This is a genomic window from Pseudomonas sp. MWU318, assembly GCF_016756945.1.
Lineage (GTDB): Bacteria > Pseudomonadota > Gammaproteobacteria > Pseudomonadales > Pseudomonadaceae > Aquipseudomonas > Aquipseudomonas putida_A.
Window position 1 is genome coordinate 1 of the sequence record NZ_JAESJL010000004.1, and the last position, 57,671, is coordinate 57,671.

The following is a 57,671-nucleotide window of genomic DNA, read 5'->3' on the forward strand; positions in this document are numbered from 1 at the left end:
GTCGACCACGAAGGTGTCGTTGTATTTGGAGCCCGCGATGACTTCGATGTCGTTGAACGTATCGCCCGCACCGATCCCCGAGATGACCCCGGTTTTCAGGTTGATGTTCATGGCCACCGTGCTGTCCAGATACGACACGATGTCGCGACCGGCACCACCGAAGAACTGGTCGGCACCGCCACCGCCATAGAACACGTCGTTACCGTTGCCGCCGGTGATGATGTTGTCGCTGGCATTGCCCCAGCCGGTGAACGAACCGGTGCCGGTATAGGTCAGGCGCTCGACGTTGGCCGCCAGCATATGGTCCTTGTAGCTGACACGCACTTCATCGTTGCCGCCACCCGCCTGCTCGATGACCGTCACGCCACCGCCGTTGACGTAGTAGATGTCGTCCCCCGCACCACCGTCGTAAGTGGCGAAGAGGTAAGCGTCCGTGGTGAAGCTATCGTTGAACGCCGAACCGATGACTTTTTCGACGTTGGTCAGGGTGTCGCCCTGCGAATCGCCGCCGACACCTGGCAAACCGGTGCCCGGACGGATGTCGATATTGACCCCCGCTGTGGAAGCCGAGTAATCGACCGTATCAAAACCGGCCCCACCGTCGATCTTGTCCGCACCGGCACTGCCCTTGATCAGGTCGTTGCCATCCAGACCATTGATCTGGTCATCGTCACTGGTACCGATCAGCGTATCCGCGCCGTTTGTCCCATTTATAACTGCCATTACTTCTTCCTTGCCTTGTTTGTGAACCGGTACAGGCCAGCGTGGCGATCACACGTCATCGCGGCGCAATTTTCTGAAACAGCGAATGTGTTGATATCGACAGGAAATACCCAATCCTTGAGTCCGCCGAAAAGAAATGTATCAGGAATGAAATAAAGACAAACAGGCAGGCAAAAAAAACAGGCGACTGTGAAAGTCGCCTGTTTTTTGCTACTGCCCAGACGAACCGATCAATCCGCCAGCCAGCCATTCTCCCAGTAACGCAGATTGTCGTCGCGCAAGATGTAGTCGCGCAGCACCACCTCGCGCAACTCGTCGCCCATGCGGTAGCTCGCATCCGGGTCGGCCAGGTGCATGCGGATTGCCTGCAGCCATTCATCCGTGGTGTTGGTCTTGATCCGTGTGCACGGCAGGTAACCGCGATAGGCCTCGGTGTCGGTGCAGATCACCGGGTAGCCGCAGGCGCCGTACTCCAGCAGACGCAGGTTGCTCTTGCAGTCGTTGAAGATGTGGAACTCCAGCGGTGCCAGGGCCAGATCGAGGTTGAGGCTGGCCAGTTTCGCCGGGTACGCATCAAGGGGGATCACCCCGTGGAACTCATGCATGTAGGGGCGCAGGTCATCCGGGCACATGCCGAAAAAGACCCAGTCGACTTCGTCGGCCAGCTCGCGCACGACATCGGCGATCACCGCCAGATCACCATGGTGACTGGTGCCGCCGCCCCAGCCGACTCGCGGCTTTTTCGAAGTGCGGCGCTGGCTGCGCAGGTTGCACCAGAACTCTTTCGCCAACATGTTCGGTACGACGCGAATGTCGTGATGCATGTCCGACAATGCGTTGGCCAATGGCTGAGTCGAAACCACGACACGGTCGCACATGCCGATCGCCCGGCGAACAATGCGTTCCATTTCAAACTTGTCCGGCATGTTGCGGATATGCGCATTGCGATGCGGCACATCAATGACGTAGTCATCCAGCTCGTAGATGCGCCGCGCATTGAAGTAGTTGCGCAGCACCGGCATTTCGTTGACCGACGCCTCTGTGTAACGCCCTTGCAGAACGATTACATCAGGCGACATGCGCTCAATTTCAACGATCGGCGGCAGGTTCACGCTATAGCGAATCTGCCCTTGCACCCGCCCTGCCGCTTCGAGTTCGATCAGCGGTTGCGTGACACGATAGTGACCGATCGCCGAGGCATTGATCGGTAATCCGAGAATCTTCGGCTGGGTGCCAGTGCTGAAAGGACTCCAGCCGGTGCGCAGGCCCGGTTCGAGCGTGAAGCTTGAGCCCGTGTGCTTGTGCAAAGACAGATTGGGATTGTAGGCAGGGTCACGGGCAACGACCGGCAGCCAGCGCTTGAAGAACGTTTCTTCCTGCTGATTGTGCGAGACCCCTTCCTCATCGTTGACCGCATCGACTGGCTGCGCGCCCAGCGCCAGCGCCGCATAGGGCGTCCACACCACCAGATAACCCTGGCGGGCTACGCGCAGCGCCAGATCCACTTCATACAGCATGCGCGGCAGGCTCTGCTCATCCAGGCCGCCCACTGCATCGAACACTGACTTGCGCACCATCAGGCAATCGGCGCCCACCGCGCTCAGATCCTGGACCACCTGCAAACGGAACATGTAGCCGGAGGATTGCATCGACTGGCCATAGAACGGCAAGCCGGCCGGCCCCTGCAAACCGAGCACCAGACCCGCATGCAAAACATAGCCATCAGGATTGAAAAGCTTGGCACCGACGATGCCGACTTCCGGGCGCTGCGCGTGATTGAGCAGTTCGTCGAGCCAGTCAGCCTGAGTGATCACCGTATAAGGATTGAGCAGCAGGACGTATTCGCCCCTTGCCTGACTCACGGCAAAGTTGCGCAATGCGGCGACATTGCCCTGCTGCGGGTAGCTCAGCACGCGTACGCGCTCGCTGCCCAATTGCGCCATGCCGTCCAGCCAGGCACGGGCCTCGGCGGTCTGACTGCCATTGTCGACCAGCAGCAGCTCATACTCGCTGTACGCGGTTTTTTCCAGCAGGCTCTCGACGCAGCGTTGCAGCGCCGCAATCTGGTCGCGGGTCGAAATAATGATCGAGACCAACGGCCGCTGCGCATGCCGATAATCGACTCGATTGAGCAGGTCGACACTGCCTCGGCGCAGGTCGTGGGAGATACCCAGACGGTCAAGATGGGCCGCCAGCAATCGTGAATTGTTTTGCGTCACGGCCGGCAGCGACAGCCACTGGGTCAGGTCGAATGTCGACTCGATGGCAATCTCGGCCAGGTGCCCGACCACCTGGGTGCCGTGATCCTCAACCATGCGCCAGAGCATGTCGTGAGGTGCAAGCTCAGAGAAGGTCGAATCGAAACCGCCGAGCGCCAGAAAAACCTCGCGCCGGAACGCCAGCGCGCGGCCGATATAAGGGTAGCTGCGCAGCAGATCCAGGTTGAAGTCGGGCTTGAATGCCGGCTCCACCGATTCCCCTGCACGCAAACTGCCTTCATCGCTGTACAGACAATGCAGGGCGCTGTTGAAGGCAATGCGCTCGGCCATCATCAACAGAGCCGGGGGCACCAGACGATCACCGGCGCGCAGCAGATAAAACCAGTCAGCACCTTCCAGCTGCGGCAGCAGCTGATTGATCTGCTCCAGGTAATCGTCCTGCAACGGCAGATGGAACACCCGCCCATCCAGTACCGGCTCAGCGCAATCGATGGACAATACCAGCGTCAACTCGGGTGGATAGACCTGCGCAGCGAGACTCTCCAGGGTTCGCTCCAGTGCCGCCGGACTGCCCTGCTCATCCACCACGACTGGCACGATTCGCGGCGTGGACGGCCAGCTCGCCAGCGTGTCCGGCAGCAGTCTGTTCTGCACGTCGCTGAGCCTGCGACACTCCAGCCATTGCGCATAGAGTTCGGCAAAACTCTGGCTGTCCGCGCCGACCTGCCAGATCTGCGCACTTTGTTTGGTACCCAGTGTGCGGCTCAGCGGCAGCTCCACCCAGACCCGGGGCGACTCATCTGCCTTGGGCATGGGCACATAGCGCACCCACCCCTTCGCGGGTGCCGATTCTCCGCTACGCGCCTTGAGCATTTGCAGCACCCATTGCTGCTCGACGGCCAAAGCATCCTTCATCACTTGCTGGCCACTCAGGCGATCCGGGTACAGGCGCTCGATACTCAAGACATGATTGGAGATCACCGTGTTGCCGCGTCGCAGCAAACACACGAACAATGCGAAATCGAGGCTCGCCACAAAACAGTGGTCCGGCTGCGTCAACGCCGGCAGCAACTCGACAACGTCGGCGCGACGGAACAGGGCATTACTGAAACCACCGAGGAGGTTCGACGGGAACGTCTCGAACAGTGCCAGCAGGTCCTCCCCCTTGAACAACCCACTGACCGGTGAAAGTGGCGTATTTTCCAGGCGTGAAGGCAGCACCATGTCGTCGGCGTCCCAGAACAGACGCTGGGCCAGCACCAGGTTGACTTCGTCACGATTGGCCAACACATCAGCCTGACGCTCGATACAGCTGGCGAACAGCTGGTCGTCGTCACACAAAAACTTGATGAATTCGCCCTGGGCCAGATCCAGGCAGGCTTGCAGATTGCCAACCATGCCCAGCGTGCGCGGGTTACGCACGTAATGCACGGCAACCCCGCTCTGCTCGGTTATCGCCGCGACGATGGCTTCGATTTCAGGACCACGACTGTCATCACACACGATGATTTCGAGATGGCCATAACCTTGGCTGACGGCGCTACGCAATGCTCGCTCGAAGAAGCGCGGGTTGAAGGCAGGAATGACAAGGCTGACGAGGGGAAGTGAATTCACGGCGGGCTCGCAGGCGGTACGAGCCCGCTCGGTAAAGCGAGCCCATGAAACCGCAAAAAACATTAACTGAGGAACTGGGCAAACGGGCGCTCGCGCGCCCGTTCAGCGTCAGATCTTGTTGAACAGACCCAACTGACTGATTTTGCTGAAGGCCAATTGCGAGGCTTGCAGCATGGTCTGTTGCAACGTCAGGCGGGTCATCACCTCGGCCGGATCCGAGTCACGGATCGAACCCTGAGTCATGGTGTTGGCCTGAATCAGACTCTGGTTAGTCGTGTCCTGGTCGTCGAGCGACTGTCCACGAGCACCGATCGAGGTCACGGCAGCGCCAATCTGGTTGGAGGCGCTATCGAGGTTGCCCAACGCCGACTCCATGGCCCCCTGGAATTGCTGCTTGACCACCGGATCACCATCGATCGGCAGGTTCAGCGCCGTGACCATCTGGCCCAGGGTGTCGAGCACGTTCTGGGTCTGGTGGTTGTTGGACTGGATCGAGAACTGATCGCCCGCGCCCGGCGTACCGCCAATGGCGAAGGTCACACCGGCGGCCGTAGCGTTGGTGCCGACCATGGTGCCCGACGACACTGGTTTGCTGTCAGCGGTCACAGGGGCCGCGTACAGATCGAAATCGGTGGCGCTGGTGAACTTCAGCACCGCGCCGCCGCCCGACGGGAAGGCCGCGCTGTAGGCCGCCTGGTCGGTCACGCTGGCGCCGGTGATGACCGCAGTCGACGGGTTGCCCGGGCTGCGCGCGGTGGTGAACGAATCCGGCGTGGCCGACAGCTGGAAGCTGTGACCGGCGATGACCGCATCAGGGTTGGTGTCACCGGCCTTGAGGTTGATGTTCAACTTCAAGTCGACGCCGCGGAAGCTGACGGCCTGGTTGGTGCCGTTGCTGTTGCTGATCACGCCGTTCTGGCTGGCTTCGGACGTCACGTCGTTGCCCAAGGCATCAGTGATCTTCAACTGGGTGCTGCTGACAAAGCTGACAGTGTACGGCTGTCCGCCGGAGAATTTGGCGTTGTACGTCGCCGCAGTACCGACCGTACCGTTGGACAGCACCACACGACCGTCATCCACCGCCGGAGCGGTCATGGTGGTCTGGGTGCGGCTGGTGTTGATGGTCTGCTGGAACGCGTCCCAACCGGTAGTGTTGGTCGCGACCGACATACCGTCACCAATGCCCAGGTTGATCTGGGTCTGGTCACCGTTGTAGGTGTAGGTGCCGTCGACGTTCTGCGAGTATGGCGCGGTATCGGTCTTGGAACCGGAGAACAGATAGTTGCCGTTGGCGTCCTTGGAGTTCATCAGGCCCAGCACCTGTTGCTGGATCTGGCCCAGTTCCGCCGCGTACGCCTTGCGGTCAGCATCGGTGGCGATGCCGTTGTTGGCGGCCAGGCCGATTTCCTTGGCGCGCTGCAAAGCTGTAGTGATGGAGTTCAGAGTGGACTCCTGCACGGTCAGCGCGCTCTTGGTGGTGTCGATGTTGCCCTGATACTGGTCGAGCATCGCACTTTGCTGACCCAGCTTGAGCAGACGACCGGCGCCGATCGGATCGTCGGCAGCGGTGTTGATGCGCTGCAGGCTGCTCGCCTCGTTGGCGGTCGCGACCGTCTTGCTGTAGTTGCGCTGATATTGAGCAGCTTGCGTCGCGTAATACTGGGCGGTGGAAATGCGCATGAATTACGACTCCTTAAAGACTGTTGATCAGCGTGGCGAAAGTTTCCTGCGCAGCTTTGATGATCTGCGAAGACGCTGTGTAGTACTGCTGATACTTGACCAGGTTGCCGGTCTCTTCATCGAGGTTGACCTGGGACAACGAGTCGCGCGCGCCCTTGGCCTGATCGAGGATCACCGAGGTGGCGTCATTGTCGGACTTGCTCTGTGCAGCCTTGGTACCGACGTTGGTCACCAGTTTGTTGTAGGCGTCGGTCAGGCTGATGCCTTTGCTGCCGCTGCCGGTGTCCACGGTCTGCTTGGTCTGCAGGCCGACCAGGGCCTGTGCGTTGCGGTTGTCCGAAGAGGCCGCGCCGGTCAGGTTGATGGTGAAGGTTTCGCCGGACTTCGGCGTCGCGCCCACAGTGGTCTGTACGGTGAAGGTCTTCTGCACGTTCGGTGTGACCGTGGTGTCCATCACCGGAGCACCGGTGGAGTCGACCATGCCGACCTTGAGGTTCAAGGTGTTGGCCTGCCCCGGCACAATGGTGCCCGAACCGATGGTGTTGCCCTTGGCGTCGACCATGTTGTACGACTGGCTTCCGCTGGCGACCGCACCGAACACCAGCTTGACCGGCGTCGAGTATTTGAGCGCATTCTGCAACTCGGTCTGCGACGCCGGGTTGTAGATGTCGATCGAGTCGGTCAGCGTCGGCTGGGTGTAGGTACCGGAATTGTTGGCACTGGCCACGCCGGTCAGCGGTGCTGCCGCAGCGATTTTCTTCGGGTCGGTCAGTACGGTCTGGATGGAGCTGGCCGCGTTACGGGTCGGCGTCACCTTGAACGTGTCGCCAGCGCTCAGCGCGCCGCCGTTGAGGGCCAGGGTGAAGCCGTCGATCACCGGTGGTGGCGTGGTCGTGGTGCTGAACGAGCCCATGTCGGTGCCATCGGAGCGCTTGACCGAATAGTTGGTCGCGCTGGTGAAGGTGACCTGATAATCGCTGGTGGTCAGCTTGCCCGTGTCCTTGATGGTGACATCGAGGTTGCCCGAGCCTGCGCTGTTGCCAGACTGCGCAATGCTGCGCTGGCTGATCAGCGCCGCACTGTTGATGTTGTTGAAGATCGCCGCGCCGAAGTCACCGTTCTTGTCGATGCCCTGGGCTTGCTGGCTGTTGACCTGGTCGGCCACCACCAGCGCGACACGACCCAGTTCGTTGAGCGATGGATCGAGCACTTCCTTGCGATAGGTCAGCAGGCCGCCGATTTCGCCGCCGCTCATGGCCGACGTGATGTCGATGACGCTTGAGCCACGGTCCATCTGAATGGCCATGCGCGTCGGATCATCCTTGCTCGGCACGGTGCTCAGGGTGTTGGTGGTGTTGCCGATCACCAGCGGCTGGCCGGTGCCGATATACACGTCAAAACTGGTACCGCGTTCAACGACCTGCGCGCCCGTCAGCTCGGAGAGCTGGCGCACTGCTTCGTTACGGGTGTCGAGCAGGTCGTTCGGCTGGCCGCCACTGGTGGAAATCTCGCCGATCTTCTGGTTCAGATTGGCAATCGAAGTCGCCAATTTGTTGACCTGCGAGGTCATGTCGCTCAGGTTGCCGTTGATCGTGGTGTTCTGATCATTCAGCTGTTTGGCCAGCGCATTGAAACGGCTGGTCAGCGCCTGCGCACCGGTCAGCACCGACTGACGAGAAGTGTCGTCAGTGGCCGAGGTCGCCACGCCCTGCATTGTGGTGAAGAACTTCTGCAGCACACCGGTCAGGCCGGTGTTGGTATCGGACATCGAGGCATCCAGCGCAGTGGCCTGGGCACCGTACGCAGCCGCTTCGCTATTGAGCGAGGTGGCGGTATGCAGCTGGTTTTCGAGGTAAGAGTTGTAGACCCGGCGCACATCGGCCAGGGTCGTCCCCGTACCGATGAAGACGTTGCCGAACTGCTGCGAGGACTTGGTGCTCTGCACGGTTTGCTGGCGTGAATACCCGGCGGTGTCGACGTTGGCAATGTTGTTACCTGTGGTCGCGAGAGAGGAAGAACTCGCGGACAACCCCGACATCCCGATATTGAGCAAACTCATGATTCAAACCTTACCGTGTGTTTATAGAGGCGTCGTTGAAACGCCGGCCGCAGCGTAGTTTTCGAAACTGTTCATCTGCTTGGCTATCTGCGAAATCTTCGTCGCGTAGTTCGGGTCGGTCGCGTAACCGGCCTTTTGCAACTCGCGTACAAACTGTTCTGGGTTATCGGCCGACTTCACCACATCTTGATAGCGATTGTTGGTCTGCAGCAAAGTCACCAGATCGTGGAAACTGTCCTTGTACGAGGCATAGGAACGGAACTGCGCCGTCTCCTTGACCATCTGCCCGTTGCGGAACTCGCTGGTGATCGCCCGGGCCGAATCGCCGGTCCAGTTGCTGCTGGCCTTGATGCCGAACAGGTTGTGACTGCTGCTGCCATCCTGGGCGCGCATGACCGATTTGCCCCAGCCGGTTTCCAGTGCGGCTTGCGCCACCAGATAACGCGGATCGACGCCAATACGCGCGGCGGCTTCTTTGGCCATCGGCAACATGGTGTTGACGAATTCATCGGCGGAGCTGAAAGCGCGCTTGGCCGGTGCCAGCGGAATCTGCGCCATCGCCCGGCCGTAAATCTGCATCTGCCCGCCGGACGCCTTGGCGTCTTCGGCACGGGTCAGCCAGTCGCCGTTGTACAGCGGGCCGGCGCCGGTGGCGGCCGTGGTCGCCGCACGTTGCGGCAAGGCATTGGTGGCAGTCGGCGTGGCGGAAGGCACCAGACCGGCGAGCAAACGATCGGCCAGTTTCGGCGGCAATGCCAGACGACGTTTGTTGATCATTTCCATGTCGTTGGCGTGCGCCAACTGAGTGTTCGGCGCATGCAGCGAACGCGAGGCCCACAACGGACGCTCGCCATTGAGCCGCGACAGCGGACCGGTGCCGGTGGTGCCGGCAGCAATCGGGGTCTGCACCGCAGCGGCTTTCGCCGCCTCTTGCTTGGCGGCGGACGCGGCCGCAGCCTCACCCGGGGCCAGCGGTTTGTTCCTCGACATCTGCTTCATCAGCACGTCGGCCAGACCGATACCACCGCCCTCGCGGGACAGCGAAACCGCCAGTTGCTGGTCGTACATTTCCTGATATTGCTTGGCCGCCGGTGTGTTCATCGGGTTGTCTTTACCCAACGCCTCGGTGGCCGAACGCATCGACTTGAGCATTTCGCCGAGGAACAGCGATTCGAATTCCTGCGCCACCTTGCGCATGTTCGCATCGCTGTTCTTGTCGCCGACCTTGAGCTGGTTCAGACGATTGAGGTCGGAGTACGAACCCGAATCGCCAGTGCCCACCAGACTGCCTTTGCGCATATCCATGGTCGCCGTCCTCAGATCACGATCAGGTCGGCTTGCAACGCGCCGGCCTGCTTCAGTGCTTCGAGAATGGCCATCAGGTCACCCGGTGCCGCGCCAACCTGGTTCACCGCCCGCACGATTTCGTCGAGGGTGGTGCCCGGGCCGAACTTGAACATCGGCTTGGCTTCCTGCTGAGCATTGACCCGCGAACGTGGCACGACGGCCGTCTGCCCATTGGACAACGGACCCGGCTGGCTGACGATCGGGTCTTCGGTGATGGTCACGGTCAGGCTGCCGTGAGTCACGGCGGCCGGCGAAACTTTCACGTTCTGGCCGATGACGATGGTGCCGGTGCGCGAGTTGATGATGACTTTCGCCACCGCCTGACCCGGGTCGACTTCAAGGTTTTCGAGGATCGACAGATAGTCGACGCGCTGGCTCGGATCGAGCGGCGCCGTCACACGGATCGAGCCACCGTCGATGGCTTGCGCCACGCCAGGGCCGAGCATGTCGTTGATCTTGTCGACGATGCGCTTGGCCGTGGTGAAGTCGGAACGGTTGAGGTTCAGCGTCAGACTGTTGCCCTGATTGAAACCGCTCGGCACCGAACGCTCCACCGACGCACCACCGGGGATACGACCGGCCGACGGAACGTTGACGGTGATCTTCGAACCGTCACGACCTTCGGCATCGAAACCACCGACCACCAGGTTGCCCTGAGCGATGGCGTAGACGTTGCCGTCGATACCCTTGAGCGGGGTCAGCAACAGGGTGCCGCCGCGCAGGCTCTTGGAGTTACCGATGGAAGACACGGTAATGTCGACCTGCTGACCCGGTTTGGCGAACGCCGGCAGATCAGCACTTACCGACACCGCCGCGACGTTTTTCAACTGCACGTTGCCCGATCCCGGCGGCACCTTGATGCCGAACTGCGAGAGCATGTTGTTGAAGGTCTGCAGGGTGAACGGGGTTTGCGTCGTCTGGTCGCCGGTACCGTTAAGCCCGACCACCAGGCCGTAACCGATCAACTGGTTGGAACGCACACCGGAAATGCTGGCGATATCTTTCAGCCGCTCGGCGTGGGCACCAAAGGCTGCGGACATCATGGCCGCCGCCAGCATGAAGCTTTTCAGATTCAACGTAGCCACCTAGAAAGGGAACAGCGGGCTGAGGAAGAAACGGTCGAACCAGCCTGGCTGACTCGCATCGGCAAACGAACCGGTGCCCGAGTAGGTGATGCGCGCATCGGCGACACGGGTCGACGACACGGTATTGTCAGTCGCGATGTCATCGGCACGCACCAGACCGGCGATCCGCACCAGCTCGTCGCCGGTGTTGAGGGTCATCCACTTCTCGCCGCGCACGGCGATGATGCCATTGGGAAGCACATCGGCCACGGTCACGGTGATCGAGCCGGTCAGGGTGTTGCCCTGCGCCGCCTTGCTGTCGCCCTTGGTCGCGCGGTCGCCGCTGTAGCCGACGTCGAGGCTCAGATCATTGCCACCCAACGGGTTGTTGGTGGTGCCACTGCCGCCAAACAGCGAAGTCAGGCCGATGCCGGTCTTGCTGTTCTTGGCCACCTGGGAGTTGGCGTTCTTGCTCGCCTGAGTCTTCTCGTTCAGGGTGATGGTGATGATGTCACCAACCCGGAACGCCTTGCGGTCGCTGTACAGGTTCTGCTCGAAGCCGGCTTGATAGATCGAGCCGTTGTTGGCCGCCGCCGGCAATGGCGTGCGCGGCAACACCGGAGCGTAGTAAGGGTCATTGGGCTTGGGCGTCGGTGCGACGCAGCCCGCGAGCGAGACGACCCCACCCAATGCCAGAACAGATACGAAGCGTTTCATGACCCTACCTCACGGTGTTGCTGGCGGCCTCATGGCCACCCCATAGACTTGATTACAGATTCTGCGTTACGAACGAGAGCATCTGGTCGGCGGTGGAGATCACCTTGGAGTTCATCTCGTAAGCGCGCTGAGTGGTGATCATGTTGACCATCTCTTCAACGGTGCTGACGTTGGAACCTTCCAGGGTGTTCTGCAGCGTGGTACCGAAACCGTTCAGGCCCGGGGTGCCGATTTGCGGCGCGCCGGAAGCAGCGGTTTCCAGGAACAGGTTGTTGCCCACTGCCTGCAGACCGGCCGGGTTGATGAAGTCGGCGGTTTGCAGGTTGCCGATCACCTGAGCGGCCGGATTGCCTGGCACAGTGATCGACACAGTGCCGTCGGTGCCGACGGTGAAGCTCTGCGCGTTGTTCGGGATGACGATGGCCGGTTCCAGGGCGAAACCGCTGGCGTTGACGATCTGGCCGTTGGAGTCGAGGTGGAAAGTACCGTCACGGGTGTAGGACGTGGTGCCGTCCGGCTGCAAGATCTGGAAAAAACCGCGTCCGTCGATGGCCATGTCCAGCGGCTGCTCGGTGGTTTGCAGGCTGCCGGCGGTGAAGTTTTTCTGGGTGCCGACGATGCGCACACCGGTACCCAGTTGCAGACCCGACGGCAGTTCGCTGTCCTGGGTCGACTGAGCGCCTGGCTGACGCTTGATCTGATACAGCAAGTCCTGGAACTCGGCACGGTCACGTTTGAAACCCGTGGTCGACACGTTCGCCAGGTTGTTGGAAATGGTGGTCAGGTTGGTGTCCTGGGCGGACAGACCGGTTTTGGCAACCCATAGAGCCGGAAGCATTCGATTCTCCTCGTGCGCCTGTTTTACGGCGCGACGTTCTGATAATTAGCTGATCTGCAAGACCCGAGCCATGGCCTGGTCGTCGTCTTTGGCGGTGTTCATCATCTTGACGTGCAACTCGAACTGCTTGGCCAGAGCCAGCACCGAGGTCATTTCTTCCACGGCATTGACGTTGCTCGACTCAAGGAAACCCGACACCAGCTTGACGTTGGCATCGGCCGGCGCCGGCTGGCCGTCCTTGGTGTAGATCGAGCCGTCGAGGCCTTTGTTGAGGTTCTTGATATCCGGGTTGACCAGTTTGATCCGGTCGACTTCCGCCATGACGCGCGGGCCTTCGCCCATCGCACGAATACTGATGGTGCCGTCTTCACCGACTTCGACCTGCTGCTCCGGCGGCACGGCGATCGGACCGCCGTTGCCGAGTACCGGCATGCCGTTGCCGGCGCGCAATACGCCGAGGGCGTCGATGTTCAGGCTGCCGGTGCGCACGTAGCTTTCGCCGCCGTTGGGGTTCTGCACGGCAATAAAGCCGTTGCCGGTCACGGCGACGTCGAGGTCACGCCCGGTCTGCACCAGCGAACCGGCGGTGAAGTCGGTGGCGGGCCGCTCGCTCATGGCAAACGCACGCGCCGGAAAGCTGTCACCGAACACCGGCATCGAACGCGCCTGCTCCAGGTCGCGCTGAAAACCATTGGTGGAGATGTTCGCCAGGTTGTTGGCATGGGCCTTTTGCGCCAGTGCGTTCTGACTGGCGCCGGTCATTGCCACATAAAGGTACTTGTCCACACTCTTTCCTCTGCATGCCGGACGTTTGCCGCCCACCGCTGTACTGCTGAGCCATAAGCAATTTGCAGACCAACTTTTTTCTGGCGGCTTGCGGCCCGGTAAACAAAGGACTTGCGGGGTTTTGCGGGGAAATTTGAAATGTATCGAAGTCGAAAAACCGGCGGTGTTATGCCGCTTGGCGGCAATACCGATTTTTGCAGATGGAAAAAGAACCTTGTGGTGAGGGGATTTATCCCCGATGGGCTGCGCAGCAGCCCCAAAACCATCCAATGCGATGGATCAGGTGAATCGTGTTCATCGGTATCGGGGCGGCTTCGCCACCCATCGGGGATAAATCCCCTCACCACAAAAGCTCTTCTCACCACAGTGTTGCTGTCAACTCTCGGGGTCTTTACCGACCTCATACTCACGGAGCTTGTTGGCAATGGTGGTGTGCGAAACCCCTAACCGCTTGCCCAATTGCCGACTGCTCGGATGCTCGGAATACAGTCTCTCCAGCACCGCTTTTTCAAAGCGTCCGACGATCTCGTCCAGCCCACCCTCCAGCGAGAAATCGCCAAGCGGCTGACGCACGCCGTAATCCGGCAGGCGGATGTGCTCGACCTTGACTGTGCCGCCCTCGCACAGTGAAACCGCCTGGAACAGCACGTTCTCCAGCTGCCGCACGTTGCCCGGCCAGTGATAATGACTGAGGCGATCCATCGCCGCCGGCGCCAGTTTCGGCAGCGAGCAACCGATCTGGCGGCTGGCCTGATCGAGGAAGTGCTCGACCAGCGGGGTCAAACCGTCGAGGCATTCGCGCAGCGGCGGGATGTGCAGCGACAGCACGTTCAAGCGGTGATACAGATCCTGACGAAACTCTCCGCGCGCGCACAGCTCGGACAAGTCGACCTGAGTGGCGCAGATCACCCGCACATCCAGATACACCTCTTCATCGCTGCCGACCCGGCGGAAGCAGCCGTCCTGCAGAAAGCGCAGCAACTTCACCTGCAAGCGCGGGCTCATTTCGCCGACGCCATCGAGAAACAGCGTACCGCCCGCCGTCAGTTCCAGCAGACCAAGCTTGCCTTCGGCGCGCGCACCTTCGAACGCGCCGGGGCCGTAGCCGAACAGTTCGGTCTCGGCCATCGACTCCGGCAGCCCCGCACAGTTGAGCGCCATCAACGGCGACTGCCCACGCGGACTGGCGAGGTGACAGGCGCGGGCGAGCAATTCTTTGCCGGTGCCGGTTTCGCCCTCGATCAATAACGGCGCATCCAGCGGCGCCATGCGCCGCGCTTCACGCACGACAGCGGCCATCACTTTCGAGCTCTGAAAAATACTGTCGAAGCCACGTAGTTCCTGTTTACGCACGTTATAGATGCGCTCACCAACGCGGTCGGCGCGGTGCAAGGTCAGTACCGCACCGGCCATGGCTTCGCTGTCGTCGTGCTCTGATTGCAGCGGCGCGATATCGGCGAGAAAGATGTCGCCCTTGACCTTGACGCGCATGCCGTTGATTCGCGACTTGTTGGCGCGCACCAGTTCCGGCAGGTCGAAATCCTCGGCATAGCGCGACAGCGGAATCCCCGGCACCTCATCCACCCGCACTCCGAGCAACTGCGCCGCCGCGCGATTGGCAGCAACGATCGAGCCGCCCATATCGATCGACAGCACCGGAAATTCCAGCGCACCGAGCAACGCGTTCAACTCCATGTGCCGACGCTCGCTGGGCATCAGCCCGACGCGCTTGACGCCAAACACCCCGGCAATCGCCTCGAACTTCGGCCGCAGCGCCTGGAACTGGATGTTGATGAGGTTCGGGCAGTGCAGGTAGATCGCATTGCCGTGCTCACCACCGACCTCGCCGCGCGCCACGTTGATCCCGTACTCCACCAACAGGTTGAGGATGTCGCGCAGGATGCCGATGCGGTTCTGGCAGTGGACTTTGATACGCATATGAATGACTCGAGAAATTGGGATTGAACACAATTCCTGTGGGAGCGAGCTTGCTCGCGAATGCGTCAGCACACCCGACATTGATGTGTCAGACCTACCGCTTTCGCGAGCAAGCTCGCTCCCACAGGGTATTGCGGTGCGCCCGGAACCCACTTTTCTGTCGAGGCGCGCAGATAGTTGTCAAGATTATGTGACAGCCACGACCCTTTTCAAACCTGCAAATCACCGCAAACGCGAGATACTGGCCAAAGCGTAACGATTTTTTTACGAAATATGGCGATTGTTCCTATAAGGAACGCGTCCAATCTGCTGCATCCCACCCCACTCTCGGGTAATCCTCAGTCCATCGCTGGACATAACAAGAACGAATTCCCCTAGCAGGAGAGCAGTATGAAGCAGACGCAATACGTGGCCCGAGAGCCCGATGCGCAAGGTTTTATCGACTACCCCGCCGAAGAACATGCGGTGTGGAACACGCTGATCACCCGCCAGCTGAAAGTGATCGAGGGTCGCGCGTGCCAGGAATACCTGGACGGTATCGAAAAACTCGGTCTGCCCCACGACCGCATTCCGCAGCTGGGCGAGATCAACAAGGTGCTCGGTGAGACCACCGGTTGGCAGGTTGCCCGCGTCCCGGCACTGATCCCCTTCCAGACCTTTTTCGAATTGCTCGCCAGCAAACAGTTTCCGGTGGCCACGTTCATTCGTACCCGCGAAGAACTGGACTACCTGCAAGAGCCGGACATTTTCCACGAGATTTTCGGCCACTGCCCGCTGCTGACCAACCCGTGGTTCGCCGAATTCACTCACACCTACGGCAAGCTCGGCCTGCAGGCCACCAAGGAAGAGCGCGTGTACCTAGCGCGCCTGTACTGGATGACCATCGAGTTCGGTCTGGTCGATACCCCGCAAGGCAAACGCATCTACGGCGGCGGCATCCTGTCCTCGCCGAAGGAGACCGTTTACTCGCTGTCGGACGAACCCGAGCATCAGGCCTTCGATCCGCTGGAAGCCATGCGCACACCGTATCGCATCGACATCCTGCAGCCGCTGTACTTTGTCCTGCCGAACCTCAAGCGCCTGTTCGATGTCGCCCATGAAGACATCATGGCCATGGTTCGCCAAGGCATGCAGCTGGGGTTGCACGCGCCGAAGTTTCCGCCAAAACCAAAAGCCGCGTGATCCGCGACTTTTGCTGACAATTGAGTCTGTCAGTCGCCGCCACTTTGGTTTAGCGTGACGGCATTGACGGGCCGATAGCTTCTATAAAAAAAACACACTCGATTTCAGGAATCACACCATGTCCACTTTGAACCAAGCCCACTGCGAAGCCTGCCGCGCCGATGCGCCTCAAGTCAGCGACGAAGAACTGCCGATCCTGATCAAGCAGATCCCTGACTGGAACATCGAAGTACGCGACAGCATCATGCAGCTGGAGAAAGTCTTCCTGTTCAAGAACTTCAAACACGCACTGGCCTTCACCAACGCCGTCGGCGAGATCTCCGAGGCCGAAGGTCACCACCCGGGTCTGCTGACCGAGTGGGGCAAAGTCACCGTGACCTGGTGGAGCCACTCGATCAAAGGCCTGCACCGCAACGACTTCATCATGGCTGCGCGCACTGACGAAGTGGCCAAGACCGCAGAAGGACGCAAGTAATGCACTTTGACGCCATCGGCCGGGTACCCGGCGACCCGATCCTCGGTTTGATGGAGGCCTATGCGCAGGACACCAACCCGCGCAAATTCGACTTGGGCGTTGGCGTCTACAAGGATGCCCAGGGCCTGACGCCGATCCCCGAAGCGGTGAAAATCGCCGAGGCGCGACTGGTCGAAAGCCAGGACACCAAGACCTACATCGGCGGTCACGGCAATCCATTGTTCGGCAAGGTCATCAATGAGCTGGTGCTCGGCGCCGACTCGAAGCTGATCGCCGAGCAGCGCGCCGGCGCCACCCAGACTCCGGGTGGCACCGGTGCCCTGCGCCTGGCGGCCGACTTCATCGCCCAGTGCCTGCCGGGCAAAGGCGTGTGGCTGAGCAACCCGACCTGGCCGATCCACGAGACGATTTTCGCCGCGGCCGGGGTCAAGGTCAGTCACTACCCGTACGTGGGCAGCGACAACCGCCTCGACGTCGATGCGATGCTCGCCGTGCTTAACGAAGTGCCGCACGGCGACGTGGTGCTGCTGCATGCCTGCTGCCACAACCCGACCGGTTTCGACCTGAACCATGACGACTGGCAGCGCGTGCTCGACGTCGTGCGCCGCCGTGACCTGCTGCCGCTGATCGACTTTGCCTACCAAGGCTTTGGCGATGGGTTGGAGCAGGACGCATGGTCGACCCGACTGTTCGCCGCCGAAGTGCCCGAGCTGCTGATTACCAGTTCCTGCTCAAAGAACTTCGGCCTGTACCGCGACCGCACTGGCGCGCTGATCGTCTGCGCGAAAACCGCCGACAAGCTGATCGACATCCGCAGCCAACTGGCCAACATCGCCCGTAACCTGTGGTCGACGCCACCGGATCACGGCGCGGCCGTGGTTGCGACCATCCTCGCCGACCCGGAGCTGAAAGCGCGCTGGGCCGATGAAGTGGAAGCCATGCGCTTGCGCATCGCCCAGTTGCGCAGTGGTCTGGTCGAAGCACTGGAGCCGCACGGTCTGCGCGAGCGCTTTGCGCACATTGGCGTGCAACGCGGGATGTTCTCCTACACCGGGCTGTCACCGGATCAGGTCAAACAACTGCGTGAGCAGCACAGCGTGTACATGGTCAGCTCGGGCCGGGCCAACGTTGCCGGGATCGACGCCACGCGCCTGGCACTGCTGGCCGAAGCCATCGCCAGCGTCAGCAAATAGTCCAGACACCGCAATACCCCTGTAGGAGCTGCCGAAGGCTGCGATCTTTTGATCTTGTTTTTACAAGCAAAGTCAAAAGATCGCAGCCTTCGGCAGCTCCTACATTTGTTTCGCGGTGATCCCCCCCTGCGGCCATCTGTCGCATTATTTTCAATTAAAAGTCTGATTGTCATTTTTCCTGCTGTATCCTGCGCAGGCTTTCAAGAAGCGCGGATCTACCAGATCTATCAACAGACTTAGCGAGGAGCGCAACCATGCACGAGATTCCTAATCTCCCCTTCCCAAGCCTGCACGAAACTGAGCAGACGACCACGCAACAAGCCGGCGCCCAGCAGCCCGAGCCGAAAGAAGCCGTTGAGAGCCGCCAGGCCGACAACGAAGAGTAAAACCCCGCCGTACAGACCGTGTGGAAAGCGCTAAGATGCGCTTTCCACACTGCCTGAAACCGAGCCCGCCATGACCGACGAATTCTCTGAAAGCCAAGCTGCCGTCCTGATCGGCGCCACCGAGAAAATGATCGAGATCTGGAACCGTCTCTCCCCGGAAAAACAGGCCGCCCTGCTCGCCCGTTTCGGCAGCGAAGAAAATGCCCTTGCCGCACTCGTCACCACGCAACTGGTCGCCCCGGCCAAACCGTGATTCCACCCTCCGGCAAATAGTTTTACTTTTCCCCGCCCCAGACTCGTTCGCGCCGGTATCATAAGCAGCCTATCTAATCCTGCTTTGCCGTGGATCGTTCCCCATGTCGCCCTCTATGTCACAACCCCAACGCCCCCTGGCAGTCACGCTGCAAGTCGTTTCCATCGTCCTCTTCACCTTTATCGGCTACCTGAACATCGGCATTCCGCTCGCGGTACTGCCAGGTTACGTCCACAGCGACCTTGGCTTTGGCGCGGTGATCGCCGGGCTGGTGATCAGCGTGCAATACCTCGCCACCCTGCTCAGCCGCCCGTACGCCGGCAAGATCATCGACAACCAGGGCAGCAAGCGCGCGGTGATGATCGGTCTGGCCGGTTGCGGCTTGAGTGGTGTGTTCATGTTGATTTCGGCCTGGACACCGAACCTGCCGATGCTCAGCCTGATCAGCCTGTTGATCGGCCGTCTGGTGTTGGGCAGCGCGGAAAGCCTGGTCGGCTCCGGGTCGATCGGCTGGGGCATCGGCCGCGTTGGCGCGGCGAACACCGCCAAAGTCATCTCTTGGAACGGCATCGCCAGTTACGGCGCGCTCGCGGTCGGCGCGCCGTTCGGGGTCTGGCTGGTCGGCCAGCTGGGATTGTGGAGCATGGGCGTCAGCATCATTCTGCTGGCAGCGCTAGGTCTGCTGCTGGCGTGGCCAAAAACCGCGGCACCGATTGTCGCCGGTGAGCGCCTGCCATTCATGCATGTGCTAGGTCGCGTGTTCCCCCACGGCTGCGGCCTGGCCCTGGGCTCGATCGGTTTCGGCACCATCGCCACCTTCATCACCCTGTATTACGCCACCCGGCATTGGGACAACGCGGTGCTGTGCCTGAGCCTGTTCGGCGCCAGCTTCATCGGCGCACGCCTGCTGTTCGGCAACCTGATCAACCGTCTCGGCGGCTTTCGCGTGGCGATTGCCTGCCTGTCGGTGGAAACTCTGGGCCTGTTGCTGTTGTGGCTGGCACCCGACGCACATTGGGCGCTGGCCGGGGCGGCACTCAGCGGTTTCGGCTTCTCGCTGGTGTTCCCGGCGCTGGGCGTGGAAGCGGTAAACCTGGTGCCAGCCTCCAGCCGTGGCGCGGCGGTCGGCGCCTATTCATTGTTCATCGACTTGTCGCTGGGGATCACCGGACCGTTGGCCGGGGCGATTGCGGCGGGTTTCGGTTTTGCTTCGATCTTCCTGTTCGCCGCCCTCGCCTCGCTCAGCGGCCTGGCGCTGAGCCTGTACCTTTACAAGCACACGGCGAAGTACCGCGAAGACTAGAAATCCACTTTGCCGCGCCCGGCCTTGATGCTGCCGCGCTTGGTCTTGGATTCGAGCCGGCGCTTCTTCGAGCCGAGGGTCGGCTTGGTCGGGCGACGTTTCTTTTCAACCTTGGTGGCGCTGAGGATCAGCTCGACCAGACGCTCCAGCGCATCGGCGCGATTGGCTTCCTGCGTGCGGTATTGCTGAGCCTTGATGATCAGCACGCCATCGCTGGTGATGCGACTGTCACGCAGCGCCAGCAGCCGCTCCTTGTAGAACTCGGGCAAGGACGAGGCCGGTATGTCGAAGCGCAGGTGCACGGCGCTGGAGACCTTGTTGACGTTCTGCCCGCCGGCGCCTTGCGCACGGATGGCCGTCAATTCGATCTCGGCATCCGGCAGATGCACGTTGTTGGAAATCACCAGCATGGAAAAGCGTCCGTAATCAGAAGCAGCAGGATACGCCATCAACCCTGTAGGAGCTGCCGAAGGCTGCGATCTTTTGATCTTGATCTCTAAAACAGATCAAAAGATCGCAGCCTTCGGCAGCTCCTACAGGGGCAATAAAAAACCCGGCACATTGGCCGGGTTTGTCGTTTTTGCCTCAGCGCTTACTTCGAAGCACTTGCCGCATGCAGCGCCTGCTGCGCCCCACGCTTGTTCTTGATCACGTAGCAGACCCACATGAACACGACCCACACCGGAATCGCGTACACCGAGATCTGGATGCCCGGGATCAGCAGCATCACGCCAAGGATGAACACCACGAACGCCAGGCAGACATAGTTGCCGTACGGATACCACAGCGCCTTGAACAGCGGCGTCTGCTGCGTCCTGTTCATGTGCTGGCGGAACTTGAAGTGCGAGAAGCTGATCATCGCCCAGTTGATCACCAGGGTCGCAACCACCAGCGACATCAGCAATTCCAGCGCCTGCTGCGGGATCAGGTAATTGAGCAGCACCGCTACCAGCGTCACCGCTGCGGAAGCCAGGATCGAACGCACCGGCACGCCGCGCTTGTCGATCTTCGCCAGACCTTTCGGCGCATCGCCCTGTTCGGCCATGCCCAGCAGCATGCGGCTGTTGCAGTAGGTGCCGCTGTTGTACACCGACAGCGCCGCGGTCAGGACCACGAAGTTGAGGATGTGCGCGGCGATGTTGCTGCCGAGCATCGAGAACACCTGCACGAACGGACTGCCGCTGTACGAATCGCCGGACGCGTTGAGGGTTGCCAGCAGGCTGTCCCATGGGGTCAGCGACAGCAGGATCACCAGGGCGCCGATGTAGAAAATCAGGATGCGGTAGATCACCTGGTTGATCGCTTTCGGGATCACGGTTTTCGGCTTGTCGGCTTCGGCTGCAGTGAAACCGAGCATTTCCAGGCCACCGAAGGAGAACATGATGATCGCCATCGCCATCACCAGACCGCTGACGCCGTTGGGGAAGAACCCGCCGTGCGACCACAGGTTGCTGACCGAGGCCTGTGGGCCGCCATGGCCGCTGACCAGCAGGTAGCTGCCCAGCGCGATCATGCCGACGATCGCCACGACCTTGATGATCGCGAACCAGAATTCGGCCTCCCCGAAGACTTTGACGTTGGCCAGGTTGATCGCGTTGATCAGCACGAAGAACGCTGCAGCGGTGACCCAGGTCGGGATGTCCGGCGCCCAGTAGTGGATGTACTTGCCGACCGCGGTCAGCTCCGACATGCCCACCAGAATGTACAGAATCCAGCAGTTCCAGCCCGACAGGAAACCGGCAAAACCGCCCCAGTACTTGTGCGCGAAATGGCTGAAGGAACCGGCCACCGGCTCTTCGACGATCATCTCGCCGAGCTGGCGCATGATCATGAAGGCGATGAAGCCGCAGATGGCGTAGCCGAGGATCATCGACGGGCCGGCGGATTTCAGGACCCCGGCCGAGCCGAGGAACAATCCGGTACCGATCGCGCCACCGAGGGCGATCAGTTGAATATGGCGATTTTTCAGGCCGCGTTTCAGCTCGCCTGATTGCGAGTTTTGTCCACTCATGAAAAAGGTCCCACGCAAGGTTTGATGATGTTCAGTAGACGTTGCTGCAAGGTTGCGATTTCAGACAACCTCGATCAAACCCCAGCGCAAGCACCAGGAATTCAGCTTTTTTACAACGGTCATGCGTCACCTGTTTGTTTTTATCTGTGACGAAATCGAACCCGACACGCTTGTGACGCGGCGGAGTGAACAAGGCGGATAACCTTGAGGTTTACGCGATTACGCAGAGGGTCACAGTTAAAACGCGGCGCATTGTACACCGCCAACCCCCTGCTGCCAGACCCCGCTGGATCAGCGTGGCGCTTGCCGGGATTGCGTGGGTCCGCCTCGAGATGCCCGGGCGGCTGCAAAAATTGAGTCAGGCCTTTGCAGGCCATCGACGGGGACGAGCGGAAAACCGCCCCACGGAGAGAAGTGAAGATCAATCTCGGCGTTCATTGCGCCTCCTTCTTGTTATGCGCCTGCACGACAGGCATGAGGCGCATCTCACCCTGCAAACAGCGCTGAAACAAGCGCGCCAGAGCCCTGCGCGACGCCTTTGCAGCCGGGCTTCGGCAGGTTTTCCTTACAGCCTCGGCAGAGGGGTAAATCCACTGGGCTTTACCGGTGTTTTCGTAAACTTTTCTTTACGAGGCGTAACGCAGATTTTCCATTTCGGAAAATTCTGTAGGACGTCTGCAAATTGACGGTAGCAAGCTTGCTAACGAAAGTTGCCGCTTAGTTTTTTGTTTTCAAATAAGAAAATCGCCGCTTGAAAACAGAATAAAAAGTTTATTTAAATTTTAAATAAATAATTTTTTGCATTACAAAACACCCTGAACTAGGTTCTTCACGTCTTGCCGGCCAACTCGACCGGCCAGTCATAACCGCGAAAGTCATCTAGGAGATCGACCATGCAAGCACTGGAAAAAGACTTGGATACCGAACTGCAACTGGACGAATGGTTTGAAGCACCAACCCATGAGGCCGCCGTGGAAATGATGCAAGCCGACGCGGTGGTTCCGTTCGGCACGGCGATGTGGCCTCTGTAAGACATCCCCGGGCAGGCACGATCCGGCCGGTCGTGCCTGCCGCTTTCTTCACGGTCAGTCAGGGAGGACTCATGGATAAGCCCCGCGCGATCTCGCATTTCCTTTACTACCTCGAACATCACCCTGCCCTTGCCGGTCTCGATTCGGCGAAGGTACTGCTCGGCCACACCGCCGATTACGAAGCCCTGACCGGTGCCATCGCCGAACAGGCCGGCGATCATCCCCGCTTCACCTTCAGCGCCAGACGCCTGGACTTGGAAAGCACCGCAACGCTGACCGCGGCGATTACCGATAGCGATCTGTACATTTTCTTCTACGACTCTTCCACCCTGCCCAACCCGCGCCCCGACGGCCCGGAGTTCGTTCGCGCCTTGCAAGGCGTGATGGCGGAAAACTGGAAGAAGTCGCTGCTGTTCAAGGATTACGGCGACTATTTCTACGACACCTTCAGCGTCACCCCGCAGCGCATCGCCGGGCTCAACAGCCACCTGATCCAGCGCATGTCCCAGGCCACCACGCTGAGCTTCAAGGACGAACATGGCTCATGGTTTGAAACGCCGCTGAGCAGCATCAAGAAGTGGACCGACATCAACGGCGTCGGCAACTTCGACCTGGCCCCCGGTGAAATCGCCACCCATAGCGAAGCCATCAACGGCCATGTGAAATTCAAGGGCACGTTCCTCAGCACCATCCCTTTCGCGCGCAAGTACGGCGTGCTGGAGTCGCCGCTGGAACTGTGGATCGAGAACTCGACCATCAGCCGCATCGCCACCGATGTGCCGGGGCTGGAGCATGATTTCAACAAGTATCTGGACGCCAACCCGTCGAACCGGCGCATCGAGGAACTGGGGATTGGCACCAACGAAGGGGTAAAAGATCTGTATGCGCGCAATGCCGGGTTCGAAGAACGGCATTGCGGGTTGCATCTGGGCCTCGGCGGTGGGGCCAAGGGCAGTCATCACCTGGACCTGATTTTCTCTGGCGGGGTGTTGGCGCTGGATGACAAGCCAGTGTTTGATGGTCGTTTTGTCTTCTAAGCAGACATTTCCATTCTGCAGCCACTGCTCCCTGTAGGAGCTGTCGAGTGAAACGAGGCTGCGATCTTTTGATCTTGCTTTTGAAGATCAAAAGATCGCAGCGTGCCGCAGCTCCTACAGGAATAGCGTGCCAATAATCCAGACGAAAAAAAACGCCAACCCTGCGGTTGGCGTTTTTTGCTTTAGCTCGAAGCTTGCCGCTCAAAGCTCACACTGCCTTATTCCGGCTTCTTGCGCCCGAAACCCGGACGCTGGCCGGAACCGGCCGGTGCGCCACGGCGCTTGCCCGACGGCTTGTCGCCGTCGACCAGTTTGATCCCCGGACGCTTCGGTGCAGGCTTGGCCGGACGCTTGTTGGTGGTGTCGGCAGGACGATCCGCTACCGGCGTACCACGACCGGCCGGCGCACGACCTTCGCCACGCTCGGTACGACCACGCGGAGCGCGCTCGCCATCCGGACGTGCAGCCGGCTTGCGACCCGGACGCTCGCCTTCGATCTGCGGCTCACGGCTCGGACGCGGACCGGTCGGCGCGCCAGCGGCTGGACGCAGGGTACGCACGCGCTCGGTCTTGGCCATCGGCCGCGACGATTTGCGCTGCATACGCTCCAGCTTGTCCTTGCTCTTGGCGTTGAGTTGCGGCATCGCCACCGGGGTCAGGCCGACTTCAGCACTCAGCACGTCGACTTCGTACTGGCTCATTTCGCGCCAGCGGCCCATCGGCAGATCAGAGTTGAGGAACACCGGACCGAAACGCACGCGCTTCAGACGGCTGACCACCAGACCCTGGGATTCCCACAGACGACGAACCTCACGGTTACGGCCTTCCATCACCACGCAGTGATACCAGTGGTTGAAGCCTTCGCCGCCCGGTGCCTGTTGAATGTCGGTGAAACGCGCCGGGCCGTCTTCCAGCACCACGCCGGCCTTCAGGCGCTCGATCATTTCGTCGTCGACTTCACCGCGTACACGCACGGCGTACTCACGGTCCATCTCGTAGGACGGGTGCATCAGACGGTTGGCCAGTTCACCGTCGGTGGTGAACATCAGCAGACCAGTGGTGTTGATGTCGAGACGACCGATGTTGATCCAGCGGCCTTCTTTCGGACGCGGCAGCTTGTCGAACACGGTCGGACGGCCTTCCGGGTCGTCACGGGTGCAGATCTCGCCATCGGGCTTGTTGTACATGATCACGCGGCGTACCGACTCGGCAGCCTCTTCGCGCTTGATCACCTTGCCATCGATGGTGATGGCGTCGTGCATGTCGACGCGCAGGCCGAGGGTGGCGTCTTTGCCATTGACCTTGATCCGGCCCTGGCTGATCCAGGCTTCGACGTCACGGCGCGAGCCAACGCCGATACGGGCGAGGACTTTCTGCAGTTTTTCGCCTGCTGGGCCGATTTCATGGTCGTCTTGCTGATTGATGTCACTCATCTGGGCACCTCCCGGTGTGGTCTGTTCAGGCGACGCCTGAAGCATTGGAATCTGGTTTTCGGGCGAAGGGATCGCCGAAGGGTCGCGAATCATACGCGGATGTGCGCCATCGCGCATCAGAGACTAGCTGATGGTTTGCGACTTATTTCTTTTTCCGCCGACCGGCGCCACCGAGTTTGATCAGGCGCAACGCGGCTTCGGCCAGCACTGTGCGCTTGTCGTCCTTGTCGAGTTTCTTCCAGGCCTTGATTTCACGCTTGCTGCGGCCACAGCCGAGGCAGATGTCGTCGGTGAACTTGCACAGGCTGATGCACGGGTCTTTGGTGGAACTCATGTGGTCTCCCTTGAAGATCAAAAGATCGCAGCCTTCGGCAGCTCCTACAGGGACTGCATTCCAATGTAGGAGCTGCCGCAGGCTGCGATCTTTTCGGCGCGCCTCAGTCTTCGAACTCGCGGCGTTCGGCCTCGATGGCTTCCGCCAGCGCACGGGCCTCGGCTTCTTCTTCGCTCAGCTCGGGTTCAGGCTCCGGCGCCGGTTGTTCGAGGGCGGCGACAGCAGCCAGGAGTTTCTCCCGGGCTTCGGCAACGCCAAGAATGTCCTCTTCCGGTTCGGCTTCAGGCTCGGCCTCAGGTTCAACTTCACTCGTCGGCTCGACGCTCTCTGTTTCAGGCTCAGTCGTCGACGCTTCGCCATCCGCGGCATCGCGCAACAGATCATCGAAGTCGGTCTTGATCCCCTCTTCCATGCTGTCCAGCTCCAGCAACAGCGTATGGAAACTGGTTTCTTCCTTCAGTTCTTCCGGCTCGGCGCTGGCGTCGGACTGCTCCTGCAGGCCCTGCGGTACCGGTGCGTCGTCGAAATCGAGGACCGGCTCGGTCTCCATCTCGCGCAGCTCAGCCAGCGGCGGCAGGTCTTCAAGATTCTTCAGATTGAAGTGATCGAGAAACGCCTTGGTGGTGGCGAACATCGCCGGCTTGCCCGGCACGTCGCGGTAACCGACGATGCGGATCCACTCGCGCTCGATCAGGGTCTTGACGATGTTGGTGTTGACCGCCACGCCCCGTACGTCTTCGATCTCGCCGCGGGTGATCGGCTGGCGATAGGCGATCAGCGCCATGGTTTCCAGCAGCGCCCGGGAATAGCGCTGCGGCCGCTCTTCCCACAAACGTCCGACCCACGGCGAAAACTTCTCGCGGATCTGCAGGCGGTAGCCGGAGGCGACTTCCTTGAGCTCGAACGCGCGGCCCTCGCAGGACTTGGCCAGCAGGCTCAGGGCTTTCTTGAAAACCGCAGGTTCCGGTCGTTCGCCTTCTTCGAACAGTTCGTAAAGGCGCTCAAGCGATTGCGGTTTTCCCGAGGCCAACAGAAAGGCTTCAAGCAGGGGCGCCAGCTCGCGGGGTTCAGTCAGGTTCATGTTTCGACTCGTTATTCGGCTCGGGCTCGCACGTGGATCGCGGCGAACGGCTCATTCTGCACCAGCTCGACCAAGGATTCCTTGACCAGCTCAAGGATTGCCATAAAGGTCACCACCACGCCGAGGCGACCTTCCTCGGCGGTGAACAGCTCGACGAACGGCACAAAGCCGCCGCCCTTGAGCCGTTCCAGCACATCGCTCATGCGCTCGCGGGTCGACAGTGCCTCGCGGCTGACCTGGTGGCTCTCGAACATATCGCCCCGGCGCAGCACCTCGGCCATGGACATCAGAATCTCTTCCAGCGCAACGTCCGGCAGCAGCTTGCGCGCCCGGGCTTCGGGGGCGTCGAGCTTGGGCACGACCACGTCGCGACCGACCCGGCTCAGGCCATCGATGCCTTCGGCGGCAGCCTTGAAGCGCTCGTATTCCTGCAGGCGACGGATCAGTTCGGCGCGCGGGTCGTCCTCTTCATCTTCGACGGTTTCGGCGCGCGGCAGGAGCATCCGTGACTTGATCTCGGCCAGCATCGCCGCCATCACCAGATACTCGGCGGCCAGCTCCAGACGCACCGACTGCATCAATTCGACATAGCCCATGTACTGGCGGGTGATTTCCGCTACGGGGATGTCGAGGATGTTGATGTTCTGTTTGCGGATCAGGTACAGCAGCAGGTCGAGCGGGCCTTCGAAGGCTTCGAGAAACACTTCCAGCGCATCCGGCGGGATGTACAGGTCCAGCGGCATTTCCGTGACCGCCTGGCCATAGACCATGGCAAACGGCAATTCCTGCTGGGCGCCGGCCTGCGGATCGACAACGGTTTCCACTGCGGACATTCAGGCCTCGACCATGAACGGCGCGGGGTCGCCGCAACCGACGCGGATCACTTCCGGGTCGTCGCCGGTCAGGTCAATCACGGTGGACGCCTTGATCCCGCCAAAACCGCCGTCGATGATCAGGTCCACCTGATGTTCAAGCAGTTGGCGCATTTCGTACGGGTCGCTCAATGGATCTTCATCGCCGGGCATGATCAGGGTCACGCTCATCAGCGGCTCGCCGAGTTCGGCCAGCAACGCCAGGGCAATCGGATGGCTCGGCACCCGCAGGCCGATGGTGCGTTTTTTCGGATGCAGCAACAGCCGTGGCACTTCACGGGTGGCGTTGAGGATAAAAGTGTAAGGCCCCGGCAGATGCGCCTTGAGAATGCGGAAGGTGCCGGTGTCGATCTTGGCGTAGTTGCCCAGTTGCGACAGGTCGCTGCAGATCAGCGCGAAGTTGTGCTTCTCGTCGAGCTGACGCAGACGGCGCACGCGCTCGATCGCGGTCTTGTCGCCGATCTGGCAACCGATGGCGTAGGAAGAGTCTGTGGGATAAATCACCACCCCGCCCTTGCGGATGATCTCGACCGCCTGTTTGATCAGGCGCGCTTGCGGGTTTTCCGGATGGATCTGGAAAAATTGACTCACGTTTTCTACCTGTTCAGACGGCGGCAATATCTGTGTCATGTTTGAACCGACACCACAGGGGTGGAAGGTCCTCGGGAACCGGCCGGTACTGGCCAATCTCGGACCAGCCTCCAGGGCCATGGAAATCACTGCCGGCGCTGACCAGCAGACCGAACTCGCGGGCAAGGATTGCCAGGCTGCCGACCTGTTCCGCAGGCTGATGGCCATTGACCACTTCGATTGCATGCCCGCCCGCTTGAATATAGTCGGCAATCAGCTTTCGGCGCTTGCTGCGGGTGAAATCGTAGTGCCATGGATGCGCCAGACTGACCCACGCCCCGGCGGCACGCAGGGTGCCGACGGTGTCTTCCAGGGTCGGCCAGTGCTGCTTGACGTCACCCAGCTTGCCGGCGCCGAGCCATTTACGGAACGCCTCGGCGCGATCCTTTACAAAACCTTCACGCACCATCCAGTCGGCAAAATGCGGACGGGCCGGGGCGTTGCCGCTGTCGCCCAGCTCCTGCTGGATCTGCCGGGCACCGTCGAGGGCACCAGGCATACCTTTGAGGCCGAGCTTGCGGCTTATTTCTTCCGACCGCAGCCAGCGGCCATCGTGCAATTTGGCGATGGCCTCGACCAATGGCGCGGCGTTGACGTCGAAACCGTAGCCCAGCACATGGATGGTCGCGCCGCCCCAGGTGCAGGACAGTTCGACACCATTGACCAGTTGCATGCCCAGTTCTTCGGCGGCGCTGCGCGCTTCGGCGAGGCCTTCGAGGGTGTCATGATCGGTCAACGCCAGGACTCGCACGCCGTTTTCAAACGCACGCGCAACCAGAACCGCCGGCGCCAGGGCGCCATCGGAGGCCGTGCTGTGGCAGTGCAAATCAACATTCACGGGGAGTTGTAACCTCAAATCAGCTGGCGCTATCGCGCGCCCATATGTTTGTTATTATGCCGCCACATCCAGCTTCTGGCTCTCACTGTGAAACAATTCATCGATTTCATCCCGCTTCTGCTGTTCTTCATCGTTTACAAACTTGATCCACGGGTTGTCGATATCGCCGGTCACGAGGTCACTGTAGGCGGTATTTACAGCGCCACGGCGATGCTGATCATCAGCTCCCTGGTGGTTTACGGCGCGTTGTTCATCAAACAGCGCAAGCTGGAAAAGAGCCAATGGCTGACCCTGATCGCCTGCCTGGTGTTCGGCAGCCTGACCCTGGCCTTCCACAGCGAGACCTTCCTCAAATGGAAAGCCCCGGTGGTCAACTGGCTGTTCGCCCTGGCTTTCATCGGCAGCCACTTCATCGGTGACCGCCTGCTGATCAAACGCATCATGGGCCACGCGCTGACCTTGCCGGATCCGGTCTGGACCCGCCTGAACATCGCCTGGATCGCCTTTTTCCTGTTCTGCGGGGCTGCCAACCTGTTCGTGGCATTCACCTTCCAGAGCATCTGGGTCGACTTCAAGGTATTCGGCAGCCTGGGCATGACCGTGCTGTTCCTGGTCGGTCAGGGCATCTACCTGTCTCGCCATCTGCATGACGCCGATACCACAACGCCAAAAACCGAGGACTGACATGCTCTACGCAATCATTGCCACCGACGTCGCCAACTCGCTCGAAGCCCGCCTCGCCGCGCGCCCGGCCCACCTCGAACGCCTGCAAGTGCTCAAGGGCGAAGGCCGCATCGTACTGGCCGGCCCGCACCCGGCGGTCGACAGCAATGACCCGGGCGCTGCGGGTTTCACCGGCAGCCTGATCGTCGCCGAATTCGACTCCCTGAGCGCCGCCCAGGCCTGGGCCGACGCCGATCCGTACATCGCCGCCGGCGTGTACGCCAACGTGATCGTCAAGCCGTTCAAGCAAGTCTTGCCGTAACCAAGGAATATCGAGGGACTCTGTGGCGAGGGGATTTATCCCCGATAGTTGCGCAGCAACCCAAAGCCATCCAATGCGGTGTGCCTGACACACCGCATGCTCCCATTTCAGGTCTGCTTCGCAGCCCATCGGGGCGGTGCGACGTTTCGCTGAATCCCCTCACCACAACAGCTCTCTCGCCACACTCAATCCACTCCAAGCACTGAACCTTCCCGGTTCTAACCGCTCTCAATCGCTCATTATTCTCGTTTGCCTGCCGACAACCTGCCCAATATCCATTTGCAAGCAGGAATCGCAATGCGCAAAGGTCCGTTGTGTCTGATGTGGGTCACGTTGTCGATCATGGCGCCCGCCCATGGTGAGGAAACCACCGAAAGCGGCAGCTCCACGCCATTGTCGTTAAGTGCCGGCAGTCAGATTACCGAACTGCAGCAGCGCCTGAAGGCCAGCGAGCAGCAGCGGGAAGAACTGAGCAAACAACTGCAAAATGCCGACAACACCCGCGAAAGCGCCCAGCTCGCCCGGTTGCGCCAGGAGAATCAGCGCCTGAAGCTGCAACTCAAGGAAGCCCAGGCAAGTCCCTTGCCGCGTCTGTTGACCGAACAGCAGCAATGGTTCGTCACCGGCGCCGGGGTAGCGCTATTGGCGCTGCTGTGCGGTATCTTTGCCAGTGGAGCAAGCCGAAAACGTCGGCAATGGCTAAATTGAGTGAGTCATGAGCGAGCTGTTACTGATTGATGATGACCAGGAGTTGTGCGAACTCCTGAGTAGCTGGCTGAGCCAGGAAGGCTTCCAGGTACGCGCCTGCCACGATGGCCAGAGCGCGCGCAAAGCGTTGGCCGAATCCGCCCCGGCGGCGGTGGTGCTGGACGTGATGCTGCCCGACGGCAGCGGTCTGGAGCTGCTCAAGCAATTGCGCAGTGAACACGCCGACTTGCCAGTGCTGATGCTCTCGGCCAGGGGCGAACCGCTGGATCGCATTCTCGGTCTGGAGCTGGGCGCCGACGATTACCTGGCCAAGCCCTGCGATCCGCGTGAGCTCACCGCGCGCCTGCGCGCCGTGCTGCGCCGCAGTCACCCGGCCGCCGTATCGACCCAGCTCGAACTGGGCGACCTGAGCTTCAGCCCGGTGCGTGGCGTGGTCAGCATCGACGAGAAAGAACTGACCCTCACCGTTTCCGAAAGTCGTTTGCTCGAAGCCCTGCTCAAGCAGCCCGGCGAGCCGCTGGACAAACAGGAACTGGCGCAACTGGCCCTCGGTCGCAAGCTGACCCTGTACGACCGCAGCCTCGACATGCATGTCAGCAACCTGCGCAAGAAGATCGGCCCCCACCCCGACGGCCGCCCGCGGATCGTCGCCCTGCGCAGCCGTGGTTACTACTACAGCCTCTGATCCAGCCACCGCGACGAGGTCGTCCGACACAACGACGCCCCCCTGTAGGAGCTGCCGAAGGCTGCGATCTTTGCTTTTGAAGATCAGAAGATCGCAGCGTGCCGCAGCTCCTACAGGGGATTTGTGTAAGGCTGGAAACAAAGCGTCTTTACCCAAGCTTTACGCAGCGCTGACCGCCGCTGACCTTGATCTCCGTAATCTGAACTCATCCGGAACGTACCGGGAACGAGACAAGGAGATACACCATGCGCAAGACTCTTATCGCTCTGATGTTCGCTGCCGCTCTGCCAACCGTCGCCATGGCCATGCCACAGGATGGTGGCCCGATGGGTGGCCCGCTCGACGGCCCACGCCACGGCGGTCAGATGCACGGCGAACACGGCAAAGGCCCGTACAGCCAACTCGACCTGACCCGCGAACAGCGCGATCAGATCCGCAAGATCATGGGCGAGCAGATGCACGAGCGTCGCCAGGTAGTCGAGAAGTACCTGGAAAAACTCTCCCCGGCCGACCAGAAAGCCATGAAGGACGAGATGGCCGCCAACCACAAGAAAGCCGAAGCTGACGTACGCAACCTGCTGAAACCGGATCAACAGAAGAAGTTCGACGAGATCCAGAAGAAACAGGCTGAACGCCGCGCCGAATGGGCCGAGTTCAAAGCGTGGAAAGCGCAACAGCCGCAAAAAGCGCAATAATGTTCTAATCACAGGCCCGACGGCTTACCCCGTCGGGCCTGTTTACATCCAATCCCTGCAGGAGCTGCCGCAGGCTGCGATCTGTTGATCTTGATCTTTAAAAGCAAAAGATCGCAGCCTTCGGCAGCTCCTACAGGGGTTTCGTGTCTGTTTCGAGGATTTTCTGTGCGTTCATTGTTCTGGCGTATTCTCGCGAGTTTCTGGCTGGCCATCGCTCTGGTGGCGGGGCTGTCGATTCTGCTCGGGCACATGCTCAACCAGGACGCGTGGATCCTCAGCCGGCATCCGGGCCTCAACACTCTGGCCGCCGAATGGACGCAAACCTACGAAGCCCAGGGCGAGGATGCCGCGCAGGACATCCTCGAACAACGCAAGCGCCAATATCACATCGATGTCCAGGTGCTGAACGAAAGCGGCGACCCGGTAGTGCGTGGCACCTTCCCTCGCAGGGCCGCCGCTTTCGAAGCCCGGCAGAACAACGATGATCGACGCCTGCCCTGGCGCCGCCTGACCGACGAATTCACCAGCGAAAAAACCGGCGACACCTACCTGTTCATCTTCCGCATCCCGCACCCGGAACTCGACGCCTGGCACCGCGAAAGCCTGCTCTGGCCGCTGAGTGCGCTGGGCATTGCGCTGGTGGTGCTGACCCTGTTCAGCCTGCTGGTGACCTTCTCCATCACCCGCCCGCTCAGCCGTTTGCGCGGCGCGGTGCATGATCTGGGGCAGACCACCTATCAACAGAACAGCCTGGCGAAACTGGCCAACCGCCGCGATGAGTTCGGCGTGCTGGCCAACGACTTCAACCGCATGGGCGCGCGCCTGCAAAGCCTGATCGGCAGTCAGCGTCAGTTGCTGCGCGATGTGTCCCACGAACTGCGCTCACCTTTGGCGCGACTGCGGATTGCGCTGGCACTGGCCGAACGGGCCAATCCGGAAGAACGGGAAAAGCTCTGGCCACGCCTGACCCGCGAATGTGATCGGCTGGAAGCGCTGATCAGCGAGATTCTGGTGCTGGCGCGAGTCGATGCCGACAACGCCAGTGCTGAAGAGGTAGACCTGAATGCGCTGCTCGGCACCTTGCAGAAAGACGCGCAACTTGGCTCGCCGGAGCAGACCGTGCGCCTGGATGTCGAACCACACCTGACACTGACCGGATGGCCGACCATGATTGAGCGCGCCGTCGACAACCTGCTGCGCAACGCCCAACGCTTCAACCCGGTGGGACAGGCAATCGAAATGCAGGCCACACGTCAGGGCGAGCGGATTGTGGTGAGCGTGCGCGACCACGGGCCGGGGGTGCAGGCCGAGCATCTGAGCCAGTTGGGCGAGCCGTTCTACCGGGCGCCGGGGCAGACGGCGCCGGGACATGGTCTGGGGTTGGCGATTGCCAGGCGCGCGGCGGAGCGGCATGGCGGGAGTCTGCTGCTGGCCAATCATCCAGACGGCGGGTTTGTCGCCAGTCTGGAATTGCCGTTGGTGCCAGGGGCAATTGTCCAGCCTTAAAAGCCCCTCACCCCAGCCCTCTCCCGGAGGGAGAGGGAGCCGACCGAGGTGTTATACGAAGTGCATCGACCTGGCAAACCGTGTCGATTATAGATTCAGTGAAGATCGCTCCGCTCGGCGCATCCCTGGCGCATTCCCCAATCAATCCCCTCTCCCTCCGGGAGAGGGTTAGGGTGAGGGGCTTTTGATGTTCAGGCCTTGGAAGGCCAGGCGCTGACGAACTCGGCCAGATCGACCTTCTCCGCCACACGCGGCTCTTTCTGCGGCGTGCCGAGGTACAGAAAGGCAATCACTTGTTCGTCTTCAGCCAGGCCCAGCCCCTTGGCCACGTGCGCCGAATACGCCAGATCACCGGTGCGCCACACCGCCCCGATCCCCTGCGCATACGCCGCCAGCAGAATCCCGTGCGCCGCACACCCCGCCGCCAGCAACTGCTCGGCCTTCGGATACTTGACGTGGTCCTGCAGTTTCGCGATCACCACGACCACCAGCGGCGCCCGCAGCGGGCCGTTGCGCGCCTTGTCGATCATCGCTTCAGTGACTTCGCCTTCCTGCATCTGCGCCGCTTCGGCCAGCAACTCGCCCATTTGCTCACGTGCCGCGCCTTCGACGGTGAGGAAACGGTACGGCTGCAAGTGGCCGTGATCCGGTGCGCGCAGGGCTGCGCCAAACAGGGCTTCGCGCTGCTCGGCGGTAGGGGCCGGTTCGACCAGGCGTGGAACGGAAACACGGTTGAGCAAAGCGTCGAGAGCCTGCATCGGCCACCTCCTGAGAAAAATGTGCGGCTATTCTAGCGGTATCCGGCAACAGGGTGCCGGTTTACATGCCCTGCCCCACGGGTAGAATGGCGCCCTTCCTACATCAGCCCGAGCGGACTTCATGGCGTTGCCGACCTTACGGATCATTGGTTTCATCATCGGCATCTTCCTGATCACCCTGGCCATCGCCATGGTCGTGCCCATGGCCACCCTGGTGATTTTCGAGCGCACCGGCGATCTGCCGTCGTTTCTCTGGGCGAGCATGATTACCTTCGTCGCCGGCCTCGCACTGGTGATTCCGGGCCGCCCGGAACACATTCACCTGCGCCCGCGCGACATGTATCTGCTGACCGTCAGCAGCTGGCTGGTGGTGTGTATTTTCGCCGCGCTGCCGTTTTTGCTGACCCAGCACATCAGCTACACCGATTCGTTCTTCGAAAGCATGTCCGGCATCACCGCCACCGGCTCGACCGTGCTCAGCGGGCTCGACACCATGTCGCCGGGGATCCTGATGTGGCGCTCGCTGCTGCACTGGCTCGGCGGCATCGGCTTCATCGGCATGGCGGTGGCGATTCTGCCGTTGCTGCGCATCGGTGGCATGCGCCTGTTCCAGACCGAATCGTCCGACCGCTCGGAAAAGGTCATGCCGCGCTCGCACATGGTGGCGCGCCTGATTGTGGCGGCCTACGTCGGTATCACCATCCTCGGCAGCCTGGCGTTCTGGTGGGCCGGGATGAGCCCGTTCGATGCGATCAACCACGCGATGTCGGCGATTTCCACCGGCGGTTTCTCGACCTCCGACCAGTCCCTGGCGAAGTGGACGCAACCGGCAGTGCACTGGGTCGCCGTGGTCATCATGATCCTCGGCAGCCTGCCGTTCACCCTGTACGTCGCGACCATGCGTGGCAATCGCAAGGCGCTGATCAAGGATCAACAGGTGCAGGGTTTGCTCGGTATGTTGCTGGTGACCTGGCTGGTGCTCGGCACCTGGTATTGGTGGACCACCAAGCTGCACTGGCTGGAAGCGCTGCGGCACGTAGCGCTGAACGTGACGTCGGTGGTCACCACCACCGGTTTTGCCCTCGGCGACTACAGCCTGTGGGGCAACTTTTCGCTGATGCTGTTTTTCTATCTGGGCTTTGTCGGCGGCTGCTCCGGCTCGACGGCGGGCGGGATCAAGATCTTCCGTTTTCAGGTCGCCTACATCCTGCTCAAGGCCAACCTTAACCAGCTGATTCACCCGCGCGCGGTGATCAAGCAGAAGTACAACGGCCACCGTCTCGATGAAGAGATCGTGCGTTCGATCCTGACCTTTTCGTTCTTCTTCGCCATCACCATCTGCGTGATCGCCCTGCTGCTGTCGCTGCTCGGCGTCGACTGGATGACCGCGTTGACCGGCGCTGCCAGCACCGTGTCCGGCGTCGGCCCGGGCCTGGGCGAGACCATCGGCCCGGCGGGCAACTTTGCCACCTTGCCGGATGCGGCCAAGTGGATCCTGTCGTTCGGCATGCTGCTCGGCCGACTGGAGATTATTACGGTGTTTGTGCTGTGTATTCCGGCCTTTTGGCGTCACTGACCGGCGCCTGCAACAGCCGCGCCCGGTAATCGCCGGGCGTGGTGTCGAACCAGCGGCGGAACGCACGGAAGAAGTTGCTCGGATCGGCAAACCCCAGCAGATAGGCAATCTCCAGCAAGGTCATGTTCGGCTGCGCCAGATACTGCTCGGCCAGCTCGCGGCGAGTGTCGTCGAGCAACTGCTGAAAACTGGTGCCCTCCTCCTGCAAACGGCGCTGCAAGGTGCGCTGCGACAGGTGCAGGGTCTGCGCCACGGTATCGCGCTTGGGTTCGCCCTGCGGCAGTAAACGGCACAACACCTGGCGCGCTTTGTGGGTCACGCGACTTTCAGAAAACCGCGCCAGATACTCCCCGGCAAACCGGTCGTGCAGCAGCGCCATGGCCTCGTTGGCGGTGGGCAGTGGTGCTTCCATGTCGGCCCGTTCGAAAATCAACGCATCGTACGGCGCGTTGAACATCAGCGGCGCGTGGAAGGCTTGTCGGTAAGGTTGCAGATCGGCGGGCTCGTCGCCCTGAAACAGCACTTTGACCGGGTGCAGGGTGCGCCCGGTCAACCAGCCGCACAGGCCCAGCGCACAGGCCAGCGAGGCTTCAGCGCTCTGCCGGGTTGGCGGCAGGTGATCGCCATGCACCGTCAGAATCAGCGCATAGCCTTCTTCGAGCAGACGAAAACTCAGGTCGGCGCTCTCGGCGATAATCCGCTGATAACGCACCAGGCGTTGAAAGCCTTCGGCCAGGGTGTTGCTCGACATCAAGGCATAGCCGGCAACGTGGAACGACGCCGGGCGTACCACCTTGCCCATGTTCAGGCCGATTGCCGGATTGCCGGACAGCTCGACCGCCCGTTGCCAGAGGCGGGTCATGGAATCTTGCGGGAAGCGCGCATCCGGATCATTCAGGGCGGCGTAATCGAGCCCCAGTTGCTTGAACAGTACCCGGCAATCCAGGCCGTCCATCTCCAATGCTTTGACAATCCCCATCGCCCAGCTTGCAGAAGTCGTTCGTTCGCTCATGGCGTTATTCTTTTACATGATGGATCGCATGTTACGACCCGATTTGCGAAGGATACTAAAGTGGCGCCCATTGTCACTGGCTGATGCCAGTGTTCACTCTAGACTCAAATAAGCTACCCGCCGAACAACTTGCCGTCAGAACAATAACCACAGAGATCGCAGTCGTGGAAAACATCAAGCAATTCAACACTTTCGCCGAGTTCTACCCGTATTACCTCAGCGAACACGCCAACAGTACGTGCCGACGATTGCATTTCATCGGTACCACGCTGGTGATTTTCATTCTGGCCATGACCATCGCCAAAGGCGCCTGGCTGCTGTTGCTGGCCCTGCCGCTGGCCGGTTACAGCTTTGCCTGGGTCGGTCACTTCTTCTTTGAAAAGAACCGTCCGGCGACTTTCCAGCATCCGCTGTACAGCCTGCTCGGCGATTTCGTCATGTACCGCGACATGATCCTCGGCCGCGTGGCGTTCTGAAACCCGACCCACCTGGAGGCTTGCCGATGAACGCCAATGCGCGCTTCACCCACATGCAGGACGGCACCGAAGAAGACTGGGCGATCATCGCCGCGGACTTCAGCGCTTACGCCCGGCAATTGCCGTCGCGGATCGTCGCGCACCTGAAGTTGCTCGAAGGTGATTTCGGCGGCTTCCCGGTGGATCGCCTGACCCATTCGCTGCAAACCGCGACCCGCGCCTATCGCGACGGGCGTGACGAGGAATACGTGGTCTGTGCGCTGCTGCATGATATTGGCGACACCCTCGGCTCCTACAACCACCCGGACATCGCGGCGGCGATTCTCAAGCCGTTCGTCAGTGCCGAAAATCTGTGGATGGTCGAGAAGCACGGGATCTTTCAGGGCTACTACTTCTTCCATCATCTGGGCATGGATCGGCATCTGCGCGAGCAATTCGCCGCGCATCCGCAGTATCAGGCCACGGCGGAGTTCTGCGCCAAATACGATGCGGCGGCGTTTGATCCAGCGTATGACAGCCTGCCGTTAAGCTTCTTTGAGCCAATGATGGAAAGGTTGTTTGCGCAACCGAAGCACTCGATTTACAAGGCCGCGATGGAAGAACACAGCCCGGCCTAAGATCAAAAGATCGTCCGATCGCGGCCCGAGCCTTCGGCAGCTCCTACATTGGAATGCAATCCCTGTAGGAGCTGCCGCAGGCTGCGATCTTTTGCTTTTAAGCGAGTTCAGCAACCTTGGCCGCCTTGAGCTGCGCCTCCCGCGCCTGCGCATCCGCCAGGCGATACAGCTCGATCGTGCCGTCCCAGTGCTCGATCAACGCCGTGCACGACTCCACCCAATCGCCGCAGTTAAGGTAGTCCACCTCCCCCACCTTGCGGATCTCGGCATGGTGAATGTGCCCGCAGACCACGCCGTGCAATTCGCGCTTAACGCATTCGTGGGCGATGGCTTCTTCGAAGTCGCTGATGAAACTCACCGCCGTCTTCACCTTGTGTTTCAGGTAGGCCGACAACGACCAGTAGCCGTAGCCATAACGCGCTCGCCAGTGATTGAGCCAGCGATTGAGGGTCAGGGTGAACTCATAGGCCGAGTCGCCGAGGAAGGCCAGCCAGCGGTGATAACGGGTGATCACGTCGAACTGATCGCCATGGATCACCAGCAGGTGACGGCCATCGGCCGTGACATGCACCGCCTCATCGACCAACTGGATGTTGCCGAGGATAAGCTTCGAATAACGGCGCAGGAACTCATCATGATTGCCGGTGACGTAGATCACTTCGGTGCCGCGCTTGCTCATGGTCAGCAGGCGGCGGATCACGTTGGTGTGCGCCTGCGGCCAGTACATGCCGCCGCGCAGCTTCCAGCCGTCGATGATGTCACCGACCAGGTAGATCTTGTCGGCGTGGTAGCCCTTGAGAAATTGCGACAAGTGCTCGGCCTGGCAATCCCGCGTGCCCAGGTGCACGTCGGAAATCCACAAGGTACGCACCCGTTGTTTGCGGCTGGGTCTGGCGAGCTCGGCGCTGGTCATGGGCAACCCTCTGCGATGTTTTCGCCACTGTGCACGTGCCGGGTGAATCGACCATGACAGGCAGGCGTCAGTCGTGTGACAGCGCTCAAGCCCGTCGCCCCGGTGTAGACTGGCGCTCACTTCGGAGACCTCTGCCATGCGCCCGATCCTCACTCTGCGCCAATACACCCACGACCTGATCGTCCACAGCCACGACCACGCGCAACTGGTGTTCGGTCTGTCCGGCGCGCTGGATTTCGAAGTCGAGGGTCAGGGCAGTCAGGTGCGCCAGCAGAGTTTCGTGGTGGTTCCCGGCGGCGCGCATCACGCTTGCGGCAGCCCCGATGGCAGTCGTTGTCTGGTGCTGGACGTGCCCGACGGGCCATGGCTGAACGATTCGCTGGGCGAGCATGCCGACGCCAGTCAGCGCTTGCTCGACCAGCCTGCGCGATTGTCACTTGATGCCGGGCAAAGCCAATTGGTCAACTGGCTGGCGAACAGCCCGGTCAGTGATCCGCTGATCGCCCAGCAAGGCGCAGTGTTGCTGCTCGCCAGCCTGAATCACGCCAGACCTGCCGAACTCTCGGCGCGGCGCCTGCCGTATGCGGCGCTGGATGCGCACATCGAACAATACGCCGCCTACCCGCTGCAAGTGGCCGATCTGGCGCAGATCGCGGGGCTATCCAGCGCCCGGCTGCACGCGCGGTTCATGGCCGAATGCGGGCAGACGCCGATGGACTACATTCGCAGCCGACGGCTGCACAAGGCGGTTTGCCTGCTGCGTGACACGGCGCTGCCCATCGGCGAAATCGCCTGCCGGGTCGGCTACAGTTCGCAAAGTGCGTTCGCGGCGGCAGTGCTGCGCGAGTTCGGCGCTTCGCCGGGGCAGTTACGCCGCGACTCCTGCGACAAAAAACGCTAGTTCGCCGACAGATTTGCGAGCCGCAACACGTTTCAATGTGCATTCACGTGTAGGAGCTGCCGCAGGCTGCGATCTTGTGACTTTTCAAGATCAAAAGATCGCAGCCTGCGGCAGCTCCTACATTGAATCTGTGTTCGGATTAAGGATTGCAATGACTCCGCGTACCGCCCTCGGCGCCCTGCACATTGGCGCTCTGATGTTCGGTCTGACCGGTGTGTTCGGCAAACTCGCTGCCGCCTCGCCGGCGGTGATCGTCTTCGGACGTGCAGCGTTTGCCGTGCTCGCCCTGGCCTTTTTCGCCCGCTTCGCCAGCCAGCACGGCTGGCAGAAACTGCAGGCGGTCGACTGGCGGCGCCTGGTGCTCAGCGGCGTGTTGCTGGCCGGGCACTGGGTGAGCTTTTTCATCGCGGTGAAGGTCGCCGGGGTGGCGATTGCGACGCTGGGCTTTGCCAGCTTCCCGGCGTTCACGGTGATTCTCGAAGGGCTGATCTTCCGCGAACGCATCCGCGCCAATGAAATCGTGCTGGTGGTGCTGGTCAGCGTCGGTCTGGTGCTGGTAACTCCGGCGTTCGATCTGGCCAGCGGCGCCACCACCGGGTTGCTCTGGGCGGTGCTGTCGGGCTTGCTGTTCGCCCTGCTGTCGCTGACCAACCGCGCCAGCTCCGGACGCATCCCGGCGGTGCAGGCCGCGTTGTGCCAGAACGTGGTGGTGGCGCTGTGTCTGCTGCCGGTGGCTGCGCCGCAACTGAGCGAAGTGCGCGCGCTGGACTGGCTGTGGATCGGCCTGCTCGGAGTGTTCTGCACCGGTGTCGCCCACAGCCTGTTTGTCGCCAGCCTCGCGGTGATCAAGGCGCGCACCGCCGCCGTGGTGTTCGCCATGGAGCCGGTCTACGGTATCACCGTCGCCTGGCTGCTGTTCGATGAAAACCCGACCGTACGCATGCTGATCGGGGGGGCGCTGATCATCGTCGCCATCGTGGTCTCGGCGCGGATGTCAGGCAGCGCCGACAAGAAAACCGTGGCCGCCGAAGCCGCGTCTCACTGAGTGCGGTCGTTGTGGCCGAGGTCGCGCTCAGGGTCGATCTGATCGCGCACCCGCTGCTTGAGCACCTTGGCCTCGGGAAAGCCGCCGTCGGCTTTGCGCTCCCAGATCTGCACATCGTCGCAGCTGATGTGAAACACCCCACCGGTGCCCGGCACCAGCGAGACCTTGCCAAGGTCATCGCCGAAGGTGCTGAGCAGTTCCTGTGCCAGCCACGCGGCGCGCAGCAGCCACTGGCACTGGGTGCAATAAGTGATGACGATTTCCGGTTTTGCAGCAGACATGTTCGCTGAAACTCCTGAGACAGAGGGCGCCGCTATAATAGCCGGCTTTATCGCTTGCCCCGAGACTCACCATGCGCCGTTTGCTGTTCTGCCTGCTGCTTGGCTTCCTGCCCCTCTTTGCTAATGTCACCGTGCATGCCGCCGAAGCCCCCCGCCCGAAAGTCGGCCTGGTGCTGTCCGGTGGCGCCGCCCGTGGCCTGGCGCACATCGGCGTGCTCAAAGCACTTGAGGAGCAAGGCATCAAGATTGACGCGATTGCCGGTACCAGCATGGGCGCGGTGGTTGGTGGCCTGTATGCCTCGGGCTACAAGATCGATGAACTGGAAAAGCTCGCGCTGAACATCGACTGGCAGCAGGCGCTGTCCGACGCGCCGCCACGCGAAGACGTGCCGTTTCGCCGCAAGCAGGACGACCGCGATTTTCTGGTGAAACAGCAACTGAGCTTTCGCGATGACGGTAGCCTCGGCCTGCCGCTGGGGGTGATTCAGGGCCAGAACCTGGCGCTGATGCTGGAGAGCCTGTTGGCGCACACCAGTGACACCCGCGACTTCGACAAACTGCCCATACCGTTCCGCGCCGTGGCCACCGACATCGCCAATGGCGAAAAAGTGGTGTTCCGCAAAGGCCACCTGCCGCAGGTGATCCGCGCCAGCATGTCGATTCCGGCGGTGTTCGCCCCGGTCGAACTCGACGGGCGGCTGCTGGTGGACGGTGGCATGACTGACAACATCCCGCTCGACGTCGCGCGGGAGATGGGTGTCGATGTGGCGATCGTGGTCGACATCGGCACGCCGCTGCGCAACCGCAAACAACTGACCACCGTGGTCGATGTGCTGAACCAGTCGATCACCCTGATGACCCGGCGCAACTCCGAAGAGCAACTGGCCGCCCTCAAACCCAGCGACGTGCTGATCCAGCCGGCGCTGGCGGCATTCGGCGTGACCGATTTCGGCAAGGCCCAGGAAATGATCGACGCCGGTTACCGCGCCACGCAGATTCTCGACGCCCGCCTCGCCCAGCTCAAACCTCAGGAATCCCAGGACGCCGAACTCAATGCGGCCCGCGCCCCAGGCCAGCGCACGCCGATCATCACCGCGATCAGGGTCGAGAACGACTCGAAAGTCGGCGATGAGGTGATTCGCTATTACATCCGTCAGCCGATCGGCGAGCCGCTGGACCTGGGCCGACTGCACTCGGACATGGGCACGCTGTACGGCCTCGATTACTTCGAACAGGTGCAGTACCGCGTAGTGCACAAGGGCCAGGATCACACGCTGGTGATCAGCGCCCGGGGCAAACGCAGCGGCACCGATTACCTGCGGGTCGGCCTGAACCTGTCAGACGATATGCGCGGTGACAGCGCCTTCAACCTCGGCGCCAGTTACCGCATCAACGGCATCAACCGCCTCGGCGCGGAATGGCTGACCCGCGCGCAGATCGGTGACAAACAGGAACTGTATACCGAGTTCTATCAACCGCTGGACGTCGGTTCACGCTACTTCGTCGCCCCGTATGCTGCGTTTGAAGCGCAGAACGTCGATGCGGTGCTCGACAACGATCCGATCGCCCAATACCGCGTCGAGCGCTATGGTTTCGGCCTCAACTTCGGTCGGCAGATCGGCAACAACGGCGAAATCCGTCTCGGGGTCGGCGAGGCTTGGGGCAAAGCGGATGTGCGGATCGGCGATCAGGACCTGCCAAGCGAAAACTTCACCGAAGGGTTCTACTCGCTGAAGTACTCGTTCGACTCGCTGGACAACGTCTACTTCCCCCACGAGGGCAAGGACGTCAGCCTGACCCTGATGCAATTCGAACCGGGCCTCGGCTCGGACACGCGCTACCGGCAATGGGAATTCAAGCTGGACAAAGCCATGAGCCATGGCCCGGACACGCTGATTCTCGGCGGCCGTTATGGCCGAACGCTGGACGATGCCAACGTGGTGACGTCGAGCTTCCTGCTCGGCGGTGCGCGACAGTTGTCGGGCTTTCGCGAGGATTCGATTTCGGGACAAAACGTCAGCCTGATGCGCGCCGTGTATTACCGCCGGTTGACGCCGCGTTCCTACCTGCCGCTGGACTTCCCGCTGTATGCCGGGGCTTCGCTGGAACGTGGGCGGGCGTGGAACAACGACAATGAATTCGACAGCGGCTACATCAATGCCGCCAGTGTGTTTATCGGCTTCGATACGCCGCTGGGGCCGCTGAACTTCACCTATGGTTTGAATGATGCGAATGAGCAGGCGGTTTATTTGAATCTGGGGCAGACGTTCTGATCATTCAGGTGATGTTGTCGGCCCTGAGGCCTTCGCGAGCAGGCTCGCTCCCACAATGGAACGCATTCCAACTGTGGGAGCGAGCCTGCTCGCAAAGTCGATAGTCCAGTCACCGCACAATACCGGTGACCCAACCATCAGCGAATACCCGCGAGTAACGTCCGCGCCGTTTGCTTGAGGGGCTCGTCCCCCTCCTTGAGCAACTCATTGAGCAAGGCAATCGCGCTGTCGATATCCCCGTCATCAATGCAAGTCTGCGCCTGTTCGAGCTTCTCAGAACCGTGTTCCGGCTCAGTGCCCCCAAGCTCCAGCGGTTCCAGCACCAGCGACTGCTCAGGATCACCGAACTCATTGAGAAAGTCATCGTCCAGCGGCTGTGCGTCCGGTTCGGGGATCCACTCCAGCTCCGCCTCTTCGCTGGCCCCGGTTTCGGGTAACTCGAAGTCCGCTGGCAGGATTTCCAGGCCGGAGTTCGATGCAGACCGTTCTACGGGTTGCTCAGGTGCTGAGCGACTGTCCTCAAGATCCCAACTGGAAGCCATCGACAGCTCACCCAGGTTCAATTCGAAATCATCCTCGGGCGGCGGTGGTACAGGCGCCACCGCTGCGGCAGCGGCCGTCGGCACTGCCGGGGTTATGGGCGCAGCGCTGTTCAATTTTGGATGCCGCTCGCGGATCGCGGCCAGTTGCTGAGGATCCACCCCGGCATCACGCAGGCGGTTTTCCTGTTGTTCATAAGCTGCGCTGTCGCCTTGGCGCCCCAACACTTCGAGCAATTGCACACCCAATTCGGTGCGCTCGGGCTCCTTGTCCATGGCATTGCGCAACAACCCGACCGCCTCACTCAAACGCCCATAAGCCAGATAGATCCCCACCGCCTCCAGCACATCGCCGGCCGCCGGTTCTTCGCGGTGTTCGGTGGCTGCGCGGATGCTTGCCGATTGGGGGGTTGGCGGCTCTTCAGGATCTGTTTGTCGAGCTGCCGGAAGAGCTGCCAGTGGTGCCGTGCCCTCCGCCAACTGCCGCCGACGTCGTACGAATAGCCCGGCACCCAATAATCCCAGCAGCATCAGCAAGCCACCGAGCAGCGGCCAGTTGAGGCCATCGTCGGCAGCTTCAGGCGCAGTGGTGACTGGCGCGGGTGCAGGTGGCGTGATGGCCGGTGCCGGTGGCTGTTGCAGTTCGCTCAAACGCGTTTGCAGATCACTGATCTGCTTTTTGCCGTCGGCTAGCTGGATATCCTGCGCCTGCAGCTTTGCGTTGAGTTCCTCGACGGTTTTTTGCAACTGCTGATTAAGTAACACGCTGGCCGCCAATTGCTCGGCCACGGCATCGTTGGCTGGCGCCGCCGCCGGAGCGGGTGGCGCTGAAGGGGCGGCGTCGCGTTTGCCCTGAGCAGCCTGAGGCGCCGCCGTGGCGGGCTCGACGGTGGGGAATTCAGAGGATTGCGGGCGTGGATCGGGCTCGTCCGTGGCTGGCACGATGCTCGGTGATCCGGGCGGATCGATCAGCAGCGTGTACTCGCGCAACAAGCGGCCATTGGGCTGATCGAGCTGCACCAGAAAATTCAGAAAGGGTTCATTGACCGGTTTGCGCGAGGTCACCCGGATCATCTGGCGATTGCCATGCAGGATCGGGGTGAACTTGAGGTCATTGAGGAAGAACACCCGCTCGACCCCGGCCCGGGCGAATTCATCCGCCGTGGCCAGGCTGGCCGAGAGGTCGCTGGCACTGAGGCCAGCGGCATCCACCAGCGCGATGTCGGCCTTGAGCGGCTGATTGAGGGCCGAGTGGACGGTAATGTCCCCCAGCCCCAGCGCCATCGACCAGGTCGAATAGCTGAATACACTAGCGACCAGCAGCCATCTGGCGCCACCGCGCAGTACCACGTGCCGACTTGCGAGCATGAGCATCCCTTAAATAAGCAAAACCGGTTTCTATGCGTTCGCACATCCGGTACGAACACGATATTGCCCAGTAGTTCTTATAGTCTGCTCAGCGCGATCCCTCAAAAAACCTCTGTGCAGTTATGCCTCAAGATTTTTCCAGGTTGCCCAGAATATGCCCGTGAACGCGCATGCACACCTTCAGATCCGCCTCGTCGACGCCTTCGAACAATTCGTGACGCAACTGCGTGGCAATGGTTTCGATTTGTTCGATCAGCGGCAGCGCCGGGGCGCAGAGCACGATTTTTTTCGCCCGGCGGTCTTCCATCACCGACTGACGTTGCACCAGGCCCTGGCTTTCCAGACTGTCGAGCAAGCGCGCGAGGGTCGGCCCTTCGACACCGACGCTTTGCGCCAGCTCACGTTGTGTCGGTGCGTCTTCGAAACGCGCCAGATGCAGCAGCACCAGCCAGCGCGCCTGGGACAAGCCCAGACCAGCCAGCCGGCGATCCAGTTCGGCACGCCAGCCACGAGACATCTGGGCCAATTGCATGCCAAAGCGGTGTTGATCGGTTAACGGCATAAAACACTCATGAGTAGACTGACAAATAGAGAAAAACTAATTATTAGTCAGCTAAGCATGACATTTGGCTATAGGCAAGAGCCGACCTGTACTGAATCGTTACAACTGCCTGACGGTTGGCGCAATCGCCGTCTTACATTTCGAATTCCGATTGCAGCGCAGCCCTTACGCAGTAAAGAACACCTTCCGGAACCCGACCGGCGAACAGCTCGGCCACCTCGGCGACCGACGGCAACTCGCCCTCGCCGTCGAGGAACGCGTCTTGCACTTCGCCCATCAGTTCTTCAGGCAAATCGAGCGCCTGCTCCAGCGACAACTGCTGTTTGCCAATGGCCTCGGCGAGCATCGTGTAGACGTTCTTTTCCGAGCACTGCAACTGCCCGGCGATCTGCATCGGGGTCATGCCGGCGCGGGCCAGGGTGATCAGTTCGTGACGCACATCGGCCACCACTTTCGGCGCCTCGGCCTCGCCGCCGAGCACTTCGAGAAAGGCCTCGCCGTAACGTTCCAGCTTGCGCGCACCGACACCGCTGACCCGCGCCATGTCGGCCAGCGAGGTCGGCTGGCTGCGGAGCATTTCCAGCAGGGTCGAGTCGGGGAAGATGACGTACGGCGGCACGCCATGCTCTTCGGCGAGTTTGCGCCGCAGCGCACGCAGGGCTTCCCACTGTTCGCGCTCTTCGCCACGCACCAGTTGGCTGGCCGGGCTCTTGCTGGCGGTCTTGGCGGTGACCTGCGGCTTGAGGTCGCGGCGCAGTTCCAGGGACACTTCGCCCTTGAGCAATGGCCGGCAGGTATCGCTCAGGCGCAGGCCACCGTAGCCTTCATGATCGACGTCGGCCAGACCACGCGCCACCAGTTGCCGGAACAGCGAGCGCCATTCGCTCTCGCTCAGCGCCTTGCCGACGCCGTACACCGACAGGTGCTGATGGCCGAAACTGCGAACCTTTTCGTTGTCCTTGCCCAGCAACACGTCCACCAGATGGCCGACGCCATAGCGCTGGCCGGTGCGATAGATCGCCGACAGCGCCTGGCGCGCCGGCTCGGTGGCGTCCCAGGTCTGCACGCCGTCGACGCAGTTGTCGCAGTGGCCGCACGGCTCGGGCATGTCTTCGTCAAAATACGCCAGCAGCGTCTGCCGGCGGCAGCGGGTTTCTTCGCAGAGCGAGAGCATGGCGTCGAGTTTGTGCTGCTCCAGACGCTTGTGGCGCTCGTCGCCCTCGGAGTTTTGCAGCATCTGCTTGAGCATCACCACGTCTTGCAGACCGTAAGCCATCCACGCATCCGCCGGCAGGCCATCACGGCCGCCGCGTCCGGTTTCCTGGTAATAGGCCTCAAGGGATTTCGGCAGATCGAGGTGCGCGACAAAACGCACGTTGGGCTTGTCGATGCCCATGCCGAACGCCACGGTGGCGACCATGATCAGGCCTTCCTCGTTGAGGAAACGCTTCTGATGGTAGGCGCGCAGATCGTTGGGCAGACCGGCGTGATACGGCAGCGCCGGGAAACCCTGCTCGCTGAGGAACGCAGCGACTTCTTCAACCTTCTTGCGCGACAGGCAATAGACGATGCCGGCATCGCTGCGCCGTTCGGCAAGGAATGCGAGCAACTGCTTGCGCGGCTGCTCCTTGGGCACGATGCGGTAGAAAATGTTCGGCCGGTCGAAGCTCGACAGAAAGCGCTCGGCGTTCTGCAGGTGCAGGCGGGTGACGATTTCTTCGCGGGTACGCTTGTCGGCGGTCGCGGTCAGGGCGATGCGCGGCACGTCGGGGAACATTTCCGCCAACTGGCCCAGTTGCAGGTATTCCGGGCGGAAATCATGGCCCCATTGCGACACGCAGTGCGCTTCGTCGATGGCGAACAGGGCGATGTTCAAGCCTTGCAGGAACGACAGCATGCGCGGCTGCACCAGACGCTCGGGCGCCAGATAGAGCATCTTCACTTCACCGCGTTTGATCCGCGCCGCGAGGTCGCGCTGCTGTTCGGCGCTCAACGTGGAGTTCAGCGCCGCAGCGGCCACGCCCAGCTCTTCGAGGGTGGCGACCTGATCGTCCATCAGCGCGATCAACGGCGACACCACCACCGCCAGGCCTTCGCGCAGCAACGCCGGGACCTGGAAGCACAGGGACTTGCCGCCACCGGTAGGCATCAGCACCAGCGCATCACCGCCGCTGGCCACGCGCTCAATGATTGCACCCTGGCGGCCACGGAAACTGTCGTAGCCGAAGATGTCCTTGAGGACGCGTTGAGCCTGTTCGAGCATAAAAACTCCAAAAATCTACCGAAACATCCCTGCACAGGCTGGTTCAGGACAGCCACAGCTGCTTAAACAAAACGTAAGAGCGCATTGCCAGACCACCGCAATACGAGCAGGGAGCGCAAAACGCGGCAGTATACCCGAGGCCTACCCGGCAGGGGGTGCCACTGAGAAGACTCATTCCTACAGGGATGGGCGGTGGATCTGCAGGCCGCGGCGGGGCAAATCTGCCATGCGGCTGGCTTGAGCGCGCAAGAAGGCCTAGAATTCCCGCATTGTTTATTCCCCCAAGGTAGCCCCGTAATGTCCTTCGCTGAGCAACTAACCCGCCTGCAAGTCTTTCTCGACGCCGACGAGCTGCACGAAGAGGCGCTGGATTACGTGGCCGCCCACGGTTACCTGACCGCCCTGTCGATCTGTGCAGAAGACGTACCTGAGCGTGAGTGGATCGACGCCCTGTTCGCCGAAGAGCCGCATTACAGCAGCGAGGCCCAGCGCGAAGAGATCGAAGCCACCCTGATCGGCCTCAAGGCGCACATCGCCCGTCAACTGGCGTCCGACGAAGAATTCGAACTGCCGTGCGACCTGGACCTGGGCGACGAGCCGGACGACTCCGAACTGCGCGGCTGGTGCATCGGCTTCATGGAAGGCGTATTCCTGCGTGAAGCGGCCTGGTTCGAAACCGCTGAAGAAGAAGTCAGCGAAATGCTCCTGCCGATCATGGTCGGTTCGGGCTTGTTCGACGAGCAGCCAGAGTTCGAAGACATCGCCAAGGACGCCAACCTGATGGACGACATGATCGTGCAGATCCCGGAAGCCCTGACCGCGCTGTACCTGCTATGCCAGGCCCCGGACGAAAAACCGGCGATCCTCAAGCCACGTCACCACTAAGACACAGCCTATGGACAACCCCATAGGCAACCGCCCCCTGATGTTGCGCTACTTGCTGCTGGCCATCGGCTGGCTCAGCGTGGCATTGGGGGTGATCGGGATTTTCCTGCCTGTTCTGCCCACCACCCCTTTCCTGCTGCTCGCCGCAGCCTGCTTCGCGCGCAGCTCTCCGCGTTTCTATCACTGGCTGGTCGAGCATCCCCGGCTCGGGCCATGGATCCGCGACTACCTCGACGGCAACGGCATACCACTCAAGGGCAAGGTCTACGCGATCGGATTGATGTGGGCGAGCATTCTGTTCTCCTGCTACCTCGTGCCACTGCCGTGGGCACGGGGGTTCATGTTGACCAGTGCGGTGTTGGTGACGGTTTATATCTTGCGACAGAAGACGTTGCGCAAATCCTGAGTTCTTCAAGGACTGTGGCCGTTGGCTTCGCCGAACGAACACGTCCTGATGTTGATTGATCGACCGCGACCGCTAGCAGGCTGGCTCCCACAATTTGACTGAGTGCATTCAGTTGAGGATTACCTCTGTAGGAGCTGTCGAGTGCAACGAGGCTGCGATCTTTTGATCTTGATGGACGCCGAGAAGAGCAACGGCAAAAGATCGCAGCCTGCGGCAGCTCCTACAGGGGATTGGGTGCATTCCGTTCGAGGCAGGTGAGCATTGCCCCCCCCTTGATTCGACTTGCTCGCGAAGGCTGACTCACAGGCAACACATTCCGTCAGACAGAAAAAACCCGCCGCCCCGATCAACCGGAGCGGCGGGTTTTGTCGTTTCAGGCCTTGATCACACCGTGTCCACTTTCAGCGAATGATCATTGAGCATGCCGCTGATGATCGTCGCCGTGTCGTGCCCGCCGGCCACCACCCCACCCGCCCCCGGGGTCACGCCGTAGTGGCTGGCGAGGTTGACGCCGGCCAGGTCGATGGTCTGGTTCGGCGTGGCGCCGGCCAGCGCGCTGACGTCGATGCTGGTGAGCACCGAGGCGCCGCTGCCGGTGACGGTGAAGTGCAGGTAGTCGTCCAGCGACGCGGTGGTGCCGTTTTCACCTTGTAGCAGTTGCGACAGGTCAAGCTTGTCGGTGCCGGGGGTGAAATCGGTGATGGTGTCGTGGCCACTGTTGCCCTTGAGGTACTGGAAGGTATCCGCGCCTGCCCCGCCAGTCAGGGTGTTGTTGCCCATGCCGCCGATCAGCAGGTCATCACCGCCACCACCGTTGAGGATGTCATTGCCCAGGCCGCCATTGATCACGTTGTTATTGTTGTCGCCAGTCAGGGTGTCGTTGAAGTTCGAGCCGACCAGATTCTCGATATTACTGATCGTGTCGGTGCCGGCGCCGATGGTGTTTTGCGCACCGAGCAGACCGAGGTTGACCGTGACCCCGGCGGTGGCGTGGGCATAGCTGACCGTGTCGATGCCGGTGCCGCCGTCGAGAATGTCGTTGCCCGGGCCGCTGTAGAGCAAGTCGTTGCCCGCGCCGCCGTGCATCTCGTTGTTGCCGGAACCGGCGGTCAGTACGTCGTTGCCGTCACCGCCATTGAGGATGTTGTTGCCGGTGCCCGCCACCAGAATGTCATCCCCGGCAGTGCCGGTGAGGGTGTGGCCATCCTGATAGGTGATGCTGACGTTGGCCGTGTCGCTGCCGCCATGGTTGTCATTGGCGGTGTAGGTGCCGTGGAAATCCGGCGTCACGTCGTGGGCGCCGGCGTAGTTGACCGTCATGGTCAATTGATAGTTTTCCGCTGCCGTCGGATTGCTGCCGCTGGTGTTGCTGATGTTGGTCACGTGGATCTGGTAGGTGCCATCGGCGCTGGCGGTGATGGTGCCGCCATCGGCGATGCTGACGAACGCGCCGCCGTTGACCGAGTACTCCATCGTGACGTGGCCGGCCGCGAGGTTGTGATCCAGGTTCAGCGTCTCGCCCTGTTTCAGTTTGACGGTGATCAGGTCTTCATCGTTGGCATTGGCGCTGGTCACCGCACCGAGGTAACCGCTGACCACCAGCACTGCGGTCATCGCGGCGGTGTTGGCGGCGAACGCATTGCGCACGTCGGCCAGGGCCTGGTTGGCCGCGGTGTTGCCGGTGCCGGCGAAGTTGATCGCACCGGTACCGGTGAAGTCCGCGCCCTTGGCCACCCAACCGGTGTTGAAGCTGGTCGGCGAGGCGTTGAGCGTGTCGCCGTCCGGATCGGTGTCGTTGGCCAGCAACAGTTCGCCCGGCACGGTGATGTTGCTCGACAGCACGTTGGTGATGACGTGGTCGTCCATCGCCACCGGTGGCGAGTTGGGGATCACTTTCACGGTCAGCGTCGAGCTGGCGAGGTCGCCGTCGTTGTCGCTGAGGGTGAAGCCGATGTTCTCGGTGATCACCGTGGTCGTGGTTTTCTGCGAGGTGTAGCTGTAGTCACCGGTGTCGAGGTTGATCACCAGCGTGCCGCTGTTGTTGGTGGCAATGCTGATCGTGTTGTTCACGGTGTTGAACGTACCGTGGTTGGTGCCGCCGGATGCGGTCAACGAACCCTGGCCGCTGTTGGCGCGCGGGTCATAGGTGTAGGTGGTGCCGTCGACCACGATGGATTTGATGAAACCGCCATCGGCGCCGAAGGTACCGCCCTCGCCCAACAGCGAACCGGTGACCGGGGCGCCTTCAACGGTGCCCGACAGCACCGAGTTGAGCTGATTGAGATCGGTGACCACCACCGCGTTGGTGTTGGTGTGGCTGATGCCGTCATAGGCCAGCGGATCGAGGTTGGCGTTGCTCACGCCGCTGCCCAGACCGATGGCGTAGTTCTTGATGTTGTTGGCATCAAGGAAGTTTTTCAGCGCAGCTTCGTCGGCGGTGCCGATCTCCTGGCCGGTGGTCGGTTTGCCGTCGGAGAAGAAGTAGCCGACGTTCTGCGCCCCGGTGAGTTTGCCCGAGGTATTGAACGCGTTCTGCATCATCGCCACAGCCGCATCGTAGTTGGTGCCGCCACCCGCCGTGAGGCCGGCCAGAATCGATTTGGCGGTCGCCACGTCAACCCACACCGAGGTCCTGTCGGTGGCGCTGCTGCTGAAGGTGACGAGTTGCACCTTCACATCGCCGAGGTCGTCGTATTTGTCGAGCAAGGCACTGATCGCCTGTTTCGCCAGATCCAGTCGCGACAGACCCGGCACGCCGGACGGATCGACCATACTGCCGGAGATGTCGAGGACGATCAGCAGGTTGGAATCGATCTCCACCGCCGCCACCGAGCGATCCGACGCCACGGCTTTGGGCACGTCGTCGACGATATTGACCACGATCGTGCTGGTGGTGCTGTTGCCCAGTGCATCAGTGGCTTTGTAGGTGAAGCTTTCGCTCAGGGTATTGGCGCCGTCGTTGGCGTTCGGCGTGGTTTTCGGTGCCGAAGTCAGGGTGTAGGTGTAAGTGCCGTCGGCGTTGAGCTGGATCTGCCCGTAGGTGCCGGTTGCGCTGCCTACCAGGGTGTAGGTGAGCGCCCCGCTGCCGCCGGTGACCGCGCCGACCAGGGTGCCGGTGGCGGTTTCGCCGGTGTTGCTCGGATCGCTGCCGGTGACCGTGCCGGGGGCCAGGTCCTGGCCGTCCTTGGTCAGGTCGAGGGCTTTTTCATACACCGTCACGTCCTGATCGACCGAGGCCACCAGTTTGCTGTCGGCGACGTTGATGGTGATGGTGGTGGTGCTTTCGTCGCCGTCACCGTCGCGGATGGTGTAGGTGAACGTGTCGGTGGCGCCCGGCGGGCTCACCGAATTCGGATTGCTGTGGTAAATGGCGTTGCCCGCCGCGTCCAGGGTCAGGTAGCCGTAGGTGCCGTTGATGTTGCTGTTGAGGCCGCCGATCGCCGAACTTGAGGTATCGCCCCCGGCACGCACGCCGACCACTGCCCCGCCCGCCGCTGCGCCATCGGCGCCAGTGACGTCGTTGCCGAGCACGCTGAGGTTGACCGTGCCGCCCTCCGCCACCGAGCCGGTGTCGGCCTTGGCGGTCGGCAGGTCATCAATGATGTTGACGTTGATCTGGCCGCTGGCGGTGCTGCCGTCGGTGTCAGTCGCCACCACGTTGAAGTTTTCGGTGAGGCTGTTGGCGCCGTTGCCGGTCGGGTGATTTTCGTTATCTACCAGGGTGTAGCTGTAACTGACCACGCCGGTCGCCGGGTTGTAACCGGTGACGGTGAACGTGCTGCCCAGCGGCGAAACCACCGATTGCGGGAAGCCTGCGGCGACCCCGTTGGTCACGACGACGATGCCACCGACAGTGAGGGTTTGCAGGCCATCAAGAGCCGTGACAGTGAAGGTACCGCTCTGGGTCAGCGCCGGAGTATCGGGGCTGGTGCCGTCACTGAGGTTTTTCTCGTAGACGGTGAGTTCCCCGCCATTGACGTCGAGGCCGTTAAGCACCACCGGATCGTCGTTGTTGTGGATGTTCAGCACCAGGTTGGCGGTGCTGGTATCGCCGTCGGCATCGGTGAGCGTGTAGGTGAATGTTTCGGTACCGTTTCCACCGCCGTGCAGCGCTTTGAAGTCGGCGTCAGCCGGGTTGAGCGTATAGGTGTAAGTGCCGTTGGCATTGAGCACCAGCGTGCCGTAAGTCCCGGTGAACGTACCGGCAGTGATCGGCCCGGCATTCGGTCCAGTGGCGACCACGTCCGCGCCTTGCACGTCGTTAGTCAGCACGTTGCCGGTCAGGGTCAACTGGGTTTCCGAGGCACTGGTTGCGTTGCTGTCGTTGAGGGCCTTGGGCACGTCATCGACGATGCTGACGACGATGGTGCTGGTGACCACATTGCCCAGCGAATCGGTGGCCTGATAGGTGAAGGTTTCAGTCAGGGTATTGGCCCCGTCGTCGGCATGCGGTGTGGTGGTTGCCGGCGAGGTCAGGGTGTAGGTGTAAGTGCCGTTGGGATTGAGCACGATCTGCCCGTAATTGCCGGTAGCACTGCCGACCAGCGCATAGCTGATGGCGCCGACCGCACCGGTGACCGAACCGACCAGCGTGCCGGACGCGGTTTCACCCGTATTGGTCGGGTCACTGCCGGTGACCGTACCGGGGGCCAGATCGGCGCCGTCCTTGGTCAGGTCGAGGGCTTTTTCGTAGACGGTGACGTCGGTGTCGCTGGTCGCATACAGCTTGCTGTTGGCGACATCGATGGTGATGGTGGTGGTGCTTTCATCGCCGTCGGAATCGCGCACGGTGTAGGTGAACACATCCACCGCACCGGGGCCGTTCACGGCATTGGGGTTGCTGTGATAGACCGCGTTGCCGTTGGTGTCCAGCGTCAGGTAACCGTAGGTGCCATTGATGTTGCTGTTGAGGCCGCCGATGGCCGAGGTCGAGGTGTCGGAGCCGGCGCGCACACCGACCACCGCGCCGGTCACCGCCGGGCCGTCGGCGCCGCCGATGTCATTGTCGAGCACGTTGCCGCTGACGGTGCCGCCCTCCGCCACCGAGGCGGAATCGGCGTGCGCGCTCGGCAAGTCATCAATGATGTTGACGTTGATCTGGCCGCTGGCGGTGCTGCCGTCAGTGTCAGTCGCCACCACGTTGAAGTTCTCGGTGATGCTGTTGGCGCCGTTGCCGTTCGGATGGGTTTCGTTATCGACCAGGGTGTAGCTGTAGCTGACCACGCCGGTCGCCGGATTGTAGCCGGTGATCGTCAGCGTGCTGCCCAGCGGCGTGACGACCGATTGCGGGAAGCCTGCCGCGACACCACCGGTGACGACGTTGATGCCGCCTACGGTCAGGGTTTGCAGACCGTCGAGCGCGGTCACGGTGAAGGTACCGCTCTGAGTCAGCGCCGGCGTATCGGGACTGGTGCCGTCGCTGAGATTTTTTTCGTAGACCGTGAGTTCGCCGCCATTTACATCGAGGCCGTTGAGGGTCACTGGATCGTCGTTGTTGTGGATCTGCAGGACGAGATTCGCGGTGCTGGTATCGCCGTCCGAGTCAGTGATGGTGTAGGTGAAATTTTCCGTGCCGTTGCCGCCGCCGTGCAGGTTTTTGAAGTCGGCGTCGCTGGTGTTCAGCGTGTAGGTGTAGGTGCCGTCGGTGTGCAGTTCCAGCGTGCCATAGGTGCCAGTGAACGTACCGGCGGTGACCGGGCCGGTGGGTACGCGGTCGGCGCCCTGCACGTCGTTGGTGAGGACGTTGCCGGTCAGGGTCAACTGACTTTCCGACGCGGTGTTGGCGTTGCTGTCGTTCACGGCTTTTGGCAGGTCGTCGATAATGTTCACATCGAGGGTTGCGTTGGCGGTGGTGCCGTTGTCGTCCACCACGGTGACGGCGAACTGTTCAGGCAGATTGTTGGCACCGTTGGCGGTCGGGTGTGCCTCGTTGTCGACCAGGGTGTAGCTGTAGCTGACGACACCGGTGGTGGCGTTGAAACCGGTGATGGTCAGCGTACTGCCCAGCGGTGTGGTCACCGATTGCGGGAAGCCTGCAGCTACACCGTTGGTGACCACGGCGATGCCACCGACGGTCAGGGTCGTCACGCCGTCCAGCGCAGTGATGGTGAAGGTGCCGCTTTGGGTCAGTGCGGTGGAGTCCGGGGCGCTGCCATCGCTGAGGTTTTTTTCGTAAACGGTGAGTTCGCCGCCGTTTACATCAAGACCGTTGATGATCACCGGATCGTCGTTGTTGTGGATCTGCAGGACGAGGTTCGCGGTGCTGGCATCGCCGTCAGAATCGGTGATGGTGTAGGTGAAGGTTTCGGTGCCATTGCCGCCACCGTGCAGGTTTTTGAAGTCGGCGTCGGTGGTGTTCAGCGTGTAGGTGTAGGTGCCGTCGGTGTGCAGTTCCAGGGTGCCGTAGGTGCCGGTGAACGTACCGGCGGTGACTGGACCGGTGGGTACGCGGTCGGCGCCTTGCACGTCGTTGGTCAGGACGTTACCGGTGAGGGTCAGATTGGTTTCTGACGCGGTGCCAGTGTTGCTGTCATCCACCGCCTTGGGCAGATCATCGACCACATTCACGTCAAGCGTTGCGTTGGCGGTAGTGCCATTGTCGTCGACCACCGTGACGCCGAACTGTTCGGAAAGCGAGTTGGCGCCATTGGCAGTCGGATGCGCATCGTTGTGATCGAGGGTGTAGCTGTAGCTGACCACTCCGGTTGCTGCGTTGAAACCAGTAATAGTCAACGTGCTGCCCAACGGTGTAGTGACCGATTGTGGGAAGCCTGCCGCCACGCCATTCGTCACGACAGCGATGCCACCCACTGTCAGCGTGGTAACACCGTCCAAAGCGGTGATGGTGAAGGTGCCGCTTTGTGTCAGCGCGTTGGCATCCGGAATGCTACCGGTGCTGAGGTTTTTTTCGTAAACCGTCAGCTCGCCGCCGTTCACGTCGAGGCCACTGATGACCACCGGATCGTCGTTGTTGTGGATCTGCAAAACGAGGTTGGCGGTGCTGGTATCGCCGTCAGAATCGGTGATGGTGTAGGTGAAATTCTCGGTGCCGTTGCCGCCACCGTGCAGGTTTTTGAAGTCGGCGTCGTTGGTGTTCAGCGTGTAGGTGTAAGTGCCGTCGGTGTGCAGTTCGAGGGTGCCGTAGGTGCCGGTGAAAGTGCCGGCAGTCACTGGGCCGGTGGGTACGCGGTCGGCGCCTTGCACGTCGTTGGTCAGGACGTTGCCGGTGAGAGTCAGATTGGTTTCCGACGCGGTGTTGGCGTTGCTGTCGTTCACCGCTTTAGGCAGGTCGTCAACCACATTGACGTCGAGGGTCGCATTAGCGGTGGTGCCGTTGTCGTCCACCACGGTGACAGCAAATTGCTCAGGCAAGGTATTGGCACCGTTGCCGGTCGGATGCGCATCGTTGTGATCGAGGGTGTAGCTGTAACTCACCACCCCGGTGGTCGCATTGAAACCGGTGATGGTCAGCGTGCTGCCCAACGGCGTGGTAACCGATTGTGGGAAGCCTGCGGCCACACCGTTGGTGACCACGGCAATGCCGCCGACGGTCAGCGTGGTGACGCCGTCCAGCGCAGTGATAGTAAACGTGCCACTCTGGGTCAGCGCACTGGAATCCGGCTCGCTGCCGGTGCCGAGGTTTTTTTCATAGACCGTCAGCTCGCCACCCTCGACGCTCAAGCCGTTGATCAGCACCGGATCGTCGTTGTTGTGGATCTGCAAAACCAGGTTCGCGGTACTGGTATCGCCGTCCGAATCGGTGAGGGTGTAGGTGAAAGTCTCGGTGCCATTGCCGCCACCGTGCAGCGCTTTGAAATCCGCGTCGCTGGTGTTCAGGGTGTAGGTGTACGTGCCATTGGCATTCAATACGAGGGTGCCGAAAGTGCCGGTAAAGGTGCCGGCAGTGACCGGGCCGGTGGGCACGCGGTCGGCGCCTTGCACGTCGTTGGTCAGGACGTTGCCGGTGAGGGTCAGCAGGGTTTCCGAGGCAGTGTTGGCGTTGCTGTCATTCGCCGCTTTGGGCACATCGTCGATGATGTTGACGTCAAGCGAGCCGGTGGCGCTGTCGCCATTGCTGTCGCTTGCGGTCACCGTGAAATGTTCACTGAGGCTGTTGGCGCCGTCACCCGCCGGATGGGCATCGTTGCCGTTGAGGGTGTAGCTGTAGCTGACC

At 61.3% G+C, this 57,671-nt stretch carries 48 protein-coding genes (1 of these 48 running past the window's edge); 22 read left to right on the plus strand and 26 right to left on the minus strand.

The annotated features are described in order from the left end of the window. The 10 genes from JN524_RS10960 to JN524_RS11005 all read right to left on the minus strand — a co-directional run. On the minus strand, window positions 1-723 hold a 723-nt coding region (locus tag JN524_RS10960), incomplete at its 3' end, for a calcium-binding protein (RefSeq protein ID WP_442964271.1). A gap of 230 nt (window positions 724-953) precedes the next feature. Continuing rightward, the gene (locus tag JN524_RS10965; RefSeq protein WP_202369353.1) at window positions 954-4,556 is read right to left on the minus strand and encodes a glycosyltransferase; all 3,603 of its coding nucleotides are present in this window, start codon (window positions 4,554-4,556) and stop codon (window positions 954-956) included. Window positions 4,557-4,664: 108 nt separating this feature from the next. Further along, the gene (locus JN524_RS10970; protein ID WP_145593092.1) at window positions 4,665-6,236 is read right to left on the minus strand and encodes a flagellar hook-associated protein 3; all 1,572 of its coding nucleotides are present in this window, start codon (window positions 6,234-6,236) and stop codon (window positions 4,665-4,667) included. A 13-nt stretch (window positions 6,237-6,249) separates the two neighbouring features. Further along, entirely contained in the window at window positions 6,250-8,295 is a 2,046-nt protein-coding gene (flgK, locus tag JN524_RS10975) for a flagellar hook-associated protein FlgK (RefSeq protein ID WP_202369354.1), read from the minus strand. Window positions 8,296-8,316: 21 nt separating this feature from the next. Beyond that, the gene (gene flgJ, locus JN524_RS10980) at window positions 8,317-9,600 is read right to left on the minus strand and encodes a flagellar assembly peptidoglycan hydrolase FlgJ (RefSeq protein WP_202369355.1); all 1,284 of its coding nucleotides are present in this window, start codon (window positions 9,598-9,600) and stop codon (window positions 8,317-8,319) included. A gap of 11 nt (window positions 9,601-9,611) precedes the next feature. After that, window positions 9,612-10,700 (minus strand): flagellar basal body P-ring protein FlgI, encoded by a 1,089-nt coding sequence (locus tag JN524_RS10985; protein WP_150113624.1) that lies wholly within the window; start codon window positions 10,698-10,700, stop codon window positions 9,612-9,614. Window positions 10,701-10,727: 27 nt separating this feature from the next. After that, window positions 10,728-11,423 (minus strand): flagellar basal body L-ring protein FlgH, encoded by a 696-nt coding sequence (gene flgH, locus JN524_RS10990; protein ID WP_007965503.1) that lies wholly within the window; start codon window positions 11,421-11,423, stop codon window positions 10,728-10,730. A 52-nt stretch (window positions 11,424-11,475) separates the two neighbouring features. Next, window positions 11,476-12,261, minus strand: coding sequence for a flagellar basal-body rod protein FlgG (flgG, locus tag JN524_RS10995; protein ID WP_003222804.1), 786 nt, complete (start codon window positions 12,259-12,261; stop codon window positions 11,476-11,478). A 45-nt stretch (window positions 12,262-12,306) separates the two neighbouring features. Beyond that, window positions 12,307-13,047, minus strand: coding sequence for a flagellar basal body rod protein FlgF (locus JN524_RS11000; RefSeq protein WP_007965507.1), 741 nt, complete (start codon window positions 13,045-13,047; stop codon window positions 12,307-12,309). Between the two features lie 375 nt (window positions 13,048-13,422). Then, window positions 13,423-14,985 (minus strand): sigma-54-dependent phenylalanine hydroxylase transcriptional regulator PhhR, encoded by a 1,563-nt coding sequence (locus JN524_RS11005; RefSeq protein WP_027613959.1) that lies wholly within the window; start codon window positions 14,983-14,985, stop codon window positions 13,423-13,425. A gap of 390 nt (window positions 14,986-15,375) precedes the next feature. Between JN524_RS11005 and phhA the strand changes: the two genes are divergently transcribed. From phhA to JN524_RS11030, 6 genes are all read left to right on the plus strand, one after another. Continuing rightward, entirely contained in the window at window positions 15,376-16,167 is a 792-nt protein-coding gene (gene phhA / locus JN524_RS11010) for a phenylalanine 4-monooxygenase (RefSeq protein WP_007965510.1), read from the plus strand. Window positions 16,168-16,285: 118 nt separating this feature from the next. After that, window positions 16,286-16,642: a 4a-hydroxytetrahydrobiopterin dehydratase gene (locus JN524_RS11015; protein ID WP_003222798.1), complete on the plus strand. Its 357-nt coding sequence runs from the start codon at window positions 16,286-16,288 to the stop codon at window positions 16,640-16,642. Beyond that, window positions 16,642-17,835, plus strand: coding sequence for an amino acid aminotransferase (locus tag JN524_RS11020; RefSeq protein ID WP_202369356.1), 1,194 nt, complete (start codon window positions 16,642-16,644; stop codon window positions 17,833-17,835). The genes JN524_RS11015 and JN524_RS11020 overlap by 1 nt, the downstream gene beginning before the upstream one ends. A gap of 254 nt (window positions 17,836-18,089) precedes the next feature. Further along, window positions 18,090-18,221, plus strand: coding sequence for a hypothetical protein (locus JN524_RS27325; RefSeq protein WP_272929678.1), 132 nt, complete (start codon window positions 18,090-18,092; stop codon window positions 18,219-18,221). A gap of 70 nt (window positions 18,222-18,291) precedes the next feature. Beyond that, on the plus strand, window positions 18,292-18,474 hold the full coding sequence (locus tag JN524_RS11025; protein WP_003222790.1) for a hypothetical protein: 183 nt from the start codon (window positions 18,292-18,294) through the stop codon (window positions 18,472-18,474). A gap of 115 nt (window positions 18,475-18,589) precedes the next feature. After that, window positions 18,590-19,777 (plus strand): MFS transporter, encoded by a 1,188-nt coding sequence (locus JN524_RS11030; RefSeq protein ID WP_202369357.1) that lies wholly within the window; start codon window positions 18,590-18,592, stop codon window positions 19,775-19,777. Here JN524_RS11030 and arfB read toward each other — a convergent pair. After that, on the minus strand, window positions 19,774-20,187 hold the full coding sequence (gene arfB, locus JN524_RS11035) for an alternative ribosome rescue aminoacyl-tRNA hydrolase ArfB (protein ID WP_095050152.1): 414 nt from the start codon (window positions 20,185-20,187) through the stop codon (window positions 19,774-19,776). The genes JN524_RS11030 and arfB overlap by 4 nt on opposite strands. A gap of 182 nt (window positions 20,188-20,369) precedes the next feature. Beyond that, the gene (locus tag JN524_RS11040; RefSeq protein WP_202369358.1) at window positions 20,370-21,788 is read right to left on the minus strand and encodes an amino acid permease; all 1,419 of its coding nucleotides are present in this window, start codon (window positions 21,786-21,788) and stop codon (window positions 20,370-20,372) included. 893 nt (window positions 21,789-22,681) lie between these two features. On the opposite strand from JN524_RS11040, the gene JN524_RS11045 reads away from it, so the two are divergent. Continuing rightward, a complete protein-coding gene (locus JN524_RS11045; RefSeq protein WP_003222780.1) occupies window positions 22,682-22,819 on the plus strand; it encodes a hypothetical protein in 138 nt (45 codons plus the stop codon). Window positions 22,820-22,890: 71 nt separating this feature from the next. Further along, window positions 22,891-23,856, plus strand: a complete 966-nt coding sequence (locus tag JN524_RS11050) for a leucyl aminopeptidase (protein ID WP_202369359.1) — start codon at window positions 22,891-22,893, stop codon at window positions 23,854-23,856. Window positions 23,857-24,074: 218 nt separating this feature from the next. Here JN524_RS11050 and rluB read toward each other — a convergent pair whose 3' ends face one another. The 6 genes from rluB to JN524_RS11080 form a co-directional block, all read right to left on the minus strand. Next, window positions 24,075-25,289 (minus strand): 23S rRNA pseudouridine(2605) synthase RluB, encoded by a 1,215-nt coding sequence (gene rluB, locus JN524_RS11055; RefSeq protein ID WP_202369360.1) that lies wholly within the window; start codon window positions 25,287-25,289, stop codon window positions 24,075-24,077. Between the two features lie 142 nt (window positions 25,290-25,431). Further along, window positions 25,432-25,623 (minus strand): DUF1289 domain-containing protein, encoded by a 192-nt coding sequence (locus JN524_RS11060; RefSeq protein WP_007919669.1) that lies wholly within the window; start codon window positions 25,621-25,623, stop codon window positions 25,432-25,434. 103 nt (window positions 25,624-25,726) lie between these two features. Beyond that, on the minus strand, window positions 25,727-26,704 hold the full coding sequence (gene scpB, locus JN524_RS11065) for an SMC-Scp complex subunit ScpB (RefSeq protein WP_202369361.1): 978 nt from the start codon (window positions 26,702-26,704) through the stop codon (window positions 25,727-25,729). 11 nt (window positions 26,705-26,715) lie between these two features. Further along, complete coding sequence (locus JN524_RS11070; RefSeq protein ID WP_171061841.1) at window positions 26,716-27,414, minus strand: segregation and condensation protein A; 699 nt, start codon at window positions 27,412-27,414, stop codon at window positions 26,716-26,718. 123 nt (window positions 27,415-27,537) lie between these two features. Beyond that, on the minus strand, window positions 27,538-28,167 hold the full coding sequence (locus JN524_RS11075; protein WP_007966016.1) for an L-threonylcarbamoyladenylate synthase: 630 nt from the start codon (window positions 28,165-28,167) through the stop codon (window positions 27,538-27,540). 13 nt (window positions 28,168-28,180) lie between these two features. Further along, window positions 28,181-29,044, minus strand: a complete 864-nt coding sequence (locus JN524_RS11080) for a PHP domain-containing protein (RefSeq protein WP_202369362.1) — start codon at window positions 29,042-29,044, stop codon at window positions 28,181-28,183. Between the two features lie 87 nt (window positions 29,045-29,131). Between JN524_RS11080 and JN524_RS11085 the strand changes: the two genes are divergently transcribed. The 6 genes from JN524_RS11085 (at window position 29,132) to JN524_RS11110 (ending at window position 33,623) form a co-directional block, all read left to right on the plus strand. After that, window positions 29,132-29,728 (plus strand): septation protein A, encoded by a 597-nt coding sequence (locus JN524_RS11085; RefSeq protein ID WP_027613975.1) that lies wholly within the window; start codon window positions 29,132-29,134, stop codon window positions 29,726-29,728. Window position 29,729: 1 nt separating this feature from the next. Further along, entirely contained in the window at window positions 29,730-30,029 is a 300-nt protein-coding gene (locus tag JN524_RS11090; RefSeq protein WP_007966019.1) for a YciI family protein, read from the plus strand. A gap of 297 nt (window positions 30,030-30,326) precedes the next feature. Continuing rightward, window positions 30,327-30,737 carry a translation initiation factor 2 gene (locus tag JN524_RS11095; protein ID WP_027613976.1) on the plus strand — a complete coding sequence of 137 codons (411 nt, stop codon included), beginning with the start codon at window positions 30,327-30,329 and terminating at the stop codon, window positions 30,735-30,737. Between the two features lie 7 nt (window positions 30,738-30,744). Continuing rightward, window positions 30,745-31,422: a response regulator transcription factor gene (locus JN524_RS11100; protein WP_007966021.1), complete on the plus strand. Its 678-nt coding sequence runs from the start codon at window positions 30,745-30,747 to the stop codon at window positions 31,420-31,422. 245 nt (window positions 31,423-31,667) lie between these two features. Further along, window positions 31,668-32,117 (plus strand): Spy/CpxP family protein refolding chaperone, encoded by a 450-nt coding sequence (locus JN524_RS11105; protein WP_041073072.1) that lies wholly within the window; start codon window positions 31,668-31,670, stop codon window positions 32,115-32,117. A gap of 165 nt (window positions 32,118-32,282) precedes the next feature. Further along, window positions 32,283-33,623 (plus strand): ATP-binding protein, encoded by a 1,341-nt coding sequence (locus tag JN524_RS11110; protein WP_202369363.1) that lies wholly within the window; start codon window positions 32,283-32,285, stop codon window positions 33,621-33,623. Window positions 33,624-33,814: 191 nt separating this feature from the next. Here JN524_RS11110 and JN524_RS11115 read toward each other — a convergent pair whose 3' ends face one another. Next, window positions 33,815-34,381 carry a nitroreductase family protein gene (locus JN524_RS11115; RefSeq protein ID WP_098967781.1) on the minus strand — a complete coding sequence of 189 codons (567 nt, stop codon included), beginning with the start codon at window positions 34,379-34,381 and terminating at the stop codon, window positions 33,815-33,817. A gap of 121 nt (window positions 34,382-34,502) precedes the next feature. On the opposite strand from JN524_RS11115, the gene JN524_RS11120 reads away from it, so the two are divergent. Further along, entirely contained in the window at window positions 34,503-35,957 is a 1,455-nt protein-coding gene (locus JN524_RS11120) for a TrkH family potassium uptake protein (protein ID WP_123589074.1), read from the plus strand. On the opposite strand, the gene JN524_RS11125 is transcribed toward JN524_RS11120, so the two are convergent. Next, the gene (locus JN524_RS11125) at window positions 35,914-36,969 is read right to left on the minus strand and encodes an AraC family transcriptional regulator (protein ID WP_202369364.1); all 1,056 of its coding nucleotides are present in this window, start codon (window positions 36,967-36,969) and stop codon (window positions 35,914-35,916) included. The two genes, JN524_RS11120 and JN524_RS11125, sit on opposite strands and share 44 nt — an antisense overlap. Window positions 36,970-37,133: 164 nt before the next feature. Between JN524_RS11125 and JN524_RS11130 the strand changes: the two genes are divergently transcribed. After that, on the plus strand, window positions 37,134-37,445 hold the full coding sequence (locus JN524_RS11130; RefSeq protein ID WP_003222750.1) for a DUF962 domain-containing protein: 312 nt from the start codon (window positions 37,134-37,136) through the stop codon (window positions 37,443-37,445). 26 nt (window positions 37,446-37,471) lie between these two features. Continuing rightward, on the plus strand, window positions 37,472-38,062 hold the full coding sequence (locus JN524_RS11135; protein WP_202369365.1) for an HD domain-containing protein: 591 nt from the start codon (window positions 37,472-37,474) through the stop codon (window positions 38,060-38,062). A 97-nt stretch (window positions 38,063-38,159) separates the two neighbouring features. Here JN524_RS11135 and JN524_RS11140 read toward each other — a convergent pair whose 3' ends face one another. Then, window positions 38,160-38,975, minus strand: coding sequence for a UDP-2,3-diacylglucosamine diphosphatase (locus JN524_RS11140; RefSeq protein ID WP_047292436.1), 816 nt, complete (start codon window positions 38,973-38,975; stop codon window positions 38,160-38,162). A 136-nt stretch (window positions 38,976-39,111) separates the two neighbouring features. Here JN524_RS11140 and JN524_RS11145 point away from each other — a divergent pair, with 136 nt between their 5' ends. Continuing rightward, window positions 39,112-39,876, plus strand: a complete 765-nt coding sequence (locus tag JN524_RS11145; protein WP_202369366.1) for an AraC family transcriptional regulator — start codon at window positions 39,112-39,114, stop codon at window positions 39,874-39,876. A gap of 151 nt (window positions 39,877-40,027) precedes the next feature. After that, entirely contained in the window at window positions 40,028-40,921 is an 894-nt protein-coding gene (locus JN524_RS11150; RefSeq protein WP_202369367.1) for a DMT family transporter, read from the plus strand. Here the strand turns inward: JN524_RS11150 and JN524_RS11155 are convergent. Next, the gene (locus tag JN524_RS11155; protein WP_027613985.1) at window positions 40,915-41,202 is read right to left on the minus strand and encodes a SelT/SelW/SelH family protein; all 288 of its coding nucleotides are present in this window, start codon (window positions 41,200-41,202) and stop codon (window positions 40,915-40,917) included. The two genes, JN524_RS11150 and JN524_RS11155, sit on opposite strands and share 7 nt — an antisense overlap. A gap of 71 nt (window positions 41,203-41,273) precedes the next feature. Here JN524_RS11155 and JN524_RS11160 point away from each other — a divergent pair, with 71 nt between their 5' ends. Further along, a complete protein-coding gene (locus JN524_RS11160) occupies window positions 41,274-43,475 on the plus strand; it encodes a patatin-like phospholipase family protein (RefSeq protein WP_202369368.1) in 2,202 nt (733 codons plus the stop codon). A 137-nt stretch (window positions 43,476-43,612) separates the two neighbouring features. On the opposite strand, the gene JN524_RS11165 is transcribed toward JN524_RS11160, so the two are convergent. From JN524_RS11165 to recQ, 3 genes are all read right to left on the minus strand, one after another. Further along, the gene (locus tag JN524_RS11165) at window positions 43,613-45,382 is read right to left on the minus strand and encodes a FimV/HubP family polar landmark protein (RefSeq protein ID WP_202369369.1); all 1,770 of its coding nucleotides are present in this window, start codon (window positions 45,380-45,382) and stop codon (window positions 43,613-43,615) included. A 127-nt stretch (window positions 45,383-45,509) separates the two neighbouring features. Then, on the minus strand, window positions 45,510-45,944 hold the full coding sequence (locus JN524_RS11170; protein WP_027613988.1) for a MarR family transcriptional regulator: 435 nt from the start codon (window positions 45,942-45,944) through the stop codon (window positions 45,510-45,512). Window positions 45,945-46,077: 133 nt separating this feature from the next. Further along, a complete protein-coding gene (gene recQ, locus JN524_RS11175; RefSeq protein WP_097090179.1) occupies window positions 46,078-48,207 on the minus strand; it encodes a DNA helicase RecQ in 2,130 nt (709 codons plus the stop codon). A 297-nt stretch (window positions 48,208-48,504) separates the two neighbouring features. Here recQ and JN524_RS11180 point away from each other — a divergent pair, with 297 nt between their 5' ends. Next, entirely contained in the window at window positions 48,505-49,092 is a 588-nt protein-coding gene (locus tag JN524_RS11180) for a UPF0149 family protein (RefSeq protein ID WP_007962155.1), read from the plus strand. 10 nt (window positions 49,093-49,102) lie between these two features. Further along, window positions 49,103-49,498 carry a YbaN family protein gene (locus JN524_RS11185; RefSeq protein ID WP_202369370.1) on the plus strand — a complete coding sequence of 132 codons (396 nt, stop codon included), beginning with the start codon at window positions 49,103-49,105 and terminating at the stop codon, window positions 49,496-49,498. A 384-nt stretch (window positions 49,499-49,882) separates the two neighbouring features. Here JN524_RS11185 and JN524_RS11190 read toward each other — a convergent pair whose 3' ends face one another. Then, a protein-coding gene (locus JN524_RS11190; RefSeq protein ID WP_202369371.1) for a retention module-containing protein crosses the window boundary here: on the minus strand, window positions 49,883-57,671 show its 3' portion. The gene runs 821 nt beyond the window's last position; 7,789 of the gene's 8,610 nt are visible here — the last part of the coding sequence; its start codon lies beyond the right edge, outside the window; it ends in the stop codon at window positions 49,883-49,885.

Excerpts from the sequence above, each read along its gene's own strand:
- JN524_RS11185 (WP_202369370.1), top strand. The coding sequence starts at position 49,103 with ATGGACAACCCCATAGGCAACCGCCCCCTGATGTTGCGCTACTTGCTG.
- JN524_RS11045 (WP_003222780.1), top strand. The coding sequence starts at position 22,682 with ATGCAAGCACTGGAAAAAGACTTGGATACCGAACTGCAACTGGACGAA.
- flgG (WP_003222804.1), bottom strand. The coding sequence starts at position 12,261 with ATGCTTCCGGCTCTATGGGTTGCCAAAACCGGTCTGTCCGCCCAGGAC.
- JN524_RS10970 (WP_145593092.1), bottom strand. The coding sequence starts at position 6,236 with ATGCGCATTTCCACCGCCCAGTATTACGCGACGCAAGCTGCTCAATAT.
- flgK (WP_202369354.1), bottom strand. The coding sequence starts at position 8,295 with ATGAGTTTGCTCAATATCGGGATGTCGGGGTTGTCCGCGAGTTCTTCC.
- JN524_RS27325 (WP_272929678.1), top strand. The coding sequence starts at position 18,090 with ATGCACGAGATTCCTAATCTCCCCTTCCCAAGCCTGCACGAAACTGAG.
- JN524_RS11170 (WP_027613988.1), bottom strand. The coding sequence starts at position 45,944 with ATGCCGTTAACCGATCAACACCGCTTTGGCATGCAATTGGCCCAGATG.
- JN524_RS11095 (WP_027613976.1), top strand. The coding sequence starts at position 30,327 with ATGCGCAAAGGTCCGTTGTGTCTGATGTGGGTCACGTTGTCGATCATG.
- JN524_RS11100 (WP_007966021.1), top strand. The coding sequence starts at position 30,745 with ATGAGCGAGCTGTTACTGATTGATGATGACCAGGAGTTGTGCGAACTC.
- recQ (WP_097090179.1), bottom strand. The coding sequence starts at position 48,207 with ATGCTCGAACAGGCTCAACGCGTCCTCAAGGACATCTTCGGCTACGAC.
- JN524_RS11160 (WP_202369368.1), top strand. The coding sequence starts at position 41,274 with ATGCGCCGTTTGCTGTTCTGCCTGCTGCTTGGCTTCCTGCCCCTCTTT.
- JN524_RS11180 (WP_007962155.1), top strand. The coding sequence starts at position 48,505 with ATGTCCTTCGCTGAGCAACTAACCCGCCTGCAAGTCTTTCTCGACGCC.
- JN524_RS11030 (WP_202369357.1), top strand. The coding sequence starts at position 18,590 with ATGTCACAACCCCAACGCCCCCTGGCAGTCACGCTGCAAGTCGTTTCC.
- JN524_RS10985 (WP_150113624.1), bottom strand. The coding sequence starts at position 10,700 with ATGCTGGCGGCGGCCATGATGTCCGCAGCCTTTGGTGCCCACGCCGAG.
- JN524_RS11025 (WP_003222790.1), top strand. The coding sequence starts at position 18,292 with ATGACCGACGAATTCTCTGAAAGCCAAGCTGCCGTCCTGATCGGCGCC.
- flgH (WP_007965503.1), bottom strand. The coding sequence starts at position 11,423 with ATGAAACGCTTCGTATCTGTTCTGGCATTGGGTGGGGTCGTCTCGCTC.
- JN524_RS11155 (WP_027613985.1), bottom strand. The coding sequence starts at position 41,202 with ATGTCTGCTGCAAAACCGGAAATCGTCATCACTTATTGCACCCAGTGC.
- JN524_RS11140 (WP_047292436.1), bottom strand. The coding sequence starts at position 38,975 with ATGACCAGCGCCGAGCTCGCCAGACCCAGCCGCAAACAACGGGTGCGT.
- JN524_RS11125 (WP_202369364.1), bottom strand. The coding sequence starts at position 36,969 with ATGAGCGAACGAACGACTTCTGCAAGCTGGGCGATGGGGATTGTCAAA.
- JN524_RS11120 (WP_123589074.1), top strand. The coding sequence starts at position 34,503 with ATGGCGTTGCCGACCTTACGGATCATTGGTTTCATCATCGGCATCTTC.
- JN524_RS11060 (WP_007919669.1), bottom strand. The coding sequence starts at position 25,623 with ATGAGTTCCACCAAAGACCCGTGCATCAGCCTGTGCAAGTTCACCGAC.
- JN524_RS11040 (WP_202369358.1), bottom strand. The coding sequence starts at position 21,788 with ATGAGTGGACAAAACTCGCAATCAGGCGAGCTGAAACGCGGCCTGAAA.
- arfB (WP_095050152.1), bottom strand. The coding sequence starts at position 20,187 with ATGCTGGTGATTTCCAACAACGTGCATCTGCCGGATGCCGAGATCGAA.
- JN524_RS11105 (WP_041073072.1), top strand. The coding sequence starts at position 31,668 with ATGCGCAAGACTCTTATCGCTCTGATGTTCGCTGCCGCTCTGCCAACC.
- JN524_RS11165 (WP_202369369.1), bottom strand. The coding sequence starts at position 45,382 with ATGCTCGCAAGTCGGCACGTGGTACTGCGCGGTGGCGCCAGATGGCTG.
- JN524_RS11145 (WP_202369366.1), top strand. The coding sequence starts at position 39,112 with ATGCGCCCGATCCTCACTCTGCGCCAATACACCCACGACCTGATCGTC.
- JN524_RS11150 (WP_202369367.1), top strand. The coding sequence starts at position 40,028 with ATGACTCCGCGTACCGCCCTCGGCGCCCTGCACATTGGCGCTCTGATG.
- JN524_RS11115 (WP_098967781.1), bottom strand. The coding sequence starts at position 34,381 with ATGCAGGCTCTCGACGCTTTGCTCAACCGTGTTTCCGTTCCACGCCTG.
- rluB (WP_202369360.1), bottom strand. The coding sequence starts at position 25,289 with ATGAGTGACATCAATCAGCAAGACGACCATGAAATCGGCCCAGCAGGC.
- JN524_RS11015 (WP_003222798.1), top strand. The coding sequence starts at position 16,286 with ATGTCCACTTTGAACCAAGCCCACTGCGAAGCCTGCCGCGCCGATGCG.
- JN524_RS11050 (WP_202369359.1), top strand. The coding sequence starts at position 22,891 with ATGGATAAGCCCCGCGCGATCTCGCATTTCCTTTACTACCTCGAACAT.
- scpB (WP_202369361.1), bottom strand. The coding sequence starts at position 26,704 with ATGAACCTGACTGAACCCCGCGAGCTGGCGCCCCTGCTTGAAGCCTTT.
- phhA (WP_007965510.1), top strand. The coding sequence starts at position 15,376 with ATGAAGCAGACGCAATACGTGGCCCGAGAGCCCGATGCGCAAGGTTTT.
- flgJ (WP_202369355.1), bottom strand. The coding sequence starts at position 9,600 with ATGGATATGCGCAAAGGCAGTCTGGTGGGCACTGGCGATTCGGGTTCG.
- JN524_RS11135 (WP_202369365.1), top strand. The coding sequence starts at position 37,472 with ATGAACGCCAATGCGCGCTTCACCCACATGCAGGACGGCACCGAAGAA.
- JN524_RS11090 (WP_007966019.1), top strand. The coding sequence starts at position 29,730 with ATGCTCTACGCAATCATTGCCACCGACGTCGCCAACTCGCTCGAAGCC.
- JN524_RS11020 (WP_202369356.1), top strand. The coding sequence starts at position 16,642 with ATGCACTTTGACGCCATCGGCCGGGTACCCGGCGACCCGATCCTCGGT.
- JN524_RS11005 (WP_027613959.1), bottom strand. The coding sequence starts at position 14,985 with ATGCGTATCAAAGTCCACTGCCAGAACCGCATCGGCATCCTGCGCGAC.